This is a genomic window from Marmoricola sp. Leaf446 (assembly GCF_001424755.1).
Taxonomy (GTDB): Bacteria; Actinomycetota; Actinomycetes; order Propionibacteriales; family Nocardioidaceae; genus Marmoricola.
In genome coordinates, this window is the sequence record NZ_LMRF01000001.1 from 258,916 (window position 1) to 316,586 (window position 57,671).

The 57,671-nt window shown below is 72.8% G+C and carries 52 protein-coding genes (2 of these 52 only partly in view); 40 read left to right on the forward strand and 12 right to left on the reverse strand.

Features of this window, described 5'->3' with window-relative positions; all coding sequences use genetic code 11:
- The 4 genes from ASG49_RS01120 to hemB all read left to right on the forward strand — a co-directional run.
- A protein-coding gene (locus ASG49_RS01120) for a glutamyl-tRNA reductase (protein ID WP_056535989.1) crosses the window boundary here: on the forward strand, positions 1–244 show its 3' portion. Its footprint begins 1,055 nt before the window's first position; the window shows 244 of its 1,299 coding nt (coding positions 1,056–1,299); its start codon lies beyond the left edge, outside the window; its stop codon occupies positions 242–244.
- A 62-nt stretch (positions 245–306) separates the two neighbouring features.
- Positions 307–1,224 carry a hydroxymethylbilane synthase gene (gene hemC / locus ASG49_RS01125; RefSeq protein ID WP_056539495.1) on the forward strand — a complete coding sequence of 306 codons (918 nt, stop codon included), beginning with the start codon at positions 307–309 and terminating at the stop codon, positions 1,222–1,224.
- A 64-nt stretch (positions 1,225–1,288) separates the two neighbouring features.
- On the forward strand, positions 1,289–2,983 hold the full coding sequence (locus ASG49_RS01130) for a uroporphyrinogen-III synthase (protein ID WP_082533690.1): 1,695 nt from the start codon (positions 1,289–1,291) through the stop codon (positions 2,981–2,983).
- 2 nt (positions 2,984–2,985) lie between these two features.
- Entirely contained in the window at positions 2,986–3,966 is a 981-nt protein-coding gene (gene hemB / locus ASG49_RS01135; RefSeq protein WP_082533691.1) for a porphobilinogen synthase, read from the forward strand.
- 90 nt (positions 3,967–4,056) lie between these two features.
- On the opposite strand, the gene ASG49_RS19210 is transcribed toward hemB, so the two are convergent.
- Positions 4,057–5,271, reverse strand: coding sequence for a lytic transglycosylase domain-containing protein (locus ASG49_RS19210; RefSeq protein ID WP_235561852.1), 1,215 nt, complete (start codon positions 5,269–5,271; stop codon positions 4,057–4,059).
- Between the two features lie 349 nt (positions 5,272–5,620).
- On the opposite strand from ASG49_RS19210, the gene hemL reads away from it, so the two are divergent.
- Genes hemL through ccsB form a run of 6 tightly spaced genes read left to right on the forward strand, consistent with a single transcriptional unit; the run spans position 5,621 to position 11,638 of the window.
- Complete coding sequence (gene hemL, locus ASG49_RS01145) at positions 5,621–6,943, forward strand: glutamate-1-semialdehyde 2,1-aminomutase (protein ID WP_056539499.1); 1,323 nt, start codon at positions 5,621–5,623, stop codon at positions 6,941–6,943.
- Entirely contained in the window at positions 6,940–7,623 is a 684-nt protein-coding gene (locus ASG49_RS01150) for a histidine phosphatase family protein (protein ID WP_056535998.1), read from the forward strand. Before hemL ends, ASG49_RS01150 begins: the two co-directional genes overlap by 4 nt.
- Before the next feature lies 1 nt (position 7,624).
- On the forward strand, positions 7,625–8,212 hold the full coding sequence (locus tag ASG49_RS01155; RefSeq protein ID WP_056536001.1) for a TlpA disulfide reductase family protein: 588 nt from the start codon (positions 7,625–7,627) through the stop codon (positions 8,210–8,212).
- Positions 8,209–8,970: a cytochrome c biogenesis CcdA family protein gene (locus ASG49_RS01160; protein ID WP_235561853.1), complete on the forward strand. Its 762-nt coding sequence runs from the start codon at positions 8,209–8,211 to the stop codon at positions 8,968–8,970. Before ASG49_RS01155 ends, ASG49_RS01160 begins: the two co-directional genes overlap by 4 nt.
- Entirely contained in the window at positions 8,970–10,616 is a 1,647-nt protein-coding gene (locus ASG49_RS01165) for a cytochrome c biogenesis protein ResB (protein ID WP_056536004.1), read from the forward strand. Before ASG49_RS01160 ends, ASG49_RS01165 begins: the two co-directional genes overlap by 1 nt.
- Positions 10,613–11,638 (forward strand): c-type cytochrome biogenesis protein CcsB, encoded by a 1,026-nt coding sequence (gene ccsB, locus ASG49_RS01170; RefSeq protein WP_056536006.1) that lies wholly within the window; start codon positions 10,613–10,615, stop codon positions 11,636–11,638. Before ASG49_RS01165 ends, ccsB begins: the two co-directional genes overlap by 4 nt.
- 286 nt (positions 11,639–11,924) lie before the next feature.
- Here ccsB and ASG49_RS01175 read toward each other — a convergent pair whose 3' ends face one another.
- Positions 11,925–12,218 (reverse strand): hypothetical protein, encoded by a 294-nt coding sequence (locus tag ASG49_RS01175; RefSeq protein WP_056536009.1) that lies wholly within the window; start codon positions 12,216–12,218, stop codon positions 11,925–11,927.
- Positions 12,219–12,279: 61 nt separating this feature from the next.
- Between ASG49_RS01175 and ASG49_RS01180 the strand changes: the two genes are divergently transcribed.
- Entirely contained in the window at positions 12,280–12,543 is a 264-nt protein-coding gene (locus ASG49_RS01180) for a DUF4229 domain-containing protein (RefSeq protein WP_056536012.1), read from the forward strand.
- A gap of 14 nt (positions 12,544–12,557) precedes the next feature.
- On the opposite strand, the gene ASG49_RS19450 is transcribed toward ASG49_RS01180, so the two are convergent.
- Both ASG49_RS19450 and ASG49_RS01185 read right to left on the reverse strand, forming a co-directional pair.
- The gene (locus ASG49_RS19450; RefSeq protein WP_255355069.1) at positions 12,558–12,692 is read right to left on the reverse strand and encodes a hypothetical protein; all 135 of its coding nucleotides are present in this window, start codon (positions 12,690–12,692) and stop codon (positions 12,558–12,560) included.
- Positions 12,693–12,714: 22 nt separating this feature from the next.
- Entirely contained in the window at positions 12,715–13,599 is an 885-nt protein-coding gene (locus ASG49_RS01185; RefSeq protein WP_056536014.1) for a 1,4-dihydroxy-2-naphthoate polyprenyltransferase, read from the reverse strand.
- 66 nt (positions 13,600–13,665) lie between these two features.
- Between ASG49_RS01185 and ASG49_RS01190 the strand changes: the two genes are divergently transcribed.
- From ASG49_RS01190 to ASG49_RS01215, 6 genes are all read left to right on the forward strand, one after another.
- Complete coding sequence (locus ASG49_RS01190; protein WP_200936172.1) at positions 13,666–14,757, forward strand: AMP-binding protein; 1,092 nt, start codon at positions 13,666–13,668, stop codon at positions 14,755–14,757.
- Entirely contained in the window at positions 14,750–15,712 is a 963-nt protein-coding gene (locus ASG49_RS01195) for an o-succinylbenzoate synthase (RefSeq protein WP_056536017.1), read from the forward strand. Before ASG49_RS01190 ends, ASG49_RS01195 begins: the two co-directional genes overlap by 8 nt.
- Positions 15,709–17,319, forward strand: a complete 1,611-nt coding sequence (menD, locus tag ASG49_RS01200; RefSeq protein WP_056536021.1) for a 2-succinyl-5-enolpyruvyl-6-hydroxy-3-cyclohexene-1-carboxylic-acid synthase — start codon at positions 15,709–15,711, stop codon at positions 17,317–17,319. Before ASG49_RS01195 ends, menD begins: the two co-directional genes overlap by 4 nt.
- Before the next feature lie 64 nt (positions 17,320–17,383).
- Positions 17,384–19,261 carry a cation:proton antiporter gene (locus tag ASG49_RS01205; protein WP_056536024.1) on the forward strand — a complete coding sequence of 626 codons (1,878 nt, stop codon included), beginning with the start codon at positions 17,384–17,386 and terminating at the stop codon, positions 19,259–19,261.
- A gap of 21 nt (positions 19,262–19,282) precedes the next feature.
- Positions 19,283–19,921 carry an MBL fold metallo-hydrolase gene (locus ASG49_RS01210; protein ID WP_056536026.1) on the forward strand — a complete coding sequence of 213 codons (639 nt, stop codon included), beginning with the start codon at positions 19,283–19,285 and terminating at the stop codon, positions 19,919–19,921.
- Positions 19,918–20,541 (forward strand): hypothetical protein, encoded by a 624-nt coding sequence (locus ASG49_RS01215; protein WP_056536029.1) that lies wholly within the window; start codon positions 19,918–19,920, stop codon positions 20,539–20,541. The genes ASG49_RS01210 and ASG49_RS01215 overlap by 4 nt, the downstream gene beginning before the upstream one ends.
- 12 nt (positions 20,542–20,553) lie before the next feature.
- On the opposite strand, the gene ASG49_RS01220 is transcribed toward ASG49_RS01215, so the two are convergent.
- On the reverse strand, positions 20,554–21,867 hold the full coding sequence (locus ASG49_RS01220) for an isochorismate synthase MenF (protein ID WP_056536034.1): 1,314 nt from the start codon (positions 21,865–21,867) through the stop codon (positions 20,554–20,556).
- A gap of 59 nt (positions 21,868–21,926) precedes the next feature.
- The gene (locus tag ASG49_RS01225; protein WP_056536037.1) at positions 21,927–22,901 is read right to left on the reverse strand and encodes a L,D-transpeptidase family protein; all 975 of its coding nucleotides are present in this window, start codon (positions 22,899–22,901) and stop codon (positions 21,927–21,929) included.
- Between the two features lie 68 nt (positions 22,902–22,969).
- Between ASG49_RS01225 and ASG49_RS01230 the strand changes: the two genes are divergently transcribed.
- The 16 genes from ASG49_RS01230 (at position 22,970) to ASG49_RS01305 (ending at position 40,711) form a co-directional block, all read left to right on the forward strand.
- The gene (locus ASG49_RS01230) at positions 22,970–23,659 is read left to right on the forward strand and encodes a demethylmenaquinone methyltransferase (RefSeq protein WP_056536039.1); all 690 of its coding nucleotides are present in this window, start codon (positions 22,970–22,972) and stop codon (positions 23,657–23,659) included.
- Between the two features lie 190 nt (positions 23,660–23,849).
- Complete coding sequence (locus tag ASG49_RS01235) at positions 23,850–24,209, forward strand: NADH-quinone oxidoreductase subunit A (protein WP_056536042.1); 360 nt, start codon at positions 23,850–23,852, stop codon at positions 24,207–24,209.
- A 32-nt stretch (positions 24,210–24,241) separates the two neighbouring features.
- Complete coding sequence (locus ASG49_RS01240; RefSeq protein ID WP_056536045.1) at positions 24,242–24,796, forward strand: NADH-quinone oxidoreductase subunit B family protein; 555 nt, start codon at positions 24,242–24,244, stop codon at positions 24,794–24,796.
- A complete protein-coding gene (locus ASG49_RS01245; RefSeq protein WP_082533693.1) occupies positions 24,793–25,548 on the forward strand; it encodes an NADH-quinone oxidoreductase subunit C in 756 nt (251 codons plus the stop codon). The genes ASG49_RS01240 and ASG49_RS01245 overlap by 4 nt, the downstream gene beginning before the upstream one ends.
- Positions 25,548–26,900, forward strand: a complete 1,353-nt coding sequence (locus ASG49_RS01250; protein ID WP_056536048.1) for an NADH-quinone oxidoreductase subunit D — start codon at positions 25,548–25,550, stop codon at positions 26,898–26,900. The genes ASG49_RS01245 and ASG49_RS01250 overlap by 1 nt, the downstream gene beginning before the upstream one ends.
- Positions 26,897–27,823 (forward strand): NADH-quinone oxidoreductase subunit NuoE, encoded by a 927-nt coding sequence (nuoE, locus tag ASG49_RS01255; RefSeq protein ID WP_156384142.1) that lies wholly within the window; start codon positions 26,897–26,899, stop codon positions 27,821–27,823. The genes ASG49_RS01250 and nuoE overlap by 4 nt, the downstream gene beginning before the upstream one ends.
- Positions 27,820–29,139: an NADH-quinone oxidoreductase subunit NuoF gene (gene nuoF, locus ASG49_RS01260; protein WP_200936173.1), complete on the forward strand. Its 1,320-nt coding sequence runs from the start codon at positions 27,820–27,822 to the stop codon at positions 29,137–29,139. Before nuoE ends, nuoF begins: the two co-directional genes overlap by 4 nt.
- Positions 29,136–31,634 carry an NADH-quinone oxidoreductase subunit G gene (locus tag ASG49_RS01265; RefSeq protein WP_056536051.1) on the forward strand — a complete coding sequence of 833 codons (2,499 nt, stop codon included), beginning with the start codon at positions 29,136–29,138 and terminating at the stop codon, positions 31,632–31,634. Before nuoF ends, ASG49_RS01265 begins: the two co-directional genes overlap by 4 nt.
- A 5-nt stretch (positions 31,635–31,639) precedes the next feature.
- Complete coding sequence (nuoH, locus tag ASG49_RS01270; protein WP_156384220.1) at positions 31,640–32,980, forward strand: NADH-quinone oxidoreductase subunit NuoH; 1,341 nt, start codon at positions 31,640–31,642, stop codon at positions 32,978–32,980.
- The gene (gene nuoI / locus ASG49_RS01275; protein ID WP_056536054.1) at positions 32,980–33,552 is read left to right on the forward strand and encodes an NADH-quinone oxidoreductase subunit NuoI; all 573 of its coding nucleotides are present in this window, start codon (positions 32,980–32,982) and stop codon (positions 33,550–33,552) included. The genes nuoH and nuoI overlap by 1 nt, the downstream gene beginning before the upstream one ends.
- The gene (locus ASG49_RS01280; RefSeq protein ID WP_082533694.1) at positions 33,549–34,343 is read left to right on the forward strand and encodes an NADH-quinone oxidoreductase subunit J; all 795 of its coding nucleotides are present in this window, start codon (positions 33,549–33,551) and stop codon (positions 34,341–34,343) included. Before nuoI ends, ASG49_RS01280 begins: the two co-directional genes overlap by 4 nt.
- Positions 34,340–34,639, forward strand: a complete 300-nt coding sequence (gene nuoK, locus ASG49_RS01285) for an NADH-quinone oxidoreductase subunit NuoK (protein ID WP_056536057.1) — start codon at positions 34,340–34,342, stop codon at positions 34,637–34,639. Before ASG49_RS01280 ends, nuoK begins: the two co-directional genes overlap by 4 nt.
- Before the next feature lie 93 nt (positions 34,640–34,732).
- On the forward strand, positions 34,733–36,604 hold the full coding sequence (gene nuoL, locus ASG49_RS01290; RefSeq protein WP_056539517.1) for an NADH-quinone oxidoreductase subunit L: 1,872 nt from the start codon (positions 34,733–34,735) through the stop codon (positions 36,602–36,604).
- Positions 36,601–38,130, forward strand: coding sequence for an NADH-quinone oxidoreductase subunit M (locus tag ASG49_RS01295; protein WP_056536059.1), 1,530 nt, complete (start codon positions 36,601–36,603; stop codon positions 38,128–38,130). The genes nuoL and ASG49_RS01295 overlap by 4 nt, the downstream gene beginning before the upstream one ends.
- Positions 38,127–39,719 (forward strand): NADH-quinone oxidoreductase subunit NuoN, encoded by a 1,593-nt coding sequence (gene nuoN, locus ASG49_RS01300; protein ID WP_056536063.1) that lies wholly within the window; start codon positions 38,127–38,129, stop codon positions 39,717–39,719. Before ASG49_RS01295 ends, nuoN begins: the two co-directional genes overlap by 4 nt.
- A gap of 59 nt (positions 39,720–39,778) precedes the next feature.
- Complete coding sequence (locus tag ASG49_RS01305) at positions 39,779–40,711, forward strand: polyprenyl synthetase family protein (protein ID WP_082533878.1); 933 nt, start codon at positions 39,779–39,781, stop codon at positions 40,709–40,711.
- A 121-nt stretch (positions 40,712–40,832) separates the two neighbouring features.
- Here the strand turns inward: ASG49_RS01305 and ASG49_RS01310 are convergent, their stop codons facing one another.
- From ASG49_RS01310 to rarD, 3 genes are all read right to left on the reverse strand, one after another.
- On the reverse strand, positions 40,833–41,777 hold the full coding sequence (locus ASG49_RS01310) for a type IV toxin-antitoxin system AbiEi family antitoxin domain-containing protein (protein WP_056536066.1): 945 nt from the start codon (positions 41,775–41,777) through the stop codon (positions 40,833–40,835).
- Between the two features lie 241 nt (positions 41,778–42,018).
- Entirely contained in the window at positions 42,019–44,079 is a 2,061-nt protein-coding gene (locus tag ASG49_RS01315) for a PhoX family phosphatase (protein WP_056536069.1), read from the reverse strand.
- Between the two features lie 87 nt (positions 44,080–44,166).
- A complete protein-coding gene (gene rarD / locus ASG49_RS01320; RefSeq protein ID WP_056536071.1) occupies positions 44,167–45,096 on the reverse strand; it encodes an EamA family transporter RarD in 930 nt (309 codons plus the stop codon).
- Positions 45,097–45,163: 67 nt separating this feature from the next.
- Here rarD and ASG49_RS01325 point away from each other — a divergent pair, with 67 nt between their 5' ends.
- Positions 45,164–45,625 carry an SRPBCC family protein gene (locus tag ASG49_RS01325; protein ID WP_056536074.1) on the forward strand — a complete coding sequence of 154 codons (462 nt, stop codon included), beginning with the start codon at positions 45,164–45,166 and terminating at the stop codon, positions 45,623–45,625.
- 15 nt (positions 45,626–45,640) lie between these two features.
- Here the strand turns inward: ASG49_RS01325 and ASG49_RS01330 are convergent, their stop codons facing one another.
- Positions 45,641–46,708, reverse strand: a complete 1,068-nt coding sequence (locus tag ASG49_RS01330) for a 2-oxoacid:ferredoxin oxidoreductase subunit beta (RefSeq protein WP_056536078.1) — start codon at positions 46,706–46,708, stop codon at positions 45,641–45,643.
- Entirely contained in the window at positions 46,708–48,621 is a 1,914-nt protein-coding gene (locus tag ASG49_RS01335; RefSeq protein WP_056536081.1) for a 2-oxoacid:acceptor oxidoreductase subunit alpha, read from the reverse strand. Before ASG49_RS01335 ends, ASG49_RS01330 begins: the two co-directional genes overlap by 1 nt.
- A 329-nt stretch (positions 48,622–48,950) precedes the next feature.
- On the opposite strand from ASG49_RS01335, the gene ASG49_RS01340 reads away from it, so the two are divergent.
- The 6 genes from ASG49_RS01340 (at position 48,951) to ASG49_RS01365 (ending at position 55,032) form a co-directional block, all read left to right on the forward strand.
- Positions 48,951–49,931 (forward strand): sulfate ABC transporter substrate-binding protein, encoded by a 981-nt coding sequence (locus tag ASG49_RS01340; protein WP_235561854.1) that lies wholly within the window; start codon positions 48,951–48,953, stop codon positions 49,929–49,931.
- Entirely contained in the window at positions 49,928–50,824 is an 897-nt protein-coding gene (gene cysT / locus ASG49_RS01345) for a sulfate ABC transporter permease subunit CysT (RefSeq protein ID WP_082533696.1), read from the forward strand. The genes ASG49_RS01340 and cysT overlap by 4 nt, the downstream gene beginning before the upstream one ends.
- Positions 50,814–51,713 (forward strand): sulfate ABC transporter permease subunit, encoded by a 900-nt coding sequence (locus ASG49_RS01350; RefSeq protein ID WP_235561855.1) that lies wholly within the window; start codon positions 50,814–50,816, stop codon positions 51,711–51,713. Before cysT ends, ASG49_RS01350 begins: the two co-directional genes overlap by 11 nt.
- Positions 51,710–52,747, forward strand: a complete 1,038-nt coding sequence (locus tag ASG49_RS01355) for a sulfate/molybdate ABC transporter ATP-binding protein (protein WP_056536088.1) — start codon at positions 51,710–51,712, stop codon at positions 52,745–52,747. Before ASG49_RS01350 ends, ASG49_RS01355 begins: the two co-directional genes overlap by 4 nt.
- Entirely contained in the window at positions 52,744–53,544 is an 801-nt protein-coding gene (locus ASG49_RS01360) for an isocitrate lyase/phosphoenolpyruvate mutase family protein (RefSeq protein WP_056536091.1), read from the forward strand. The genes ASG49_RS01355 and ASG49_RS01360 overlap by 4 nt, the downstream gene beginning before the upstream one ends.
- A gap of 99 nt (positions 53,545–53,643) precedes the next feature.
- Positions 53,644–55,032 carry an NAD-dependent succinate-semialdehyde dehydrogenase gene (locus ASG49_RS01365; RefSeq protein WP_056536094.1) on the forward strand — a complete coding sequence of 463 codons (1,389 nt, stop codon included), beginning with the start codon at positions 53,644–53,646 and terminating at the stop codon, positions 55,030–55,032.
- A gap of 349 nt (positions 55,033–55,381) precedes the next feature.
- Here ASG49_RS01365 and ASG49_RS19020 read toward each other — a convergent pair whose 3' ends face one another.
- Positions 55,382–57,671, reverse strand: the 3' portion of a protein-coding gene (locus ASG49_RS19020; protein WP_082533697.1) for a DEAD/DEAH box helicase family protein. The gene runs 560 nt beyond the window's last position; only the last 2,290 of its 2,850 coding nucleotides appear in the window; its start codon lies beyond the right edge, outside the window; the stop codon is at positions 55,382–55,384.

The window sequence follows — 57,671 nt, forward strand, 5'->3', positions numbered from 1 at the left end:
GCTCGAGGGCGAGCTGGCCCGCCTGGCCCACCGCCTGCCCGACCTCGACGACGCCACCCGCGCCGAGGTCGAGCGCACCCTGCGCCGGGTCGTGGAGAAGCTGCTGCACCACCCGACCGTGCGGGTCAAGGAGCTGGCCAACGAGTCGGGTGCCGTGTCCTACGCCGCGGCGCTCGCCGAGCTGTTCGCCCTCGACCCCGAGGCCGTCGTGGCCGTGACCCGGGCGGAGGTGGAGCGCCCGTGACCGGCACCGCCACCACGCCCGAGACCACGCCTGAGACCACGTCCGGGGATCCCCGCACCCGCGTGGTCCGCATCGGCACCCGCGCCTCGGCGCTGGCCCGCACGCAGAGCGGTCTGGTCGCCGACCGGCTCACCGAGGTGACCGGCCTGGCCACCGAGCTGGTGCACATCCGCACCCACGGCGACGTCTCCACCGAGCCGCTGGCCCAGATGGGCGGCACCGGTGTCTTCGTCAGCGCGCTGCGCGAGGCCTTGCTGCGCGGTGAGGTCGACCTGGCGGTGCACTCGCTCAAGGACCTCCCGACCGCCCCGCCGGAGGGCATCGCGCTGGCCGCCGTGCCGCCCCGCGAGGACCCCCGCGACGTCGTCGTGGCCCGCGACGGGCTCACCCTCGGCGAGCTCCCGCAGGGCGCGACCGTCGGCACCGGCGCCCCGCGCCGCGTCGCCCAGATCGCCGCGCTCGGCCTCGGGGTCGACCTCGTGGGCGTGCGCGGCAACGTCGACACCCGCATCGGCAAGGTCCGCTCCGGCGAGCTCGACGCCGTCGTCCTGGCCCGCGCCGGCCTGGCCCGCCTCGACCGGGTCGAGGAGGCCACCGAGGTGCTCGACCCGATCCAGGTGCTCCCGGCCCCCGGGCAGGGTGCGCTGGCGGTCGAGTGCCGTGCCGACGACGACCTCGTCGCGACCGTGGCCGGGGCCCTCGACGACGCCCTCACCCGCGCCTGCGTGACGGTCGAGCGCGTGCTGCTCGCCGAGCTCGAGGCGGGCTGCTCGGCCCCGGTCGGCGCCCTGGCCGAAGTTGCCATGGGGGACTCCGGTGACGAACTGTGGGTCCGTGCGGTCGCACTGTCCCCCGACGGGACGCTGTCCGTACGCCGCTCGGCCTCGGGGCCGCTCGAGGACCCCGAGGGCCTCGGCCGGTCGCTGGCCGCCGAGATGCTGGCCGAGGGCGCGGCCGACCTGATCGCCCCCGAGACCTGACGCAGCACCGCACCACCCGCACCACGCACCTGGACGCAGTCACCGAAGTAGCAAGAAGGCGATAGTGAGCAAGCAGAACACCACCAGCACCCGCGCCGCAGCAACGGGCGCCGGCACGGCCTCCGCGGGGCGGCCCACCAAGTGGGTCTCCTTCGTCGGCAGCGGCCCGGGCGACCCCGGGCTGCTGACCGTGCGCGCCGTCGAGCTGCTGCGCGACGCCGAGGTCGTCGTCACCGAGGTCCCCGACCACCAGGCCCTGGTGCGCTCGGTCCTGGGCCTGGCGGCCCCGCTCGAGGACGACGCCGAGGCCGAGCTCCCCGGCCCGCTGTTCGTCGACGGGGGCTTCGGCGAGGACGGCCAGCCGCTGACCCACGCCGCGCGCGCCAAGGTCGTGGTCAAGCACGCCAAGTCCGGCAAGCGCGTGGTCCGGCTGATGGCCGGCGACCCCTTCCTCTACGCCTCGGGGCCCGAGGAGGCGCTGGCCTGCACCAAGGCCGACGTCGGCTTCGAGATCGTCCCGGGCGTGTCCTCGGTCAGTGCCGTCCCGGCGTACGCCGGCATCCCGCTCACCACCAAGAACCACCGCGAGGTGGCTGTGGTCTCGTGCGGCGACGCCAAGATCGACTGGGCGTCGTACGCCACCCACCCGACGCTGGTGCTGCTCTCCGCCGTCGGCGCGATCGGCCAGGTCGCGGCCGAGCTGGTCGCGGCCGGCCGCCCCGGTGACACCCCGGTCTCGATGACCCGCACCGGCACGCTCACCACGCAGGAGACGGTCGTCTCCACCCTCGACGACATCGCCGCCGACGCCCACGCCGCCGGCATGACGCCCCCCGCGGTCACCGTGGTCGGCCCGGTCGTCGACCTGCGCCAGACGCTGTCGTGGTTCGAGACCAAGCCGCTGTTCGGCTGGCGCGTGCTGGTGCCCCGCACCAAGGAGCAGGCGGGCGGTCTCTCGGCCCGGCTGCGCGGCTACGGCGCGACGCCCGAGGAGGTGCCGACCATCTCGGTCGAGCCGCCCCGCAACCCGCTGCAGATGGACAAGGCCGTGCGCGGCCTCGTCGAGGGCCGCTACGAGTGGATCGCCTTCACCTCGGTCAACGCGGTCCGCGCGGTGCGCGAGAAGTTCGAGGAGTACGGCCTCGACGCCCGTGCCTTCTCCGGCCTCAAGATCGCCGCGGTCGGCGACAAGACCGCGGCCGCCCTGCGCGACTGGGGCCTCAACGCCGACCTCGTGCCCTCGGGCGAGCAGTCCGCCCGCGGGCTGCTCGAGGACTGGCCGCCCTACGACGACCTGCTCGACCCGATCAACCGCGTCTTCCTGCCGCGCGCCGACATCGCCACGGAGACCCTGGTCGCCGGGCTGGTCGAGCTCGGCTGGGAGGTCGACGACGTGACGGCCTACCGCACCGTCCGGGCGGCCCCGCCGCCGGCGCCGGTGCGCGAGGCGATCAAGTCGGGCAAGTTCGACGCGGTCGTGTTCACGTCGTCCTCGACGGTGCGCAACCTGGTCGGCATCGCCGGCAAGCCGCACACCTCGACGATCATCGGCGTGATCGGCCCCGCCACGGCCAAGACGGCCGAGGAACACGGCCTGCGCGTCGACGTGATGGCCTCCGAGCCGTCGGTCGAGGAGCTGGTCGACGCGCTCGCCGACTTCGGTGGTGCACGGCGCACCGCGCTGCTCGACCAGGGCCAGCCGGTGACCAAGCCGTCCGACCGTCGTCCGGCCACCCGCCGCAAGGCGAGCTCGAAGTAGCCGTGACCGGCTTCCCCGAGGTCCGGCCGCGGCGGCTGCGGCGTACGCCCGCGCTGCGGCGGATGGTGGCCGAGACCGCGCTGCGGCCCTCGCAGCTGGTGCTGCCGATGTTCGTCGGCGAGGGGCTCACCGAGCCCCACGAGATCGCGAGCATGCCCGGCGTCGTGCAGCACACCCGCGACTCGCTGAAGCGGGCGGCGGCGGAGGCGGTCGAGGCCGGCCTGGGCGGCGTGATGCTCTTCGGGCTGCCCGAGACCAAGGACGCCGAGGGCTCGGGCGCGCTCGACCCCGCCGGCATCCTCAACGTCGCGATCACCGACGTCGTGGCCGAGGTCGGCGACGGGCTCACGGTCATGTCCGACCTGTGCCTGGACGAGTTCACCGACCACGGCCACTGCGGCGTGCTCGACCCCGACGGATGGGTCGACAACGACCGCACCCTGGAGATCTACGGCCAGATGGCGCTCGCCCACGCCGCCGCCGGCGTCGACCTGGTCGCGCCCAGCGGCATGATGGACGGCCAGGTCGGCGTGATCCGACGGGCGCTGGACGCCGAGGAGCACGCGGGCGTCGGCATCCTGGCGTACTCCGCCAAGTACGCCTCCGCGTTCTTCGGCCCCTTCCGCGAGGCCGTGAACTCCTCGCTGGTCGGCGACCGCCGCACCTACCAGCAGGACACCCCCAACCGGCTCGAGGGCGTGCGCGAGACCCGCCTCGACATCGAGGAGGGCGCGGACATCGTCATGGTCAAGCCCGCCCTGGCCTACCTCGACGTGCTCCACGCCGTGCGCCAGGCCGTCGAGGTGCCGGTCGCGGCGTACAACGTCTCCGGGGAGTACGCCATGGTCGAGGCCGCCGCCCAGCGCGGCTGGATCGACCGCGACACCGCCCTGATGGAGACCCTGATGTCGATCCGCCGGGCCGGCGCCGACATCATCCTCACCTACTGGGCCATGGACGCCGTCCGCCTCCTCGACGCCTGACCCGTCTTTGCAGGACGAGGACGTCTGCTCTCCTCGCCAGCGGGGAACGACGAAGCCCCCGGCCCAAGGCCGGGGGCTTCGTGTGCTCGATCAGGAGAGCAGGTCGTTGACGCACTTGGTGACGTTGAGCGAGCCGATGCACTTCGCCTGAGCCTCGGCGAGTGTCAGGACCGGCGTCACCGGGTCAGGAGCAGGAGCGGGCGTGCTGCCACCGCTGCTGGTGCCGCCACCCCCTCCACCGCCGGTCAGGCCCTTCGTGACGCCCTCGACGGTGTTGCTGAGGGAGCCGTTGCCTCCCGGGCTGGTGGGGGTCCCGCTGCCGGTCCCCCCCGGCACGAGGCCACCGCCGGTCGTGGTCCCGCCGCTGCTGGGGGTCCCACCGAGGCTGCCGCCAGTGGTGGAGCCCCCGCTGCCCTGGGAGGCGCGCTCACGACGGACCTGGGCGGCGCGGGCCTCGGCCTTGCGCTCGCGGGCGGCCTGGTAGGACCTCGCGATCGAGGCGGAGTAGCTGGTGCTGCTGCTGGGGGAGTACGACGAGCCGCCCTGGGCGCCCGACGGGACGGCGGTGTAGTCGCCGGAGGAGTAGGCCTCCATGATGCGGAGCACCAGGTCGACGTACTCGCGGCTGTGGTTGTAGCGGAACACCGCCGCCTCCTGGCCGGCGCGTGCGGACAGGTCGTCCTTGCCCGAGCAGAGGTAGACCGCGGTGGCCAGGGCGGAGTCGTCGATGTCCTGCGGGTTGCGCTCGCCGTCGCCGTCGGCGTCGACCTTGACGACCTGCCAGGTCGAGGGGATGAACTGCATCGCGCCGACCGCGCGGTCGAAGACGGTGTCCTTGTCGAGCTCGCCGCCGTCGGTGTCGTTGATGGCCTGCGTGCCGTTCTTGCCGTTGAGCGCGATGCCGTAGATGCCGGGCTTGCTCACGCCCTCGTCGGTGAGGCTGTTGCCGCCGTAGCGGCCGTGGTCGGACTCGACGCGACCGATGGCGGCGACGATCTCCCACGGCAGGTTGCAGGACTTGTCGGCCGCACCGATGATTTGGCCCGCGCGCTGGTAGGCGGACAGGGCCGGAGCCGGGATGCCGTTGCTCGAGGCGCCGGAGACGACGGAGTCGGCCGAGCCCTGGGGCACGGCGGGCGCGATGACGCCGGCGACGGGGACGCTGGCGGGCGCCTCGATCGCGTCGCTGGGGACGCTGGTGCCGTCGGGCAAGGAGGCGGAGGCCTGGGCCGGCTGCTCCGCGTTGGCGCCGGAGGCGACCAGGCTCCCGGTCCACACGGCCGACAGCACGGCCAGGGGGACCAAGGTGATCGCCTTGCTCCGACGGGACAACGACCTCGACGACATGTGTGTGCTCTCTCCCCTGGGTGATCCTGCGGTGCCTGCCTCCCGAGCGGCCCGTGCTGCTTCAACGAGACTTCCCTCACGCGGTCACGCACAAACCCGGCGTGTGACCGAGCGCACACCGGGGGCTCGTCCCGCCTGACAATAGTGCCGAAGCGGACGGGTGTGCACTGAACCCCGGCAACATCTCACCCCCGCGAGGGGGCCGAGGGGTGCCCGCCGGTTCGCCGGGCTGAGGGCCGTCGGGGAGAATGGAGCCGTGCCGCAGACACCGACGTCCCCGGCGTCCTCACCGGACGCCCGCACGCCCCTGCCCACCGACGGCTCCGCCGCGTGGTTCGCACGGGCCCACCGGGTCACCCCCGGCGGCGTGAACTCCCCGGTCCGGGCGTTCAACGCGGTCGGTGGCACGCCCCGGTTCATGGTGTCGGGGGCGGGTGCGTGGCTGACCGACGTCGACGGCAACGACTACGTCGACCTGATCTGCTCGTGGGGCCCGCTGCTGCTCGGCCACGCCCACCCCGAGGTGCAGGCCCGCGTCGCGGAGGCGGTGGCCCGCGGCACGTCGTACGGCACCCCGTCGCGGAGCGAGGTCGAGCTCGCCGAGGAGATCGTCGCCCGCACCCCGGTCGAGCAGGTCCGGCTGGTCTCCTCGGGCACCGAGGCGACCATGTCGGCGATCCGCCTGGCCCGCGGGTTCACCGGTCGTGACGTGGTCGTGAAGTTCGCCGGCTGCTACCACGGCCACGTCGACTCGCTGCTGGCCGAGGCCGGCTCCGGGCTGGCCACCCATGCCGTCGCGGGCACGCCGGGCGTCCCCGCGGCCTCGGTCGAGGCGACGGTGGTGCTGCCCTACAACGACCGCGCGGCCGTCGAGACGCTGTTCGCGGAGCGGGGCGGCGAGATCGCGTGCCTGGTCACGGAGGCCTCGCCCGGCAACATGGGCGTGGTCCCGCCCGAGCCGGGGTTCAACGAGTTCCTGGCGCAGACCTGCGCCCGCCACGGTGCGCTCTTCGTCTCCGACGAGGTGATGACCGGCTTCCGCGTCTCGCGGCAGGGCCAGTGGGGCCTCGACGGCGCCCGCGAGGGCTGGGCGCCCGACCTGATGACCTTCGGCAAGGTGATGGGCGGCGGCTTCCCGGCCGCGGCCTTCGGTGGCCGTGCCGACGTGATGGGGATGCTCTCGCCCCAGGGCCCCGTCTACCAGGCGGGCACGCTGTCGGGGAACCCCGTCGCGACCACCGCCGGGCTCACCACGCTGCGGCTGGCGACCGACGAGGTCTACGCCCACGTGGACGCGGCGGCGGCCACGCTGTCGGCCGCGGCCGGCGAGGCGCTGACCGAGGCCGGCGTACCCCACCTGGTGCAGCACGACGGCAACATGTTCTCGGTGTTCTTCGCCCCGCAGGTCGAGCGCGTCGTCGACTACGTCGGGGCCGCCAGCCAGGACACAGGTGTGTTCCGGGCCTTCTTCCACGCCATGCTGGAGCAGGGCGTCTACCTGCCGCCCAGCGCCTTCGAGGCGTGGTTCCTCTCGGCCGCCCACGACGACCGGGCGATCGGCCACGTCCTCGACGCCCTGCCCGGTGCCGCACGCGCGGCCGCCCGTGCCCACGAAGGAGACACCGCGTGAAGACGACCGTCCACCTGCTGCGCCACGGCGAGGTCCACAACCCCCGGGGGATCCTCTACGGCCGCAGCCCGGGCTACCACCTCTCCGAGCGCGGCCGCACCATGGCCGAGCGGGTCGCGGAGCGCATCGGGCACCGCGACATCACGGTGATCGTCTCCTCCCCGCTCGAGCGCGCGCAGGAGACCGCCTCGCCGCTGGCCGCCGCGCGCGGCCTCGAGGTGCGCCTGGACGACCGGGTGCTGGAGTCCAGCAGCGTCTTCGAGGGCAAGCCGTTCCGGTTCCGCAAGTCGGTGCTGCGCAGCCCGCACATGTGGCGGCACATGTGGAACCCGTTCCGTCCCTCCTGGGGCGAGCCGTACGCCGAGATCGTGGCGCGCGTGTGGCCGGCCGTCCTCGACGCCCGCAAGGAGGCCGAGGGGCACGAGGCGGTGATCGTCTCCCACCAGCTGCCCATCTGGACCACCCGGCTCTCGGCGGAGGGACGCTCCTTCCTCCACGACCCCCGCAAGCGCCACTGCACCCTGGCCAGCCTGACCTCGTTCACCTTCGAGGACGAGCGGCTGGTCTCGATCGGCTACTCCGAGCCCGCGGGCGACCTGATCCCGGTGGCCGACCGGCACAAGCCCTTCTCCTCCGGCGGCGTCGAGCCCGACCAGAACGAGATCGGCGGAGCGGGCTGAGGTGACCACCCGACCCCGGCAGCGCGCCCGACGGACCGTGGCCGTGCTCGCGACCCTGGTCGCGGGCGCGGTGCTCGCGGGCTGCTCGGAGTCGCCGGAGACCGGCGACCAGGGCTTCGTCGGCGCCGAGGGCATCGTCAACACGCTCGACCCGGGGGCTCGGCAGCAGCCCGGCGAGGTGGCCGGCGAGACCCTCGAGGGCGAGCGGGTCTCGGTCGACGACTACCGCGGCCGGATCGTGGTGCTCAACGTGTGGGGCTCGTGGTGCCCGCCGTGCCGCAAGGAGGCGCCCGACCTCGCCGCCGCGGCCACCGAGCTGGCCGAGGACGACGTCGCCTTCCTCGGCATCAACACCCGTGACGCCAGCCAGGACCAGGGGCTGGCCTTCCAGCGCCGCTACGACGTGCCCTACCCCTCGCTGTTCGACCCCTCCGGTCGCACGCTGCTCGCGTTCGCGGGCACCCTGAACCCCAGCGCCATCCCCAGCACGGTCGTGCTCGACGAGCAGGGCCGGGTCGCGGCCAGCATCCTCGGGGAGATCCCGAGCCGTCGTACGCTCGTCGACCTCGTGGAGGACGTCCGAGGATGATGCCGCTCGCTCTGGGTGACTGGTTCCGGGACCAGGCGCTGTCGGGGTCGCTGCTGCTGGCGGTCCCGGTGGCGATGGTCGCCGGCCTGGTCTCGTTCTTCTCGCCGTGCGTGGTGCCGCTGCTGCCGGGCTACCTCTCCTACGCCACCGGCCTCTCCGGCGCCGACCTGGCCGACGGCCGCCGCGGTCGGATGCTGACCGGGTCGCTGCTGTTCGTGCTCGGCTTCTCCTTCGTCTTCGTCTCCTTCGGCGCGCTGTTCGGCGGGCTCGGCGACTTCCTGTTCGCCTACCAGCGCCCCATCACCGTGGTCCTCGGCGGCGTCACGATCCTGCTGGGCCTGGTCTTCCTCGGCGTGGTGCCGCTGTTCCAGCGCGACGTGCGCGTGCACCGGGTGCCCGCGGTGGGGCTCGCCGCGGCGCCGATGCTGGGCGTGCTGTTCGGTCTGGGGTGGACCCCCTGCATCGGGCCGACCCTGCTGGCGGTGCTCTCGCTGTCGGCCCAGGAGGCCACGGCCACGCGGGGCGCGCTGCTGACGCTGTTCTACTGCCTCGGCCTGGGCGTGCCGTTCATCCTGGCCGCGCTGGCCTACCGCCGGATGCTCGGCACCGTCGGGTGGGTACGCCGGCACCAGCGGGTCGTCACCGCGGTCGGCGGCGTGATGCTCGTCGTGGTGGGCCTGCTGCTGGTCACCGGCTGGTGGGCCGAGCTGGTCGGCTGGATCCGCACCCTGTTCCCCGTCTACACCGCGAGCGTGTGATGGCCGCGACCACCACCGAGCGTCCCGCCGGCCCGCCCGCCGAGCCCCCCGGCCCGCCCTCCCTCAGCCCGGTCGAGCTGGCCCGCTGGTCCTGGCGGCAGCTCACCTCCATGCGCACCGCGCTGATCCTGCTGTTCCTGCTCGCGCTGGCGGCCATCCCCGGGTCGGTGGTGCCGCAGACCGCGGTCGACTCGGTGCGCGCCTCCCGCTGGATGGACGACCACCCGAGGCTGACCCCGGTCTACGAGAAGCTCGGGCTGTTCTCGGTCTACGACTCGGTGTGGTTCTCGGCGATCTACATCCTGCTGGTGATCTCGCTGGTGGGCTGCATCGTCCCGCGGCTGCGCGTCTACTGGCGCGGCGTACGGGCCGAGCCGCCGCGCGCCCCGCGCCGCCTGGACCGGCTGCCCGAGCACCGCACCCTGGAGACCGACGCCGAGCCCGGGGCGGTGCTGGAGGCGGCCCGCGCGGCGCTGCGCTCGCGTCGCTACCGGGTGCGCGTCGACGCCGCCGAGGGCACCACGCCGGGCGCGGTCCGGGCCGAGCGCGGCAAGCTGCGCGAGGGCGGCAACCTGGTCTTCCACCTCTCGATCCTGGTGGTCCTGGTCGGCTTCGCGCTCGGGTCGCTGCTGGGGTTCAAGGGTGGCGCCATCGTGGTCACCGGGGACGGCTTCGCCAACACGCTGAGCCAGTACGACGACTTCGAGGCCGGCTCGTTCTTCGACGTCGCCGACCTCGAGCCCTTCGACTTCACCGTCGACGGCTTCGACGTGACCTTCCTGCAGGAGGGGCGCCAGGCCGGCATGGCGCAGAAGTTCCGGGCCGACGTCACCTACCGGACCGCGCCCGGCGCCGAGGACCAGCAGCGCGAGGTCGCCGTCAACCACCCGCTGTCCATCGACGACACCGACGTCTTCCTCATCGGCCACGGCTACGCGCCCAACATCACCGTCCGCAACACCGACGGCACGGTCGCCTACTCGGGGCCGGTCGTGTTCCTGCCCGAGGACACGACCTTCCGGTCCTTCGGCGTGGTCAAGGTGCCCGACGCCGAGCAGGCCGGGGGCCGCACGACGCAGCTCGGCCTGGAGGGCGAGTTCTACCCGACGTACGGCTTCACCGACGAGAGCGGGCCGTTCTCGGCCTTCCCCGACTCCAAGAACCCCGCGCTGTCGATGCTCGCCTGGACCGGTGACCTCGGCCTGGACTCCGGGCGGTCGCAGTCGGTCTACGCCCTCGACAAGGACGGCCTCGACCCGCTGCTGAAGTCCGACGGGCAGCCGGTGCGGCTCGATCTCGCGCTCGGTCGCACCGCCGAGCTCCCCGACGGGATGGGCACGGTCACCTTCGACGGGCTGAGCCGCTTCGTGAAGCTGCAGGTCAGCCACACGCCGGGGCAGAGCACCGCACTCGTCGGGGTGGTCCTCGCGCTGCTCGGGCTGCTCGCCTCGCTGTTCGTCCGGCCGCGTCGGGTCTGGGTCCGGGCCCGTCGTGAGGGCGGACGTACGCTGGTGGAGGTGGCCGGTCTCGACCGCAGCGCCGGGGGCGACCTCTCCGGCGAGCTCGACGCCCTGGTCGGACGGCTGCGTCCCGCAGGCGCGTCCGACACCCCTGCCACCACCCGATCCCCGGAGGAGCCGACGTGACGCACGAGCAGTTCGAGGTGCTGAGCAACCAGGCCGTCGCCGCCTGCGCCGCGGCGTACTTCCTGGCCTTCCTGGCCCACCTCGGCCAGTGGGCCGCGGGCCGTCGCGCCGAGCCCGTCGAGGTCGCGCGCGAGCGGGAGGCCGTGACGGTCGGGGCCGGTGCGCCCACAGCCGGCCGGGCCGCCGCCGCGCCCGTCACGGACGAGCCCGAACGGATGCTGCTCCTCGGCCGGGTCGGCGTCGCCGTCACCGTGGTCGCCGCCGCCGTGCACTTCGTCGCCGTCCTCACCCGCGGGCTCGCCGCCGACCCGGTGCGGGTGCCCTGGGGCAACATGTACGAGTTCACGCTGACCGGCACCTTCTTCGTGGTGCTGGGCTACCTGCTGCTCTACAAGCGATTCGGCCTCTCCTGGCTCTCCCCGGTCGTCACCGGCTTCGTGCTGGTGATCCTGATGGTCGACGTGCTGGCCCTCTACGAGCCCGTCGTGCCGCTCCAGGACTCGCTGCAGTCGCCGTGGCTGGTGATCCACGTGGTGGCCGCGGTGATCGCCACCGCCGCCTTCACCATCGGCGGGATGTGCTCGGTGCTCTACCTGGTGAAGTCGCGCTGGGAGCAGCGCACCGACGCCGCCGGCCGCACCCGCGGGGGCTACCTCGCCCGGCTGCCCGAGCTGGCCGTGCTCGACCGCATCGCCTACCGCACCCACGCCTTCGGCTTCCCGATCTGGACCTTCGCGGCGCTGATCACCGGCCCGATCTGGGCTCACTACGCCTGGGGCCGCTACTGGGGCTGGGACCCCAAGGAGGTGTGGGCCTTCATCACCTGGGTGGTGTACGCCGCCTACCTCCACGCCCGCGCCACGTCGGGCTGGAAGGGCTCCTCGGCCGCCGTCATCGCGCTCGTCGGCCTGGCCACCCTGTGGTTCAACTTCGTCGGCATCAACTTCTTCTTCGGCAGCGGCAGCCAGCACTCCTACGCCGTCCCCGAGCCCACCGCCGTGGTGCTCCGGCTGGACGGGTAGGGGTCTCGCCGGCCGTCGGCGGTTTCCCAAGGTCGCTCGGGAACCCGTCGCTGCGCCGGAGCTGCGACCCCGGCGCAGCAGCAGGATCGCCGGCCGAGTGCGCTGACGGGGGGCCCGGCGTCGAGTCGTGAGTCCCAGAGGGCGCCAGGGCGCCCGCTCAGCCTCACGACTGCCGTCACTGCGCCGGAACCGCAACCCCGGCACAGCAGCAGGATCGCCGGCCTAGCAGTCGCTCGCGACGGATGGGGGCGGGCAGGCGCCTCAGGCCCCGACGTACGCCGTCCGGCTAGGCGTTCTCGTCGGTCTGCTCGCCCTCGGAGGTGCTGTCGTCCGTGGGCTGCGCCGGCGGGGGAGGCGGGGGACTCGCGGGCCGCTGGCGCTTGTCGTGACGACGCTTGCGGTCGAGCTCGCGCAGGAAGTCCTCGTCGTCGTCGGGGCCACGGGGCGGGCGAGGGGCGGGGCGTCCGCCGCTGCCGCCGGCCTCACCGGGCCCGCTCGCCTGACGGCGCCGGTCCAGCACCCAGAAGAAGGCCCACACGACCGCTCCCAGCAGCAGCAGGAACAGCGCGACGCGGAGCATGTCCCCAGGGTAGATGGTGGCCGGTAGACCTGACCCTGGTCCGGTCTCCTACCCTCGTGGGGTGAAGGAGTTCGCCGTCTACACCGCACTGCGGCTGGGTCTGTTCGTCGTCTGCTACGCCGTGCTCGGCGGCCTCTACCTCGCGCTGTTCGGCAGCCGGGGCGTGGTGATCTGGCCGTTCCTGCTGGCCGTGGTGGTCTCCTCGGTGCTCTCGGTCACCCTGCTGCGGCGGCAGCGCGAGGCGTTCGCGCTCCGGGTGCAGCAGCGCGCCGAGAAGGCGTCCTCACGTTTCGAGGAGCGGCGCTCCCGCGAGGACGTCGACTGAGCCGAGGGGACCCCTCAGCGACCGCGGCGCTTGAGCTGGCGGTTGATGCGCGTCTCGGACTGGCCCAGGACCTTGGCCAGCAGCGTGACGCGGTTGACGTAGGCCAGCGCGCAGACGCCGACGATGACGAGCAGGATCACGAACCACATGCGACCAGTGTGACAGCCGAGGTCACGTCAGCACGCCGACCGTGACGCCGACGAGCACCCCCGCGGCGTACAGCAGCTCGGCCTGGCCGGTGAGCTGCAGCACCGGGACCAGCGCCGGACCGGTCGCGCGCTCGACCAGGACCGTGCGGACGGCGCGGGCGGCGGGTGGTGCCGCGGCCAGCGCGAGCAGGACCCACCAGGTCGTCGTCAGCGCGATGCCGACGAGCGCCACGACGGCCGCGCCGACCAGCAGGCCGTGGAGGAGACGGGTGCGCTCCTCGCCCAGCACGACGGCCAGGGTGCGCTTGCCGGCGACGCGGTCGGTGGGGATGTCGCGCAGGTTGTTGGCCACCAGGATGGCGCAGGCGAAGGCGCCGACGCCGATGCCGGCCCAGAGCGCGGCGAGGTGGAAGGCCTGCGTCTGGACGTACGCCGTGCCGATGACGGCCACCAGCCCGAAGAAGACGAACACCATCACCTCGCCCAGCCCGAGGTAGCCGTAGGGCCGCGACCCGCCGGTGTAGTACCAGGCGGCCAGGATGCACAGCGCGCCGACGGCCACCAGCCACCAGCTGGTCGTCGCCGCGAGCACGAGCCCGACCACCCCGGCGGCGGCCAGGGAGCCGAGCGCCGCGGCCTTGACCGACCGCGCGCTCGCCGCGCCGCTGCCCACCAGCCGCATCGGCCCGACCCGGTCGGCGTCGGTGCCGCGGATGCCGTCGGAGTAGTCGTTGGCGTAGTTCACCCCGACCTGGAGCAGCAGCGAGACGGCCAGCGCGAGCAGCGCCTTCCACCACACCGCGCCGTCCTCCCACAGGGCGACGGCGGTGCCGGCGAGGACCGGCGCGACCGCCGCGGGGAGCGTCCGGGGGCGGGCACCGGCGATCCACTGGGCAGGGGTGGCCATGCGCGGATCATGCCAGGGAGCAGGTACGCCGCCCGCGGCCGGCCGCCGCCGGGCTAGCGTGGGCCGGTGCCCAGCCCGACGCCTACCCCGACGCCGACGAGCAGCCTGCGTCCCGTCTCCGGTGACGCCGACGGCATCCTGGCGCTGCTGCGGGAGTGGGACGCCGCCACCGACCCCGCGCCGCTCGTGGTGGCGACCAGCGGCTCGACGGGCCGGCCCAAGCGGGTGGTGCTCTCCCGTGACGCGATGCGCGCCTCCGCGCTGGCCACCCAGGAGCGCCTCGGCGGTCCGGGGCAGTGGGTGCTGGGGCTGCCGCCGACCTACGTCGCCGGCGTCCAGTTGCTCTACCGCAGCGTGGTCGCCGGCACCGACCCGGTGCGCCACGACGGCGACTGGGCGGAGACCGTCGCCCGGATCCGCGGCCGCGGCCACGTCTCGCTGGTGCCGACCCAGCTGGTGCGGCTGCTGCGCGACGAGGGCGGCTCCCACGCCGTCGAGGCGCTCGCCCGGGTGGACGCCGTGCTCGTCGGCGGCGGCCCGCTGGACGCACGGGTGCGCGCGGAGGCCGAGCGGCGCGGCGTACGCGTGGTGCAGACCTACGGCATGAGCGAGACCTGCGGCGGCTGCGTCTACGACGGTCGTCCGCTCGACGGCGTGGAGGTGCGGGTGCGCGACGGCGAGGTGCAGCTGCGCGGGCCGGTGCTCTTCGACGGCTACCAGGACGAGCCCGAGCGGACCGCGGCCGCCCTGGACGACGGCTGGCTGCGCACCGACGACCTCGGCGAGCTCGACCCGGACGGCCGACTGCGCGTGCTGGGCCGCGCCGACGACGTGATCATCAGTGGCGGCGTCAAGGTGCCGGCCCGCGCGGTCGCCACCGCCGTGACCGCCGACGCCGCGGTCGTCGAGGCCGAGGTGGTCGGGGTGCCCGACGAGGAGTGGGGCGAGCTCGTCACGGCCGTCGTCGAGGCCCACGAGCCGGTCACGCTGGCCGGCGTACGTGACCTCGTCGAGCCGCGCGCCTGGGCCCCGCGCCGCCTGGTCGTGGTGGCCGAGCTGCCGCGGCTGGCCAACGGCAAGCCCGACCGGCTCGCGATCCGCGCGCTGGCGGCCCGGGAAGTGGCCCGAGAGGTGACCCGGGAGGTGGCCCGTGGCTGAGGTGTTCGCGATCCCGCTCACCACCCGCTTCCGCGGCATCACGGTCCGCGAGGGTGTGCTGCTGCGCGGGGAGGCGGGGTGGGGGGAGTTCAGCCCCTTCCTGGAGTACGACGACCCGACCGCCGCCCCCTGGCTGGCCTGTGCCCGCGAGGCGGCCCACGAGGGCTGGCCGGCGCCGCTCCGCGACCGGGTGCCCGTCAACGTGACCGTGCCCGCCTGCGGGCCCGAGGAGGCGCACGCGATCGTGCTGGCCGGCGGCTGCCGCACGGCCAAGGTCAAGGTCGCCGAGCGCGGCCAGGACCCGGGCGAGGACGAGGCCCGGCTCGAGGCGGTCCGCGACGCCCTCGACGCGGGTGGCCCCGGCGGCCTGGTGCGCGTGGACGCCAACGGCGGCTGGGACCTCGAGGAGGCCGTGCGCCGGATCCCGGTGCTGGCCCGCGCCGCCGGCGGCCTGGAGTACGCCGAGCAGCCGGTCGCCTCCGTCGAGGACCTCGCCGCCTGCCGCCGCCGCGTCGACGTGCCGGTCGCGGCCGACGAGTCCATCCGCCGGGTCGCGGACCCCTACCGGGTGCGCGACCTCGAGGCGGCGGACGTCGCCGTGCTCAAGGTGCAGCCGCTGGGCGGGGTGCGCGCCTGCCTGCGGATCGCCGAGGACATCGGGATGCCGGTCGTGGTCTCGAGCGCGGTGGAGTCGAGCGTCGGCATCGCCGCGGGCGTGGCCCTGGCCGCCGCCCTGCCCGAGCTGCACCACGCGTGCGGGCTCGCGACGGTGCAGCTGCTGACCGGGGACGTCGTCGCGGCGCCGCTGCTGCCCGTCGACGGCGCGCTGCCGGTGGGGCCGGTCGACGTCGACCCCGCCCGGCTGGCCGCGCTGACGGCGCCGCCGGAGCGCGCGCGCCACTGGCAAGACCGGCTCGGCCGGGTCGAGGCGCTGCTCGACGGGAGGGCCTCGTGAGCCCCGCCGAGGAGCTGGCCACCTGGCTGGTCGACGCCCTGGTGGCGCGCGGCGTCGTGGAGGCGGTGCTCTGCCCGGGCTCGCGCAACGCGCCGCTGGCCTTCGCCCTCGCGGCCGACCCCCGGCTGCGGCTGCACACCCGCGTCGACGAGCGCACCGCCGGCTTCCTCGCTCTCGGGCTGGCCAAGGGGTCGCGGCGCCCGGTGCCGGTGGTCACCACCTCGGGCACCGCCGCGGCCAACCTGCACCCGGCCGTGCTCGAGGCCGCCCACGCCGGCGTGCCGCTCGTCGCGGTGACCGCCGACCGGCCCGCCCGGCTGCGCGGCACCGGCGCCAACCAGACCACCGACCAGGTGCGCCTCTACGGCGACGCCGCGTCCTTCCTCGACCTCGTCGGCCCCGACGACGCCGCGCTGACGGCGGCGATGGGCGCCGTGGTCGACCCCGAGCCGCCCGGTCGCGGTGGACCGGCCCACCTCAACGTGCAGCTCGACGACCCGCTGGTGCCGGCGACGCTGTCCGACCGGACGCCCGCTCCGGTCGTCGAGGCGCCCCGGCCGCACCCGTGGTGGCGCGACGTCGAGGCGGTGACGCTGCCGCTCGGCCCCCGGACCGTCGTGGTCGCCGGCGACGACGCGGGTCCGCCCGCCCGCAAGCTCGCCGAGGACGCCGGCTGGCCGCTGCTGGCCGAGCCCAGCAGCGGCTCGCGCACCGGCACCCACCCGATCCGGACCTACCGGCTGCTGCTCGGCACCGCGCTGGGCGACCGCGTCGAGCGCGTCGTCGTCCACGGCCACCCGACGCTGTCGCGTCCGGTCGCCCGGCTGCTGGCCCGCCCGGACGTCGAGGTGGTCTCGGTGCCCGCCGTCGGTCGCTGGGCCGCGCGGCCGTTCCCGGTCGCCGCCGAGCACGCCGCGGTGCGCGCCGACGCCGACGACCCCGCCTGGCTGGAGGAGTGGCGCGAGGCCGACCGGGTGCTGTCGCGCCGGGTCGACGAGCTCGTGGCCGCGCAGCCCGGCCTCACGGCGTACGACGTCGCGGCGGTCGTCGACGCCACCAACCCGCCCGGGGGCCTGCTCGTCGTCGGCGCCAGCAACCCGATCCGCGACCTCGACCTGATGGCGGGCGCCCACCCGGTCGGGGAGCGCCGGATGGTGCTCGCCAACCGTGGCCTCGCCGGCATCGACGGCACCCTCTCGACCGCGATCGGCGCCGCCCTCGCCCGGGACCGCAGCACCCGGGCCACGGCGTACGTCGGTGACGTGACGTTCCTGCACGACCTCACCGGCCTCGTCCTCGGACCCGACGAGCCGCGGCCCGACCTGACGATCGTGGTGCCCAACGACGACGGCGGCTCGATCTTCGCCACGCTCGAGCAGGGCGGGCCGGCGTACGCCGACCGCTTCGAGCGCCTCTTCGCCACCCCCCACGGCGTCGACCTCGCGGCGCTGTGCGCGGCGACCCGCACCCCCCACTGGCGGGTGGAGAGCCGCGCCGAGCTCGAGCACGCCCTGGCCAGCCCGGCGGGCGGCATCGAGGTGGTCGAGGCCCGCGTCGACCGGCGCGACCGTCGTCGGACGGACGAGGCCATCCGCGCCCTGGCCTGACCCGGCGGAATGTTCTCGACCCCGGCGGTGGTTGGGGACCCGAACCGTAGAGGAGTCTGTCCAGGTGCACACCGTCGTCCTGCTCGTGGGCATCGTGGCCGTCGTGGTCGCGGTGGCCGCCGTCTGCGCGAAGCTCGACCTGCCCTCGCCGCTGGTGCTGATCCTGGTCGGCGTCGTGGGCTCCTACCTGCCCTTCGTGCCCGACGTGACCCTCGAGCCCGAGGTGGTGCTTTTCGGCCTGCTCCCACCCCTGCTGTACGCCGCGGCGCTGCAGACGTCCCTGGTCGACTTCAACGCCAACCGGCGGCCCATCCTGCTGCTGTCGGTGGGGCTGGTCATCCTCACCACCTTCGGGGTGGGCGCGGTCGTGCACGCGCTGCTGCCGGGCGTCGGCTGGGCCGCCGCGCTGGCCATCGGCGCGGTCGTGGCACCCCCGGACGCCGTCGCCGCCACCTCGATCGGTCGCCGGATCGGGCTGCCGCGCCGGGTGGTGACGATCCTGGAGGGCGAGTCGCTCCTCAACGACGCCACCGCCCTGGTCGCGCTCAACACCGCCATCGCGGCGATCGTGTCCTGGCAGGTCGTGGGCGCCGACTTCGCGATCGCGGCCTTCGGCGGCGTGGCCGTGGGGCTGGCGTTCTACGTCGTGATCGGCTTCGCCCGCAAGCACGTCACCCAGACGACGCTCGACACCGCGCTGGGGCTGCTGACGCCGTTCGCGGCCTTCGTCGCGGCCGAGGAGATCGGTGTGCCCACCTCGGAGGACCACGTCGCCCACCCCTCGGGCGTGGTGGCGGTCGTGGTCGCCGGGCTGCTGCTCGGGCACCGCTCGGCGGTGCTCCAGAACGCCCAGTCGCGGATCGCCGAGCGGCTCAACTGGCGCAGCATCCAGTTCCTGCTCGAGAGCGCGGTGTTCCTGCTGATCGGCCTGCAGGCCCGCGACATCATCGCCAACGCCTTCGGGGACGAGGCCGGCACGACCCGGGTGCTCGTGCTGTGCGTGGCGACCCTGGTCACGGTCGTGGCGATCCGGATGGCGTGGGTGTTCTTCTCCCGCTACGCGCTCGTGCGGCCCGGGCCCGACGGCAGCGGCAAGGTGCCGCCGTGGACCTACACGTTCCTGCTGGGCTGGGCCGGCATGCGCGGCGTGGTCACGCTCGCGGCGGCGTTCATCATCCCGCCGGAGACCCCCTTCCGCGACGTGCTGCTGCTCATCGCCTTCTTCGTCACCGCCGGCACGCTGCTGCTCCAGGGCGCGTCGCTGCCCTGGGTGGCGCGCCGGCTGCGGGTGCCCTCGCCCGACCCGGCCGCCGACGCGCTGCTGCGGGCCAACGTGCTGCACCAGGCCTCGCAGGCTGGTCTCGGTCGCCTCGACGAGCTGGCCGGGGAGGACCCCCACGACGTGGCGACCACCATCCGCGACCGGGTGCAGCGCCGCGACTTCGCCGCGTGGGAGCGCGTCGGCCCGCAGGGGGCCGAGAACCCGAGCGAGACCTACAACCGGTGGCGTCGCGAGATGATCGACGTCGAGCGCGGCCGCGTGCTGGAGATCCGCAGCACCGGCACCGTGCCGCACGAGGTGATCGACGAGGTGCTGGCCATGCTCGACGTGGAGGAGTCGATGCTCGACCACAGCAGCGCCGAGCGCGAGCGGGTCCGCGGGGCCGACGCCACCGCCTTCGAGGGCGACTGCGAGCACCTGCGCCAGGTCCGGGCCCCGGTCGAGCCCGACAGCGCGGGGGAGTGCACGGACTGCCTGCGCGAGGGCACCACCTGGGTGCACCTGCGGATGTGCGTGGTGTGCGGGCACATCGCCTGCTGCGACTCCTCGCCCCAACGGCACGCCAGCGTGCACCACGAGCACACCGGCCACGAGGTGATGCGCTCCGCCGAGCCGGGCGAGGACTGGCGCTGGTGCTTCGTCGACCAGGTGACCGGCTGACCCGCCGCTAGGTTTGCTCCCATGAGGATCACCAAGCTCGGGCACGCCTGCGTCCGCCTCGAGGTCGACGGGGCCGTGGTCGTGGTCGACCCGGGGGCGTTCACGCCCGAGGCCGACGCCACCGACGGCGCCACCGCGGTGCTGCTGACCCACGAGCACCCCGACCACTGGTCGGTCGACCACCTGCGCCGCACCGACGCGCCGGTCCACACCATCCGGGCCGTCGCCGACGCGGTGGTCGCCGCCGCCCCCGACCTCGCCGAGCGGCTGCGGGTCGTCGAGCCCGGCCAGCAGCTCGACGTCGGCGTCCCGGTCACCGTCGTCGGCGAGAAGCACGCGGTGATCCACCCCGAGCTGCCCCACTTCGACAACAGCGGCTACCTGCTCGACCTCGACGGCACGACCGTGTTCCACCCCGGCGACGCGCTCACCGTGCCCGACGTCCGCCCCGACGTGCTGCTGCTCCCGGTCAGCGCCCCGTGGCTGAAGCTGTCGGAGTGCATCGACTACGCCCGCGAGGTCGGGGCGCCACGCAACCTCGCCATCCACGACGCGGTCTACAGCGAGGTCGGCCACCAGGTCGCGGGCAGCATGCTCGACCGGTTCCTCGGGGCCCGCGACCAGGCCTACACCCGCCTCGAGCCGGGCACCGACGCGTGATCGACTGGCTGCGCGACCGCTCGGTCTGGGAGCTGGTCTGGCTGACGCTGCTCGTGCTCGTCGTGCTGACGGTGCTCTCGGCGTTCGCGACCCGGGCGCTGGTGCGTCGCGGCATGCGCGCGCCGTTCGTGATCCGGTTCTTCAACCGCATCCAGGAGCGCGTGGTCGAGGTGGTCAAGCGGCCGATCACCATCGCGGTGCTCGACGAGGTCGCCGACGTCATCCAGACCGGGCACTACACCCGCAACATCTCCGCCGCCCTGGTGGAGAACCACGACGCCCTGATCGACCTGGTCTCGGAGAAGGTCCGCAACGACCCCTCGTCGCGGGTGGTGAGCCGGATCCCGGGCTACGACGCGATCGTCGGGCAGGTCAGCGAGACGACGCTGCGGGTGCTGATCGAGATGCTGGGCGACCCGCGCATGGACGAGCTCGTCTCGGACCTGCTGCGCAACAACCTGCAGCAGATCAAGCTCGCGGTGCGTGAGCGGCAGAACGAGGCGGTGCCGGCGCACACCCCGCCCGACCCGGTGCCGCCGCACCTGCGCCACATCTCCCCGATGACCGGACCGGTCTCCGGCGGCGGCCCCGGGTCGACGTACGACGCGACGGGGCGGTAGCCCAGCAGCAGGTCAGGCGGGGCCCAGCGCGTCGCGCACCGGGAGGAACTTGGCCTGTGCCTCGGCCAGCTCGGCCTCCGGGTCGGAGCCCGCGACCACGCCGCAGCCAGCGAACAGCCGGACGGTCGCCGGGTCGGCCGGGTCGACCTCGGCCGAGCGCAGCGCGATGCCGAACTCGCCGTCGCCCTGGGCGTCCATCCACCCGACCGGCGCGGCGTACCTGCCCCGGTCCATGCCCTCGATCTCCTCGATCAGCTCGACCGCGACCTTGGTCGGCGTCCCGCCGACGGCCGCCGAGGGGTGCAGCGCCGCGGCGAGGTCGAGCACGCTCGCCCCGGCGGCGCCGGCCGACTCGTGGTGGTCGTGGACCACGCCGGTGACGTCGGTGGCCAGGTGCATCACGTTGGGCAGGTGCAGCACGAACGGCACCTCGGGCACGTTGGTGGAGGAGCAGTACGGCGACAGCGACTCGGCGACCGAGCGGACGGCGTACTCGTGCTCCTCGAGGTCCTTGGAGGACCGCGCCAGCTGACCGGCGAGCCCGGCGTCGCGCGCGTCGTCGCCGGTGCGGCGGATGGTGCCGGCCAGCACCCGGGAGGTGACCAGCCCGCGCTCGCGTCGTACGAGCATCTCGGGCGTGGCGCCGAACAGGCCCTCGACGTGGAAGGTCCAGCACATGGCGTAGTCGTCGGCCAGGCGGTGCAGCGGCCAGCGGACGTCGACGGGCGCGGCCGCCGTGGCCAGCAGGTCGCGGGCCAGCACGACCTTCTCGAGGTCGCCCTCGCCGATGCGACCGACGGCGTCGGCGACCACCGACTCCCAGGCGGCGCCGCTCATCGCGCCGTCGGCGAAGGTGACCTCGCGCGGCGGGGCGGGCGGCTCCCGGCGGGCCAGCGCGGTGAGGTCGGGGAGCGCGGGGGTCTCGCCGGCGCCGGTGACGGTCACCCAGGCGCGGCCCTCGCGGCGGCCGACCAGGACCTCGGGCACGACCAGCAGGCTGTCGCCGGGCTCGTCGGCGAAGCCGAAGCTGCCCAGCGCGACCAGGCCGGTGCCGGGCACCTCGACCTCGTCGGTGACCTCGGCGGCACCGGCCAGCTCCCGCCACCAGTCGGAGGCGTCGGCGAAGCGGTCGTGGCCCGACGTGCGGCACCGGGCCGCCACGCCCCACGCCACGAGACCGTCGCCGCGGCGCAGCCACGCCATCGGCTCGGCACCCGCCGGGAGCAGGTCGAGCAGGTCGCTGGGCAGCGCGCTGGGGGGCAGCTCGACGGTCCTCGTCACCAGCGGTCGGCCGGTCGCGCTCGGCGACGGCGACGGGCTGCTCACCCCTCGAATCTACGGGAGCGGTGCATCCGTCCTCGCGCAGACCCCGCGCCCGCGGCCGCTCAGGACCAGTAGACGACGACCTTGTCGCCGACCGAGACCTGGTCGTAGAGCCAGGTGATGCCGGGGAGGTCGCGGACGTTGACGCAGCCGTGGGAGGCGCCGGCGTACCCGCGGGCCGCGAAGTCGGCGGAGTAGTGCACCGCCTGGCCGCCGGAGAAGAACATCGCGAACGGCATCGGGGAGTCGTAGAGCGAGGAGACGTGGTCGCGCGACTTGCGCTCGACGGCGAACTGCCCCTCGCGGGTCGGGGTGTAGGAGGAGCCGAAGCGCACCGAGACCGAGCGCAGGACCGTGCCGTCGACCACCCAGCGCAGCGTGCGGCTGGTCTTGTCGACGCACAGCGCCCGGCCGGTGCGGCAGCGCGGGTCCAGCGCCGCGGAGGTGTCGCCGTCCCCGGGGAACCGGTTGGCGAGCTCGTCGCGGGTGGGCTCGCGGGTCATCGCGGCCAGCCGGCCGCGGGTGCGCTGGTCGACGTACCCCGTGACGGCGATGCCGCGCTTGGCCTGGAAGCCGCGCACGGCCGTCTCGGTCGCGGTGCCGTAGTCGTCGGTGACGTCGCCGACGAACCACGCCACCTGCCGCAGCCGCGACTGCAGCTCCCGGACCTCGGGGCCCGCGTCGCCGGGGCCCAGGAGCCGGGGGCCGGGCCGGGGCACCTGCCGGGGCCGCTCCTCGGGCAGCGGCGCCCGCGCCCCGAGGACGCGGCGACCGCTCGCCGAGGCGGCGGGGGACGCCGGCGGGGAGGCGTTGGCCGACGGCGGAGCAGGCGAGGTGGGTGGGCTCGGTGTGGTCGGTGCGGTTGTGGGCTCGGCCGCGGCCGGCGAGGCGACGTCGGCCCCCGGTCGGTCGAGCAGCCCGCCCCGCGTCACGGCCCAGCCCGCGGCCGTGGTCACCCCGACCACCGCCAGCAGCATCGCCAGGCCCGCGACCCCGGCGCGCGCCCGACCCCGACGTCCACGAGACCCACCCGACATGGGCCCATCCTCGCCGGTCCGAGGGCCTGGATGTCGGTGGACGCACCGTGGCGGCCTAGGGTTCGTGGGTGACCCGCGCGAGCCTGGCCAAGCGACCTGCCGAGGTGCAGGCGATGTTCGACGACGTGGCCCAGCGCTACGACCTCACCAACGACGTGCTCTCGCTGGGCCAGGACCGCCGCTGGCGGCACGCCGTCGTGCGGGCCGTCGACCCGCGGCCGGGGGAGCGGGTGCTCGACCTCGCGGCCGGGACCGGCACGTCCTCGCAGCCGTTCCGCGACCTCGGCGCCGAGGTGGTCCCGTGCGACTTCTCGGTCGGGATGCTCCGGGTCGGCAAGCAGGCCCGCCCGGCGCTGCCCTTCACGGCCGGCGACGCCACCCGGCTGCCCTTCGCCGACGACAGCTTCGACGCGGTCACCATCTCCTTCGGCCTGCGCAACGTCGTCGACCCGGACGCCGGCCTCCGCGAGATGCTCCGCGTCACCCGGCCCGGCGGCCGGCTGGTGGTCTGCGAGTTCTCGAGCCCCACCAACGCGGCCTTCCGCACCGTCTACCTCAACTACCTGATGCGGGCGCTGCCGCCCATCGCCCGGGGCGTGTCCTCGAGCCCCGACGCCTACGTCTACCTCGCCGAGTCGATCCGCGAGTGGCCCGACCAGCCCGCCCTGGCGGCCCGCCTGGAGGCTGCCGGCTGGCGCTCGCCGCAGTGGCGCAACCTCTCCGGCGGCATCGTGGCGCTGCACCGGGCCACGGCCTAGCAACTCGTATTTAGGAAAGCCTGTCGTGCGTTAAATCCGCTGGTCAGGGGGCTGTCGGACGCGTCTGACAGGGTGGTGGGGCAGGTTCGCCAACTGTGACGTGGGCCTCTATGCTGGGCCGTCGTCGGGAGTTCGTGAAGAACTTCACAATTGCACCAACGCTGATGATCGAGCTGGTCCGAGGAGGATCATGGAGCTCTACACGCCCGTGCTGGCGCTGGCGGCCCTGGCCGCCGGGTTCGCCGTCTTCTCCGTCGTCGTCAGCTCGCTCACGGGTCCGGCCCGCGCCAACCGCGCCAAGCTGGACTCCTACGAGTGCGGCATCGAGCCCACGCCCCAGCCGGTCGGCGGGGGTCGTTTCCCGGTGCGGTACTACATCACCGCGATGATGTTCATCATCTTCGACATCGAGATCGTCTTTCTCTACCCCATCGCCGTGGCCTTCGACCAGATGGCGTTGTTCGGCCTGATCGAGATGGTGCTGTTCATCATCCCGGTCTTCGTCGCCTACACCTACGTGTGGAAGCGCGGCGGGCTGGAGTGGGACTAGTGGTCCTCACCGGACCGGTTTGGTTGTGAGTCATGGGACTTGAGGAGAAGCTCCCCAGCGGGGTGCTGCTGACCACCGTCGAGGGCGTCGCGGGCTACATGCGCAAGGCCTCGTTCTGGCCGGCCACGTTCGGCCTGGCCTGCTGCGCCATCGAGATGATGACCAGCGGCGGCCCGAAGTACGACCTCGCGCGGTTCGGCATGGAGGTCTTCCGGGCCAGCCCGCGCCAGGCCGACCTGATGATCGTCGCCGGCCGGGTCAGCCAGAAGATGGCCCCGGTGCTGCGCCAGATCTACGACCAGATGGCCGAGCCCAAGTGGGTGCTCGCCATGGGCGTGTGCGCCAGCTCCGGCGGCATGTTCAACAACTACTCGATCGTGCAGGGCGTGGACCACGTCGTCCCCGTCGACATGTACCTCCCCGGCTGCCCGCCGCGGCCCGAGATGCTCATCGACGCGATCCTCAAGCTGCACGACCAGGTCCAGGCGACCAAGCTCGGCCCCAACCGCCTCGCCGAGATCGAGGAGCAGGAGACCGCCGGGCTCAACGCGCTGCCGACCGGGCAGCTGAAGGGCCTGATGAGGTGAGCGACGACACCACCGGCACCAACCCCGAGACCCGTGCCGAGCCCGGGACCGAGGTCGACAGCACCGACCGGATGCCCGAGAACGTCCCGGACCACGACGGCGAGCAGATCGGTCGTCGCCAGGGCATGTTCGGCGTCCGCGGCACCGGCGACACCTCCGGCTACGGCGGTCTCGACCGCCCGGTGCAGATGCCGGGCAGCACCCCGCCGCCCTACGGCGGCTGGATGGACGACGTCGCGGCCGCGCTGGCCGAGGCCGCCCGCTCCGCCGGCGTCGAGGCGGCCGTGGAGCGCGTCGTGGTCCACCGCGGCGAGATCACCTTCTTCGTCAGGCGCGAGCACCTGCGTGCCCTCGTCGCGCGGCTGCGTGACGACGAGGCGCTGCGCTTCGAGCTGTGCTCGGGCGTCAGCGGCGTGCACTACCCCGACGACCGCGGCCGCGAGCTGCACGTCGTCTACCACCTGCTGTCGATGACCCACAACCGCCGCGTGCGGCTCGAGGTCACGGCACCGGACGCCGATCCCCACGTGCCGAGCGTGGTGGCGACGTACCCGACGGCTGACTGGCACGAGCGCGAGGTCTTCGACTTCTTCGGCGTGGTCTTCGACGGCCACCCGGCGCTCACGCGCATCCAGATGCCGGACGACTGGCCGGGCCACCCCCAGCGCAAGGACTACCCCCTGGGCGGCATCCCGGTCGAGTACAAGGGCGGGACGGTTCCCCCGCCCGACCAGCGGAGGAGCTACAACTGATGAGCTCGACCACCGAAGCACCGGACCCGTACGCCGCCACCGAGGCCGAGACCAGCCAGGGCCGCGTCTTCACCGTCACCGGCCAGGACTGGGACTCCATCACCCAGGGCATCGACGACGAGCACGACAACAAGGTCGTGGTCAACATGGGCCCGCAGCACCCCTCGACCCACGGGGTGCTCCGCCTGATCCTCGAGCTCGAGGGCGAGACGGTCACCGAGGCCCGCTGCGGCATCGGCTACCTCCACACCGGCATCGAGAAGAACATGGAGTACCGCTCCTGGGTGCAGGGCGTCACCTTCTGCACCCGGATGGACTACCTCTCGCCGTTCTACAACGAGATGACCTACTGCCTCGGCGTCGAGCGGCTGCTCGACATCGAGGCCGACATCCCCGAGAAGGCCCAGGTCATGCGGGTGCTCCTGATGGAGCTCAACCGCATCTCCTCCCACCTGGTGGCCATCGCCACCGGCGGCATGGAGATCGGCGCGCTGACCGTGATGACGATCGGCTTCCGCGAGCGCGAGCTGGTCCTCGACCTGTTCGAGCTGATCACCGGCCTGCGGATGAACCACGCGTTCATCCGTCCCGGCGGCGTGGCGCAGGACATGCCGGCCGGCGGCATCGACGCCATCCGCGACTTCGTGACGCTGATGAAGAAGCGCCTGCCCGAGTACGCCGCCCTGTGCAACGCCAACCCGATCTTCAAGGCCCGCCTGCAGGGCGTCGGCCACCTCGACCTGGCCGGCTGCCTGGCGCTGGGCATCACCGGTCCGGTGCTGCGCTCGACCGGCTACCCCTGGGACCTGCGCAAGACCCAGCCCTACTCCGGCTACGAGGACTACGAGTTCGACGTGCCGACCCGCGACTCGATGGACGCCTACGGCCGCTTCCGGATCCGCGTCGACGAGATGTGGGAGTCGCTCAGGATCGTCGAGCAGGCCACCAACCGGCTGGCCGACCTCGAGGGTGCGCCGGTCATGGTCGGCGACAAGAAGATCGCCTGGCCCAGCCAGCTGGCCATCGGCAGCGACGGCATGGGCAACAGCCTCGACCACATCAAGCACATCATGGGCGAGTCCATGGAGGCCCTGATCCACCACTTCAAGCTGGTGACCGAGGGCTTCCGGGTCCCGGCCGGGCAGGCGTACGTCCCGGTCGAGTCGCCGCGCGGCGAGCTGGGCGCCCACGTCGTCTCCGACGGCGGCACGCGCCCCTTCCGGGCGCACTTCCGCGACCCGTCCTTCGTCAACCTCCAGGCGACCTCGGTGATGAGCGAGGGCGGCCAGGTGGCCGACGTCATCGTCGCGATCGCCTCGATCGACCCCGTCATGGGAGGAGTGGACCGATGAGCCCCTCGGAGGAGGCCGGCCGCATCCCCGGCATGGACGACGACACCACGGCCGGCGCGGTCTCGACCACCCAGGTCAACGCCGACCGGCTGCCCGCGGCGACCTACGCCGAGCTCGAGCAGATCGCCGCCCGCTACCCGCAGGCCCGCTCCGGGCTGCTCCCGATGCTGCACCTCGTGCAGAGCGCCGAGGGGCAGGTCACCTCGCGCGGCATCGAGGCGTGCGCGGAGATCCTCGGCATCAGCGCGGCCGAGGTCAGCGGCGTGGCGACCTTCTACACGATGTACAAGCGCCGCCCCGTCGGCGATTACCACGTCGGGGTCTGCACCAACACGCTCTGCGCGATCATGGGCGGCGACCTGATCTTCGACCGGCTCAAGGACCACCTCGACCTCGGCAACGACGAGACCACCCCGGCCGAGGACGGCCGCCGCTCGATCACGCTGGAGCACATCGAGTGCAACGCCGCGTGCGACTACGCCCCGGTGATGACGGTCAACTGGGAGTTCATGGACAACATGACCCCCGAGTCGGCCACCACGCTGGTCGACGACCTGCGCTCCGGGGCCGAGGTCACCTCGACCCGCGGACCGCGGCTGGTCACGTGGCGCGAGGCCGAGCGCGTGCTCGCCGGGTTCCCCGACGACCTGGCCGACGAGGGCCCCTCCGCGGGGCCCGCGTCGCTGCTCGGGCGTGAGATCGCGCGGCAGCGGGGCTGGACCGCCCCCAGCGTGGCGGAGGCGGCGCAGGCCGCCGACGTGAAGGACCAGGGCGCCGACAAGGCCGAGGGCGAGACCACGGCCGGCAAGGCCGGCGGGGCTCCCGAGTCGGCCGAGACGGAGTCGCAGGCGGCCGTCGCCGAGTCGGGCGCGGACGCCAAGCACGAGGACAACCCGCGCAACACCGGAGAGGGCGACGCGTGAGCACTCCCATCGACACCCTGACCCCCGTCCTGACCGACAACTGGGGCGCCGAGCGCTCCTGGACGCTCGCGGCCTACGAGGCCCAGGGCGGCTACCGGGCGCTGCACAAGGCGCTGGCCATGGAGCCGACCGCGGTCGTGGAGACCGTCAAGGCCTCCAACCTGCGCGGCCGCGGCGGCGCGGGCTTCCCGACCGGCATGAAGTGGGGCTTCATCCCGCAGGACAACCCCAACCCCAAGTACCTCGTCGTCAACGCCGACGAGTCCGAGCCGGGGACGTGCAAGGACACCCCGCTGATGATGGCCACGCCGCACACGCTGGTCGAGGGCGTCATCATCAGCGCCTACGCGATCCGCGCCAGCCACGCCTTCATCTACGTCCGCGGCGAGATCCTGCACGTCATCCGCCGGCTGCAGCGGGCCGTGCAGGAGGCCTACCTCGCCGGTCACCTCGGCGCCGACATCCACGGCTCGGGCTACAGCCTCGAGCTGGTGGTCCACGCCGGCGCGGGCGCCTACATCTGCGGCGAGGAGACGGCGCTGCTCGACTCGCTCGAGGGCCGTCGCGGACAACCGCGGCTGCGGCCGCCGTTCCCGGCGGTGGCGGGCCTCTACGCCAGCCCGACCGTGATCAACAACGTCGAGTCCATCGCCTCGGTGCCCAGCATCATCGACCGGGGCGCGGAGTGGTTCGCCTCGATGGGCACCGAGAAGTCCAAGGGCTACGGCATCTTCTCGCTCTCGGGCCACGTCACCAACCCCGGTCAGTTCGAGGCGCCGCTCGGCATCACGCTGCGCGAGCTGATCGAGCTCGCGGGCGGGATGCGGCAGGGCCACGAGCTGAAGTTCTGGACTCCCGGCGGCTCCTCCACGCCGCTGCTGACGGCCGAGCACCTCGACGTGCCGCTGGACTTCGAGGGGGTCGCCGGCGTCGGCTCGATGCTCGGCACCCGCGCGCTGCAGATCTTCGACGAGACCACCTGCGTGGTCCGCGCGGTGCTGCGGTGGACCGAGTTCTACAAGCACGAGTCCTGCGGCAAGTGCACGCCGTGCCGCGAGGGCACCTGGTGGCTGGTGCAGACGCTGGCCCACCTCGAGCAGGGCCAGGGCTCCGAGTCCGACCTCGACCTGCTCGACGACGTCTGCGACAACATCCTGGGCCGCTCCTTCTGCGCGCTCGGTGACGGCGCCACCAGCCCGATCACCTCCTCGGTCCAGCACTTCCGCGACGAGTACCTCGCGCACCTGACCCACGGCGGGTGCCCGTTCGACCGCGAGGCCTCCACCGTCTTCGCCCGCGAGGGAGCAAGCGCATGACGACCACCCCGGAGAGGTCGAAGGAGACCGCCCCGCAGCGTTCCGACGAGGTCACGGTGACCATCGACGGCGTCGAGGTCTCGGTCCCCAGGAACACCCTGGTGATCCGGGCGGCGGAGCAGATCGGCGTCCAGATCCCGCGCTTCTGCGACCACCCGCTGCTGGCGCCGGTCGGCGCCTGCCGGCAGTGCCTGGTCGACGTGCCCGACGGCGGCAACGGCCGCCCCATCCCCAAGCCGCAGGCCTCCTGCACGCTGACGGTCGCCGACGGCATGGTCGTGAACACCCAGGCCACCTCGCCGGTCGCCGACAAGGCGCAGCAGGGCGTGATGGAGCTGCTGCTCATCAACCACCCGCTCGACTGCCCGGTCTGCGACAAGGGCGGCGAGTGCCCGCTGCAGAACCAGGCGATGAGCAACGGCCGCGGCGAGACCCGGTTCACCGCCGAGAAGCGGCTCTACCCCAAGCCGATCAACATCTCCGCCCAGGTGCTACTCGACCGCGAGCGCTGCGTGCTGTGCGCCCGCTGCACCCGCTTCTCCGAGCAGATCGCCGGCGACCCGTTCATCGCGCTGGTCGAGCGTGGCGCGCTGCAGCAGGTCGGCATCTACGAGAAGGAGCCCTTCGAGAGCTACTTCTCCGGCAACACGATCCAGATCTGCCCGGTCGGCGCGCTGACGTCCTCGGCGTACCGCTTCCGCTCGCGGCCCTTCGACCTGGTCTCGACCCCGTCGGTGGCCGAGCACGACGCCTGCGGCTCCGCGATCCGCGTCGACCACCGTCGCGGCAAGGTGATGCGCCGCCTCGCCGGCGACGACCCGCAGGTCAACGAGGAGTGGATCACCGACAAGGACCGCTTCGGCTTCACCTGGGCCCGCCAGGACGACCGGCTGCGCCACCCCCAGGTCCGCGACGCCGAGACCGGCGAGCTGCGCGCTGCGAGCTGGCCCGAGGCGTTCGCCGTCGCCGCGCGCGGCCTCGACGCCGCCCGCGAGGCCGGCGGGGTCGGCGTGCTGCCCGGCGGCCGGCTCACGGCCGAGGACGCCTACGCCTACGCCAAGTTCGCCCGGGTGGCGCTCGGCACCAACGACGTCGACTTCCGCGCCCGCGCCCAGTCGGCCGAGGAGGCGGAGTTCCTCGCCGCCCACGTCGTGCTCTCGGGCCCCGGCTCCGGGGCCGTGACGTACGCCGACCTCGAGGCCGCCCGCTCGGTGCTGCTGGTCGGCTTCGAGCCCGAGGACGAGGCCGGCACCGTCTTCCTGCGGCTGCGCAAGGCCGTGCGCGGCGCCGCCGGGGCCAAGGTCTGGTCGATCGCGCCGTTCACCTCGCGCGGCCTGCACAAGCTGGCCGGCACCCTGATCCCGACCCGTCCCGGCGACGAGGTGCAGGTCATCGAGGGCCTGGCCCACAGTCCCGAGGTCCCCGTCGACGCCGGCTCCGTGGTGCTGGTCGGGGAGCGGCTCGCCGCCGTCCCCGGCGCTCTCGCCGCGGTCTCCGCGCTGGCCCGCACCACCGGTGCCCGGCTGGCCTGGGTGCCGCGCCGGGCCGGTGACCGCGGGGCGCTCGAGGTCGGCGCGCTGCCGACCCTGCTGCCCGGCGGCCGTCCCGTGGCCGACGCCGCGGCCCGCGTCGACCTGGCCGCGGCCTGGGGCGTCGAGGGCCTGCCCGAGACCCCCGGCCGCGACACCGACGCCATCGTCACCGCCGCCGCGGCCGGCGAGCTCGGCGGCCTGGTCGTGGGGGGCGTTGACCCCGCCGACCTGCCCGACCCGGCGCTGGCCCTGGCCGCGCTGGAGCGCGCCTCCTTCGTGGTCTCGCTCGAGGTCCGCGAGTCCGACGTCACCCGCCTCGCCGACGTGGTGCTGCCCGTCGCCCCGCCGACCGACAAGGCCGGCACCTTCGTCAACTGGGAGGGTCGCCTGCGCCACTTCGGCAAGGTGATGCACAACCCCTCCTCGCTGCCCGACGTGCGGGTGCTGGCCGGGATCGCCGAGGAGCTCGGCACCCCGCTCGGCCTGCGCACCCCCGAGCAGGCCTGGGACGAGATGGGCCAGATCGGCCCGTGGGACGGCGAGCGCGCCACGACCGTGGCCGCGCCCGAGCACGACGCCGGCGCTCCGGTGGCCGCCCCCGCCGACTTCGACGGCTCGCTCGTGCTGGCCTCCTGGAAGCAGCAGCTCGACGACGGCCGGCTCCAGGACGGCGACGAGCCGATGCGCGCCACCGCCCGCAAGCCCGTGGTGCTCGTCGGTGCGGCGACGCTCCAGGCGCTCGGCGCCCGGGCCGGCGAGCGGGTCACCCTCACCGGTCCGCTGGGCTCGGTGGAGCTGCCGATCGGCGTCTCCGACCTCGCCGAAGGCACGGTGTGGGCCCCCGCCAGCGCGCCGGGCCTCTCGGTGCGTCACCTGGTCGGCCCGGCGGGCAGCCCGGTCTCGCTGACCGTGGGAGCCTCGACGGGCTCGAGCTCCCTCACCACCACCGGAGGCGACCAGTGAGCCCCATCCTCCCCGCCGTGCTCCCGATCGGACTCCCCGTGCCGCTCGCGGACGCCGGGCTCGAGGCGTTCGGCAAGGACCCGATCTGGCTGGTGCTGCTCAAGGCCGTGCTGATCTTCGTGGTCCTCGTGCTGCTCACGCTGTTCAACATCTGGTGGGAGCGCCGGGTCGTGGCGCGGATGCAGCACCGCATCGGCCCCAACCGCCACGGTCCCTTCGGGCTGCTGCAGAGCCTCGCCGACGGCGTGAAGCTGGCGCTGAAGGAGGACATCATCCCGAAGGCGGCCGACAAGCTGGTCTTCGTGATCGCGCCGGTGATCGCGGTGATCCCGGCCTTCGTCACCTTCTCGGTGATCCCGTTCGGGCCCGAGGTCAAGGTCCCGTTCACCGACATCACCACGCCGCTGCAGCTCACCGACATGCCGGTCGCGGTCATCTTCGTGATGGCGATCGCCTCGATCGGCATCTACGGCATCGTGCTCGGCGGCTGGTCCAGCGGGTCGACGTACTCCCTGCTGGGTGGGCTGCGCTCCAGCGCCCAGATGATCTCCTACGAGGTCGCGATGGGCCTGGCCCTGGTCGCGGTCTTCCTGCACGCCGGCTCGATGTCGACCTCGCAGATCGTGGCCGCGCAGAGCGACGTGTGGTTCGTCTTCACGCTGATCCCGTCCTTCGTGATCTACGTGATCGCGATGGTGGGGGAGACCAACCGGGCGCCCTTCGACCTCCCCGAGGCCGAGGGCGAGCTGGTCGGTGGCTTCCACACCGAGTACAGCTCGCTGAAGTTCGCGCTGTTCTTCCTCGCCGAGTACATCAACATGGCCACCGTCTCGGCGCTGGCCACGACGCTCTTCCTCGGCGGCTGGCGCGCCCCCTTCGGGATCGCGCAGGTCTGGGAGGGCGCCAACGAGGGCTACTGGCCCTTCATCTGGTTCATGGGCAAGACCCTGGCCTTCATCTTCATGTTCATCTGGCTGCGCGGCTCGCTGCCGCGGTTGCGCTACGACCAGTTCATGGCGTTCGGCTGGAAGGTCCTCATCCCGGTCTCGATCGTGTGGATCGTGGCGGTCGCCGCCATCCGCGTGGTCGACCTCGAGGGCGGGTTCGACCGTCGCTGGCTGATCGGCGCCGCCGCGGTGCTGGCCCTGCTGGTGGTCGTGCTGATGTTCGTCCCCGAGCGGGAGCAGCCCGAGCCGGTGGCCGACAGCGAGCCGTTCGACGCCTTCGCCGGCGGCTACCCCGTCCCGCCGATGCCCGGCCAGGACGCCGGCACCGCGGGTCGCACCGGCTCCACCTCGCTGAGCAGCACCGGCTCATCCACCCCCGACGCAGGAGGCACGCGCTGATGGCGACGCTCAAGGAGCAGCTCTGGGACCCGGTCGCCGGGTTCGGCGTCACCTTCCGGACCATGTTCCGCAAGGTGGTCACCGAGCAGTACCCCGAGCAGAAGGAGCCCACGGCACCCCGCTTCCACGGGCGCCACCAGCTCAACCGCTGGCCCGACGGCCTGGAGAAGTGCATCGGCTGCGAGCTGTGCGCGTGGGCCTGCCCGGCGGACGCGATCTACGTCGAGGGTGCGTCCAACGACGACGGCGCCGGCGACGGCTCCGGTCGGTTCTCGCCCGGCGAGCGCTACGGCCGCGTCTACCAGATCAACTACCTGCGCTGCATCCTGTGCGGGCTGTGCATCGAGGCGTGCCCGACGCGCGCGCTCACGATGACCAACGAGTACGAGCTCGCCGACAACAACCGCGCCGACCTCATCTACGAGAAGAGCGACCTGCTCGCGCCGCTGCTGCCCGGCATGGAGCAGCCGCCGCACGCGATGCGGCTCGGCGCCGACGAGGGCGACTACTACCGCGGCACGCTGCGCCGGCAGGACGCCCCGGAGGAGACGCCGGGAGGGACCACGCCGTGATCGCCTTCTGGATCCTGGCCCCGGTGATGGTGGTGTGCGCCCTCGGGCTGCTGTTCGCCCGCAAGGCGGTGCACTGCGCCCTGCTGCTGGCGGTCGTGATGATCAGCCTCGCGGTGCTGTACGCCGTCCAGGACGCGCCGTTCCTGTTCGCCATCCAGATCATCGTCTACACCGGCGCCATCTTGATGCTGTTCCTCTTCGTGCTCATGCTGGTCGGCGTCGACGCGTCGGACTCCGTGGTCGAGACGATCCGCGGCCAGCGCGCGCTCGCCACGATCGTCGGCCTGCTGTTCGGGGTCACCCTCGTGGTCGGCATCGCCCAGGTGAGCGTCGGCACGGTCGTCGGCCTCGACGAGGCCAACGCCGAGGGCAACGTCATCGGCATCGCCCGGGTGCTGTTCACCAAGTACGTCTTCGCCTTCGAGGTCACCTCGGCCCTGCTGATCACCGCCGCCCTGGGCGCGATGGTGCTGGCCCACCGCGAGCGGCTCACCCCCAAGCTGGGCCAGGCCGAGGTCGCCGCCCAGCGGATGCGCGACTACGCCGAGCACGGCAAGCACCTCGGCCCGCTGCCCTCGCCGGGCGTCTTCGCGCGCCACAACGCGGTCGACACCCCCGCGCTGCTGCCCGACGGCAGCGTGGCCGAGTCATCGATCTCGCGGGTGCTCGCCGCCCGCGGGTCGGTCAACAGCGCCCCGGGCAGCGCGCGGCAGGTGCAGCGCCTCGGCGGCGGCGACCAGGACGTGCCCGAGCGTGACGACTCCTCCGACGCGGGGGGTGCGGGCCGATGAGCGTCACCCCCTTCATCGTGCTCAGCGCGATCCTGTTCACCATCGGTGCGGTCGGCGTGCTCACCCGCCGCAACGCGATCGTGGTGTTCATGTGCGTGGAGCTGATGCTCAACGCCAGCAACCTCGCGCTGATCACCTTCGCCAAGGCCAACGGCAACCTCGACGGGCAGATCGCGGCGTTCTTCGTCATGGTCGTCGCCGCCGCCGAGGTCGTGGTCGGGCTCGCGATCATCATGACCATCTTCCGCACGCGTCGCTCCGCCTCGGTCGACGACGCCAGCCTGCTGAAGTACTAAGGGGCACTCCACGTGATCTCAACTGCGATCGACGTCCTCGCCGCGGAGGGTGGACACAGCATCCCGCTGGTCGAGCCCACCTCGGCCGGGTCGCTGGCGCTCCCGCTCGTCCTGGTCATCGCGCTCCCCGCCGTGGGGGCCGCGATCCTGCTGCTCGGCGGTCGGCGCACCGACGCCTGGGGGCACCTGCTCGGGACCGCGGCCGTCGTCGGCTCGTTCGTCTGCTCGCTGTGGCTCTTCCTCGGCCTGCTCGGCCGCGGCGAGGAGGAGCGCCAGCTCGGGCTCGACCTGTGGACGTGGTTCGCCACCGGCCGGTGGGAGGTCAAGCTCGGGCTGCTCTACGACCCGCTGTCGGCGCTGTTCCTGCTGCTCATCACCGGTGTCGGCGCCCTGATCCACGTCTACTCCATCGGCTACATGGAGCACGACGTCCGGCGGCGGCGGTTCTTCGGCTACCTCAACCTGTTCGTCGCGGCGATGCTGGTGCTGGTGCTCTCCTCGGACTACGTCGGGGTGTTCCTGGGCTGGGAGGGCGTCGGCCTGGCGTCGTACCTCCTGATCGGGTTCTGGCAGCACAAGCCCAGCGCGGCCGCGGCGTCCAAGAAGGCGTTCGTGATCAACCGCGTCGGTGACATCGGGCTCTCGCTCGGCGTCGGCCTGATGCTGGTCACCTTCGGCACCACCTCCTTCGACGAGGTCTCCGCGCTCACCAGCGGCGCGTCGGCCGGGGTGATGACCGCGATCGGCCTGCTGCTGCTGCTCGCCGCGTGCGGCAAGTCGGCGCAGTTCCCGCTGCAGTCCTGGCTGCTCGACGCGATGGAGGGCCCGACCCCGGTCTCGGCCCTCATCCACGCCGCCACCATGGTCACCGCGGGCGTCTACCTGATCGTGCGCTCGCAGTTCGTGTTCGAGTACTCCGACACCGCCCGGCTCGCGGTCGCGGTGATCGGCACCATCACGCTGCTGATGGGCGCCTGGATCGGCTGCGCCAAGGACGACATCAAGAAGACCCTGGCCGGCTCGACGATGAGCCAGATCGGCTACATGGTGCTGGCCTCGGGTCTCGGCGTCGCGGGCTACGCCTTCGCGATCTTCCACCTGCTGACCCACGGTGCCTTCAAGGCCAACATGTTCCTCGGGGCCGGCTCGGTGATGCACGGCACCGACGACGACGTCGACATGCGCCACTACGGCGCGCTGCAGAAGGCGATGCCGGTCACCTTCCTCACCTTCGCGATGGGCTACCTGGCCATCATCGGGTTCCCCGGGTTCTCCGGCTTCTGGTCCAAGGACAAGATCATCGAGACCGCGCTCGCGGAGAGCCCGGTCCTCGGGGTCTGCGCCCTGCTCGGCGCCGGCGTCACCGGCTTCTACATGACCCGGCTGATGCTCATGACGTTCTTCGGACCGAAGCGCTGGGAGCCGGGCGTGCACCCGCACGAGTCGCCCAAGGTGATGACCTTCCCGCTCGTGGCCCTCGCGGCGCTGTCGGTGCTCGGCGGCCTGCTGCTGCTCAACGACTGGATCGTCACCTTCCTGGCCCCGGTGACCGGCGAGGCCGAGGAGCACCACCTGCCGGTGCCGCCGATCCTGATCAGTGCGCTGGTGGTCCTGGTCGTCGCCCTCGGCGTCGCGCTCGCCTTCGTCCTCTTCGGGCGACGCGAGGTGCCGCGCGAGGCCCCGACCGAGGTCTCCTTCCTCACCCGCGCCGGGCGCAACGAGCTCTACGGCAACGAGGTCAACGACACCCTCGTGGTCGGCCCCGGCAAGCAGCTCACCGCCGGGCTCGCGACCTTCGACCGCGCCGTGGTCGACGGCGGAGCGATGGGGACGGCCGCCTCGATCGGCGGCCTGTCCCAGGCGCTGCGCCGCGCCCAGAACGGCTTCGTGCGCTCCTACGCGCTCTCCCTGCTGGCCGGGGCCGCCCTCGTCCTGCTCGCACTCGTGGTGGTGAACCTCGCATGACGCTCCCGTGGCTGACCATCCTGCTGCTGCTGCCGATCCTCGGGTCGGTCGTGGTCGCGCTGCTGCCCGCACGACTGGGCGGACCCCTGCCCAAGCTCGTCGGGCTGGGCTTCTCCGTGCTCACCCTGGTGCTCGCGATCGGCATCGCCGTGGCCTACCAGCCCGGCACCGGCCTCCAGTTCGCCGAGGAGGTGACCTGGATCGACCTGTTCGGGGCGCACTACGCCCTCGGGCTCGACGGCATCGGCCTCACGCTGGTGCTGCTCACGGTGATCCTCACCCCGATCGTGATGCTGGCCTCGTGGGAGGACGGCGAGACCGGGCGCTGGGGCGCGAAGGGCCTGTTCGCGTGGATGCTCGCGCTCGAGGGCCTCTCGATCGGCGTGTTCGCGGCCACCGACGTGTTCCTGTTCTACGTCTTCTTCGAGGCCACGCTGATCCCCGTCTACTTCATGGTGGCCGGCTACGGCGGTCCCCGACGGGTGCAGGCGGCGGTCAAGTTCCTCCTCTACTCGCTCGCCGGCGGTCTGGTCATGCTGGCCTCGGTCATTGGTCTCTACGTCGTGTCCGCGGACAGCGAGGGCGGTCCGACGTACCTCGTCAGCGAGCTCGCGCAGCTCGACATCGGCACCGCCGCCGGGCGCTGGATGTTCGTCGGCTTCTTCATCGCCTTCGCGATCAAGGCGCCGATGTTCCCGGTCCACACCTGGCTGCCGGACACCACCGAGCAGGCGACGCCCGGCACCTCGGTGCTGCTGGTGAGCGTGCTCGACAAGATCGGCACCTTCGGGATGATCCGGTTCTGCCTGGAGATCTTCCCCGAGGCCTCGCGCTGGGCCACGCCCGTGGTGATCGTGCTCGCGGTGTTCTCGATCCTGTACGGCGCCCTGATGGCGATCGGCTCGCAGAACATCTCGCGCCTGATCGCCTACACCTCGGTGTCCCACTTCGGCTTCATCGTGCTGGGCATCTTCGTGATGAACAGCCAGGGCCTCGCGGGCGCCAACCTCTACATGTTCAACCACGGCCTCTCCACGGCCGCGCTGTTCCTGGTCACCGGCTACCTGATCTCGCGTCGCGGGTCGGCCCGCATCGAGGACTTCGGCGGCGTGGAGAAGGTGGCGCCGGTGCTCGCCGGGCTGATGCTCGTCGCCGGTCTCTCCTCGCTGGCGCTGCCGGGGTTGTCGCCGTTCGTCTCCGAGCTGCTCGTCATGGTGGGTGCGTTCGTCTACTCGCCGTGGGTGGCCGCGTTCGCGGTGCTCGGCATCGTGCTGGCCGCGATCTACGTGCTCTGGCTCTACCAGCGCACCATGACCGGGCCGGTCCACGAGGGCGTCGCCGGCATGCGTGACCTGGGCCTGCGCGAGATCGGGGCGCTGGCTCCGCTCGTCGCCCTGATCGTGGCCCTGGGCTTCTACCCGCAGCCGCTGCTCGACGTGATCAACCCCGCCGTCGACCACACCATGTCGCAGGTCGAGAAGTCCGACCCGCGACCCACCGTCACCGAAGGGGAGGCCCAGGAGTGAACGGCTTCGACGCCCCGAAGATCGAGTACTTCACCGTCTCGCCGATCCTCATCGTCCTCGGCGTGGCCGTGATCGGCGTCCTCGTCGAGGCCTTCGCCCCCCGCAAGCTGCGCTACCCGCTCCAGGTCGGCACCGCCCTGGTCGGCCTCGCCGCTGCCTTCGCCACCTCGGTCGTCGTCTTCGCGCGGCTCAACCCGTTCGCCGGTGACGTCAAGGCCGGCAAGGTCGTGGCCGAGGGGGCCCTCGCGGCCGACGGACCGGCGGTCTTCTGCTGGCTGCTCGTGCTGGTCCTCGGTGCGCTGAGCGTGCTGCTGTTCGCCGAGCGTCGGCTCGAGGCGGGCGTGGTCGGCTTCGCCGGCCAGGCCGCCGCGCTGCCCGGCACCGAGGCCGAGCGCGAGGCCTCGACCAGCGGCCTGGAGCACACCGAGGTCTTCCCGCTCATCATGTTCGCGATCGGCGGCATGCTGCTCTTCCCCGCGGCCAACGACCTGCTCACCATGTTCGTCGCCCTCGAGGTGCTCTCGCTCCCGCTCTACCTGCTGTGCGGGCTCGCCCGGCGGCGCCGGCTGCTGAGCCAGGAGGCGGCGCTGAAGTACTTCCTGCTCGGCGCCTTCAGCTCCGGCTTCTTCGTCTACGGCATCGCCCTGGTCTACGGGTACGCCGGGTCGATGGGCTTCGCCCAGATCGCGGCGGCCGTCCAGGCCGACGGCGGCGAGCGGGGCCTGCTGCTGGCCGGCATCGCGCTGATCTCGGTCGGCCTGCTGTTCAAGGTGGGCGCGGCGCCGTTCCACTCCTGGACGCCCGACGTCTACCAGGGCGCCCCGACCGCGGTGACCGCCTTCATGGCCGCGGCGACCAAGGTGGCCGCCTTCGGAGCGCTGCTCCGGCTCTTCTACGTCGCCTTCGGCGGCAACCGCACCGACTGGACCCCGATGATCTGGGCCGTCGCCATCCTCACGATGGTGGTCGGCTCGGTGCTCGCGATCTCGCAGACCGACATCAAGCGGATGCTGGCCTACTCCTCGATCGCGCACGCCGGCTTCATCCTCACCGGCTTCCTCGGCATCCGCTCGCTCGACGAGGTCGCCGCCGGCGGCCTCACCGGCGTCAGCGCGGTGCTGTTCTACCTCACGACCTACGGCTTCACCACGCTCGCGGCCTTCGCCATCGTCACCCTGGTGCGCGACGGCGGGGGCGAGGCCACCCACCTGGCCCGCTGGCAGGGCCTGGGCAAGGAGTCGCCCCTCGTGGCCGGCGCCTTCGCCTTCCTGCTGCTCGCCATGGCCGGCATCCCGCTCACGAGCGGCTTCACCGGCAAGTGGGCGGTCTTCGCGGCCGCGCTGCAGGTCGGCGCATGGCCGGTGGTGATCGTGGCCGTGCTGATGTCGGCCGTCGCGGCGTACTTCTACGTCCGCGTGATCGTGCTGATGTTCTTCTCCGAGCCCGTGGGCGACGGCCCCAGCGTGACCACGCCCAGCATCATGACCTCGGTCGTGATCGGCTTCGGCGTCCTGGCCACCCTGGTGCTGGGCATCGTCCCGGGCGCCCTGATCGACGTTCTCGGCCGCGTGGGAGTATTCATCAGGTGAGCGCACCCCTCGCCCTGCCCATCCTCGACGCCGCGCTCGAGGCCCGGCTGCGCCGTCGGATGGACGAGGTCGAGGTCGCCCTGTCCGACCACGTGGCCAGCGAGGCCGCCTTCGTGACGGAGGCGGCGCGGCACCTGCTCGAGGCCGGCGGCAAGCGGTTCCGGCCGCTGCTGGTCCTGCTCGCGGCCGAGGCCGGCGACCGTCCCGACGACCCGGGCGTGCTCACCTCGGCCTGCGTGGTGGAGCTGACCCACCTGGCCTCGCTCTACCACGACGACGTCATGGACGAGGCCGACCTGCGCCGCGGGGCCGCCTCGGCCAACGCCCGCTGGGACAACCACGTCGCGATCCTCACCGGCGACTTCCTGTTCTCCAAGTCGAGCGAGCTGACCGCCGAGCTGGGCGCCGACGCCGTGCGCATCCAGGCCCAGACCTTCTCCTCGCTGGTCGAGGGCCAGATCCTGGAGACCGTCGGCCCCCGCGACGGCGCCGACGAGCTCGAGCACCACCTGCGCACCGTCGCCGGCAAGACCGGCTCGCTCATCGCCACCTCGGCCCGCTACGGCGCCCGCTTCTCCGGCGCCCCCCGCGACGTCGAGGACGCGCTGCACGAGTACGGCGCCAAGGTCGGCGTCGCCTTCCAGCTCTCCGACGACATCCTCGACATCGCCTCCGACACCGAGGAGTCCGGCAAGACCCCCGGCACCGACCTCCGTGAGGGCGTCCCCACGCTGCCGGTGCTGATCGCCCGTCGCTCCACCGACCCGGCCGACGCTCGGCTGGTCGAGCTGCTCGGCTCCGACCTCTCGGCCGACGAGCCCCACGCCGAGGCCCTCGCCCTGCTCCGCGCCCACCCGGCCCTGGCCGAGGCCCGCGCCTACGTCGTCGACCTCGCCGGCGAGGCCAAGGCGCTGCTCAAGGTCCTCCCCGACGGCCCCGTCCGGGCCGCCCTCGAGGCCTTCGCCGACGTCGTCGCCACCCGCACCGCCTGAGCGGCGTACGTCGGGCTGGTGGTCGGTTGCTGGCCGTTGGTTTCACAGGGTCCCCTGTGAAACCAACGCTTCCCGACGAGAACTTCGACCGGGGAGCCGCAGATCTCCCCGGGGAGTGGGGTCACCGGTCGCCGTACGCGGTCAGCATCCGTCGGGTCCTTGCTGCCAGCCGCGCGCCGTGCGACAGGTCGGCCCAGGTGTAGCGGATCATCCCGCAGCCGGTCAGCTCCCGCAGCGCGTCCTCACGCAGCTTCTCGTCGCGTACGGCGTCGGCGATCGTCTGGCCGGGACGGAGCATGCGAACGTACTTCGACATTCCGTCGAACTCGCCCAGCAGCTTGTGCTCGAGCCAGGCCATGTCGCAGATGCCGACGACCTCGCCGTCCTCGTCGCGGACGACGTACTGCAGCCGAGGCTCGGGGATGCCGTGCACGAAGAAGGCCACGCGCGTGCGGCTCTCGCCGACGGACTGTGCCCCCTCGCGGGCGATCCGGACGACGACCTGGAGCGACCGCGAGAACGGGTGACGACTGCGGGCTCGGTAGGCCGACCAGACGGCGTCGGGATCACCGAGCCCGCAGTCGTAGAGCGAGTCGACGATGACGACCCCGCGCTCGACGTCGTGCAGCGAGGCCGCCTCCAGGGCCGCCCGCACGGGTCCCACGACGAGTCCTTCTCCCTTCGGCAGCACGTCCTGCCTGGGTGCGGCCCCCTCGTGGTAGACCACGTCGTGGGTGTGGCGGCCGCTCTCCCCGTCGAGCCTCGTCACGTGGACGCGCCGCAGGTCGGCGTCCCACAGCCGCAGACCGTGCTCGGCCGCAGCGGAGGTGTGGCTCAGCATCACGCGATCGCCGTGCGTCAGCAGGACGGCCTGCCCTCGGGTCCGGAACCGCTCGACGTCATCCATGGCCCGCCACGCCTGCGCCGACACGTAGGCGCCGTGCCGTGATCTGACCAGGCGGCCAGAACGTACGCCGCTGGTGAGGTCGGCGTCGCGGTAGCCCGCAGCGAGCGCCTCGCGACGAAGGAACAGGCCGTGGGGGCGGAGGTGGAGGAGGTCGTCCATGGTGGGCGAGCCTGACGACCGCACCGGCGCCGTGGGGCCGGCTGCCGCCAGCTGTGGACATCGACCACAGCGTCGACGGCTGTGGAGGCGAGCCGGTCGTTGGTGCGGCGTACTCCCCGGGGCTTCTGCCGGCTTCCCGGATCGAACTTCGACCGGGGAGCTGCGGTTTCACAGGGGACCCTGTGAAACCGCAGCGTCCGACTGGCGTACGACGGGACCAGCCCGCCACCCAGCCGACCGGTCAGTCCTGGTAGGTCACCACGACGGCCGGGCGGGGGAAGCCGTCGGTGCCGGGCCAGGTGGAGGAGGGGTTCTCGAAGGTGGCCCCGTCGGTCTCGCCGGGGTGCTGGACGGCGACGAAGACCGAGTGGCCGTCGTCGGTGATCAGCGGGCCGCAGGTCTCGGCGCCCTTCGGCACGGTGAGGAACTGCTGGACCCGTCCCCGCTGGGAGCCGCTGACGGGCACCCGGAAGAGACCGTCGTGGGAGCCGAGCTGGGCGCCGTCGGTGGAGATCCACAGGTTGCCGACGCTGTCGAAGGCGACGTTGTCGGGGCAGCTGATCGGGCTGACCTGCTGCTTGGGGTAGCCCGCGAAGTAGGTCTCGGGGGCGTCGGGGTCACCGCACACCAGCATCAGGTCCCAGCCGAACGTCGTCGCGCTGTGGTCGCCCTGGGCGGGGCTGATCTCCAGCACGTAGCCGTTGCGGTTGCCCGACCTGGTCTCCAGGGGGCCGCCCAGCGTGGAGCGGGTGCGGCTCTGGGCGAGCGGGTTCGCCTCGTCCGTGGGGTACGACGTACCGCGGTTGCTGTTGTTGGTCAGCGCGCAGTAGACCTTGCCGTTGACGGGGTTGGGCTCGATGTCCTCGGGCCGGTCCATCTTGGTCGGCTTGACGGTGTCGGCGGCCAGCCGGGTGTCGATCAGCACGTCGGCCACGCTCATGCCGGGGACGAAGGACCTGGTGTCCGAGGTGAGCGGGATCCACTGGCCGGTGCCGTCGTAGACGCCGTCCCCGGTCCCGTCGCCGCTGAAGCGGGCGACGTACAGCGTGCCCTCGGTGAGCAGCTCGAGGTTGCGACGGCGGGCGGCGCGGCCCTCGCGGGCGTCGAACGTACGCCGCGACACGAACTTGTAGATGTAGTCGCCGCGCTCGTCGTCGCCCATGTACGCCACCGCGCGGCCGTCGCGGGCGATCGCGATGTTGGCGCCCTCGTGCTTGAAGCGGCCCAGCATCGTCTGCTTGCGCGGGGTCGAGCGGGGGTCGGAGGGGTCGACCTCGACGATCCAGCCGAAGCGGAACGGCTCGTGCGGCTCCTTGCTCAGGTCGAAGCGGGGGTCGACCTCGCCCCAGCCGCGCGAGCCGGACCCGGTGAGGCCGTAGCGGGCGTAGGACGTCGTGTAGCGCGGGTCGAGGGAGCCGGACTTGTCGAAGTAGCCGTTGAAGTTCTCCTCGCCCGAGAGCACGGTGCCCCACGGGGTGGTGCCGCCGGCGCAGTTGCCGAAGGTGCCCCGCACGGTGCGGCCCTTCGGGTCGGCGGAGGTGCGCAGCCGCGGGTCGCCCGCGGCGGGGCCGACGACGGCGAACTTCGTGGTGCCGGTGATCCGGCGGTTGCGCGGGGCCTTGCCGGGGCGCACCTGCGTCCAGGAGCCGCGGCGGCTGCCGCGCTGGAGCTCGACGACCGACATGCCGTGGGACTGGATCGCGATCCGCTTGATGGTCGCGGAGTCGTAGCGGCCGGTGGGGAACATCAGGTTCTCGTCGGTGTACTCGTGGTTGGTCACGAGCAGCGCGCGGCGGCGGCCCTGGGGCAGCACGCCGACGTAGTCGTTGTTGTAGCCGAACTGGAGGGCGGCGGACTCGGGCGTCTGACGGTCCACGTCGAAGGCGGGGGACTGCTTGAACAGCCGGTCACCCCACTTGACCACGACGTCGGAGCGGTAGCCCTGCGGGACGGTGACCCGGTCGGCGGTGTTGGGCGCGACGGGCGCGAAGGCGGCGGTGGCGACGCCCCCGCCACGACGGGCGGCGACGGGAGTGGCGCCGGCAGCGGCCGGAGCGGGTGCGGCGGCGGCGGGGGCGGCGTTGACGCCGGCCACGGCGAGTGCGCCGATGCCGACACCGGCGGCCTTGAGCACCGAGCGGCGGCGCAGGGCGTGGGACGCGACCTCGTGGAACTCGGGGTTGTCGGTGGTGTTGGGCATCGGCTTGAAGCAGGCGTCGGCGCAGCGGTAGTGACAGGTCGCCGCGCTGCGCGAGCCGTGGGGGCCCTCGGTCAGGAGCGGGAGCAGCTGGTGCAGGGTCATCGGTTCTCCGAGTACGACGTGGGGTGGACCTCCCCAGCCAACCCAGCCCCGGCGGACCCCCGGTGACGCCCAGGTGAACGCCAGCGGTCAGACGGCGCTGGCCTCGGCGGCCAGCCGCAGCTGGCTGCGCCGGTGGCCGAGCGCCTCGACGGTGAAGGCGACGAGGGCGACCCACACCAGCCCGAAGCCGAGCCACTTCACCGGGGTCATCTGCTCGCCGAAGACCACCAGGCCCAGCACGAACTGCAGCGTCGGGGCGAGGTACTGCAGCAGCCCGATGGTGGTCATCGAGACCCGCGTCGCGGCGGCGCCGAAGCAGATCAGCGGCACCGCGGTGACCAGGCCGGTGGAGACCATCAGCACGGCGTGCCCGGCACCCTCGGTGCCGAAGCTCGAGCGGCCGGAGGCGGTGAGCCAGACCAGGTAGCCAAGCGCGAGGGGCACCAGCACCACGGTCTCGAGGGTGAGGCTCTCCACCGCGCCGACGTCGGCCTTCTTCTTCATCAGCCCGTAGGTGCCGAACGAGCCGGCCAGCAGCACCGCCACCCACGGCGGGTGGCCGTAGTCGACCGTGAGCACCACGACCGCGACGCCGGCGAGCCCGACGGCCGCCCACTGCACCGGCCGCAGCCGCTCCCCGAGCACCAGCACCCCGAGCAGCACGGTGACCAGCGGGTTGACGAAGTAGCCGAGCGAGACCTCCACGACCCGGCCGGCGTTGACGCCGTAGATGAAGCCGCCCCAGTTGAAGGCGATCACCACGGCCGCGGCGGTCAGCAGCAGCACCACCCGGCGGTCGCGCAGGATCGCGCGCAGCTGCGGCGTACGACGCAGCAGCAGCGTCAGCGCGACCATGGTCACCAGCGACCAGCACACCCGGTGGGCGAGGATCTCGATCGCGCCCGCCGGCGCGAGCAGCGTCCAGTAGAGCGGGAACAGCCCCCACATGGCGTACGCCGCCGCCCCCAGGAGGAACCCCTGCTGCGCGGCGGAGCGGGGTTCACGGGTGCGCGACACGTCACTACCGTACGCCGCTGACGCTCCTGACAGACAGCAGGGCACCCGGCGTCCTAGGGTGGCCGGCATGGGCACCTACGTCGTCGAGCGCCGCGTCCTGGTCCACGCCCCCGCCGAGCGGGTGCACGAGCGGGTCGCGGACTTCCGCCAGTGGGTCTCCTGGTCGCCGTGGGAGGGTCTCGACCCGGCGCTGGACCGCGTCTACAGCGGACCCGACGCCGGGGTCGGGTCGCGCTACGCCTGGTCGGGCAACCGCAAGGCCGGTCGCGGCAGCATGCAGGTCACCGGCGCCTCGCCCGACCGCATCGACGTGCAGCTGGAGTTCCTCAAGCCGTTCCGCTCGACCGCGGCGGTCGTGTTCGAGCTCGCCCCCACCGACGCCGGCACCGAGGTGACCTGGCGGATGGAGGGCGAGCAGACCGGCCTGATGGGCGTGGTGGGGCGCGTGGTCCCGATGGACAGGCTGATCGGCAAGGACCTCGAGCGCGGGCTGGCCCGGCTCAAGGCCGTCTCGGAGGAGACGGCCTGAGGTCCGGCGCGACCCTCAGACGACCGTCCAGGTGTCGCCGCCGCTGATCAGCGAGGACAGCGCGGCGTGCGGGTCGTCCTGGCCGACGCTGGCGGTCGCGATCTGCGAGCGCGCCTGGTCGTCGTACGTCGCCCGCTCGACCTGGCGGAAGATCCCGATCGGCGACTGGTGGAGCACGCCCGCGTCGGTGAGGCGCGAGAGCGCGAACGCGGTGGTGGGGTCGTCGAGGTGCGCGTCGTGGACCAGCAGCTCGCTGTCGGCGACGTCGGCGGTGCTCACGACCTCGACCCCGCCGGTGCGCGCGCGGACCAGGCCCTTGGAGCCCTCGACGCCGAACCGGATCGGCTCGCCCTGGACGAGCGGGATGATCGCGTCGGCCTTGGTGTCGGGGTTCTTGATGGCGTCGAAGGCGCCGTCGTTGAAGATCGGGCAGTTCTGGTAGATCTCCACCAGCGCGGTGCCGCGGTGGGCCGCGGCGGCGCTCAGCACCGAGGTGAGGTGCTTGCGGTCGGAGTCGATGGTGCGGGCCACGAAGGTCGCCTCGGCGCCCAGCGCCAGCGACACCGGGTTGAACGGGTGGTCGACCGACCCCGAGGGGGTCGACTTGGTGACCTTGCCGGGCTCGGAGGTGGGGGAGTACTGGCCCTTGGTCAGGCCGTAGATCCGGTTGTTGAACAGCAGGATCTTCATGTTGACGTTGCGGCGCATCGCGTGGATGAGGTGGTTGCCGCCGATCGAGAGCGCGTCGCCGTCACCGGTGACGACCCACACCGAGAGGTCCTCGCGCTGCGTGGCGATGCCCGAGGCGATCGCCGGCGCCCGTCCGTGGATGGAGTGCATCCCGTAGGTGTCGAGGTAGTAGGGGAAGCGCGAGGAGCAGCCGATGCCGGAGACGAACACGATGTTCTCGCGGCGCAGGCCGAGGTCGGGCAGGAACGACTGCACGGCCTTGAGCACGGCGTAGTCGCCGCACCCGGGGCACCAGCGGACCTCCTGGTCGGAGGTGAAGTCCTTGCCGGTCAGCTTGTCCTCGGACGTGGGCACGCCCTGCAGGCCGGGGAAGGGGAGCTCGGCGGTGGTCATCAGTTCTCCTTGGTCTCGACGGGCTCGACCGACGAGGACGAGGTCGTCTCGACGAGGTCGGTGATGGCCTCGGCGAGCTCGGCGGCCTTCAGCGGCAGGCCGCGGACCTGGTTGTAGCCGACCGCGTCGACGAGGTACTTGGCGCGGACGAGCATCGAGAGCTGGCCCAGGTTCATCTCGGGGACCAGCACCTTGTCGTAGCCCTTCAGGATCTCGCCGAGGTCCTGGGGGAACGGGTTGAGGTGGCGCAGGTGGACCTGGGCCACGTCGTGGCCGGCCTTGCGGACACGGCGGCAGGCCGCACCGATCGGGCCGTACGTCGAGCCCCAGCCCAGCACCAGGACCTTGGCCCGGCCCGAGGGGTCGTCGACCTCGAGCGGGGGCAGCGACGCGGCGATCCGGTCGACCTTGGCCTGGCGGATCCGCACCATGTAGTCGTGGTTGCCGGGGTCGTAGGCGATGTTGCCGTGGCCGTCGCCCTTCTCCAGACCGCCGATGCGGTGCTCGAGCCCGGCTGTGCCGGGGATGGCCCACGGACGGGCGAGGGTCTCCTCGTCACGCAGGTAGGGCCAGAAGTCGGCCTCGGTCGAGCCGTCCTTGGCCGTGGTCTCGTGGTTGGGCTCGGTGGCGAAGGCCGGGTCGATGACCGGCAGGTCCCCGACCTCGGGGATCCGCCAGGGCTCGGAGCCGTTGGCCAGCATGCCGTCGGAGAGCAGCATGACCGGCGTGCGGTAGGTGACGGCGATGCGGACGGCCTCGACCGCGGCGTCGAAGCAGTCGCCGGGCGACTGCGGCGCCACGATCGGCACCGGCGACTCGCCGTTGCGGCCGAACATCGCCTGCAGCAGGTCGGCCTGCTCGGTCTTGGTGGGCAGGCCGGTCGAGGGCCCGCCACGCTGCACGTCGATGACCACGAGCGGCAGCTCGGTCATCACGGCAAGACCGATCGTCTCCGACTTGAGCGCGACGCCGGGGCCCGAGGTGCTGGTGACGCCCAGCGAGCCGGCGAAGGAGGCGCCCAGCGCGGCGCCGATGCCGGCGATCTCGTCCTCGGCCTGGAACGTCGTCACGCCGAACCGCTTGTGCTTGCTGAGCTCGTGGAGGACGTCGGAGGCCGGGGTGATCGGGTAGGTGCCGAGGAAGACGGGCAGGCCCGAGGCCACGCCGCCGGCGACGACGCCGTAGGCCAGCGCGAGGTTGCCGGTGATGTTGCGGTAGGTGCCGGCCTGCATCGGGGCCGGCTTGATCTCGTACTGCACGGCGAAGGCCTCGGTGGTCTCACCGAAGAAGTAGCCGGACTTGAAGGCCGTGACGTTGGCGTCGCGGATCGCGGGCACCTTGGCGAAGCGCTTCTCCAGGAAGGCGACCGTGGTCTCGGTGGGCCGGCCGTACATCCACGACAGCAGGCCGAGGGCGTACATGTTCTTGGCCCGGCTGGCGTCCTTGCGGGACAGCCCGAACTCCTTGACCGCCTCGACGGTCATCCCGGTGAGGTCGAGTACGTTGACGGCGTAGTCGACCAGCGAGTCGTCCTCGAGCGGGTTCTCGGCGTACCCCGCCTTGGTGAGGTTGCGGCCGGTGAAGTCGTGGCTGTCGACGATGATCGTGGTGCCCGGCTTCATGTCGCCCAGGTTGGCCTTGAGGGCCGCGGGGTTCATCGCCACGAGCACGTCGGGGGAGTCGCCCGGGGTGAGGATGTCGTGGTCGGCGAAGTGCACCTGGAACGACGACACCCCGGGGAGCGTGCCCTGGGGGGCCCGGATCTCGGCCGGGAAGTTGGGCAGCGTCTGGAGGTCGTTGCCGAACGCCGCGGACTCCTGGGTGAACCGGTCGCCCGTCAGCTGCATGCCGTCACCGGAGTCGCCCGCGAACCGGATGATCACCCGGTCGAGCTGCTTGACCTGCTTGGCCACGTCGATCCTTCGATTGGTCGGACACGTCCCGGCACCTGGTCGGACGGACCCGGGGGCCGCGCCGCCGGGCGCACGACCTCCCACTTTAGTCCGGCGTGTCGCAGGAACCGATGCGTCCCAGGGTGGAAGACGCCGCAGCGACGTGATGCCTGTCACGACGGCGTACGCCGCGGCGCGTCGCACGTGGACCGCGGGCGGACGCGTGCTGAAGCTGTAGTAACTTGCTCGTGTTAACGGAGAAACTCGGGCTCCCCATTCTTTGAGCAAGGAAGACAACACACATGTCGATGACGTGGAAAGCCGCAGTCGCAGGTTCGGTCGCAGCCCTGGTGGCGCTGACCGGCTGCGGCACCAGCGGCGGTGGCGGCGGGTCGTCCGAGGAGGGTGGCACCACGCTGTCCCTGGTGGGCTTCGCGGTCCCCGAGAAGGCCAACAAGGACATCCAGGCCGCCTGGGCGAAGACCGACGACGGCAAGGGCGTCACCTGGAAGACGTCGTACGGCGCCTCGGGTGACCAGAGCCGCGCCGTCGAGAGCGGTCTCGACGCCGACTACGTCCACTTCTCGCTCGAGGGTGACGTCACCCGCCTGGTCGACGCGGGCCTGGTGGCCGACGACTGGAACGCCGGCGAGAACAAGGGCATCGTGTCGCAGTCGGTCGTGGCGCTGGTGGTCCGCAAGGGCAACCCGAAGAACATCCAGGGCTGGGACGACATCGTGAAGCCGGGCGTCGGCATCGTCACGCCCAACCCGGGCTCCTCGGGCTCCGCGCGCTGGAACATCATGGCCGCCTGGAACCACGTCATCGCCCAGGGCGGCAGCGAGGCCGAGGCGACCGCCTTCGTGACCAAGTTCTTCGACAACGCCGTGGCGCTGCCCGGCAGCGGCCGCGAGGCCACGACCGCGTTCACCTCCGGCAACGGCGACGTCCTCATCTCCTACGAGAACGAGGCGATCCTGGCCCGCGCCAACGGCGAGGACTTCGACTACATCGTCCCCGACGACACGCTGCTCATCGAGAACCCCGGCGCGGTGCTCGAGGACGCGGACCCCAAGGCCCAGAAGTGGCTCGACTTCCTGCTCACCGACGAGGCCCAGGCCATCTTCGGCAAGGACGGGTTCCGCCCGCTGTCCGGCGAGGTCGACTACGACGTCGAGGGCGCCAACGACCCGGGCAACCCCTTCCCCGAGCCGCAGGACCTCGCCACCATCGGCGACGACTACGACGGCTGGTCCGCGGTGAACGACAAGTTCTTCGACGAGGAGAACGGCGTCATCACCAAGATCCAGGCGGAGACGGGCAAGCAGTGACCACGACTCGTACCGGCCCGGATCCCGGGTCCGGCACGAGCAGCACCTCGGGGGCGACGCGCACGCGTCGCCCCCGTGGGCGCGTCCGGACCCCGCAGCCCGGCCAGCCCCTCGGGGTCGGGTCCACGCTGGGACTCGGCATCGCCATGACGTGGTTCAGCCTGCTCGTGCTCATCCCGCTCGCCGCCGTCGTCCTCACCGCCAGCACCAACGGCTGGGACGGCTTCTGGACGACCGTCAGCTCCTCGCAGACCGCGTCCGCGCTACGGCTGACCGTGCTCGAGGCCATCGGCGTCACGGTCCTCAACGTGGTCATGGGCACCGCCCTGGCCTGGGTGCTGGTCCGCGACCGGTTCTGGGGCAAGCGCGTCCTCGACGTGGTCATCGACGTGCCGTTCGCGCTGCCGACGATCGTGGCCGGCCTGGTGCTTCTCTCGCTGTACGGCGACCAGTCGCCCCTCGGGATCGACGTGGCCAACACCCGGATCGCGGTGTTCCTGGCCCTGGCCTTCGTGACGCTGCCCTTCGTCGTACGCACCGTCCAGCCCGTGCTGGAGTCGCTGGAGCGCGACGTCGAGGAGGCGGCCGCCTCGCTCGGCGCCAGCCGGGCCACGACCTTCCGCCGCATCATCCTGCCGTCCCTGGCCCCCGCCATCACGGCCGGCGCGGCGCTGTCCTTCGCCCGGGCGATCAGCGAGTACGGCTCGCTGGTGCTGCTCTCGGGCAACCTGCCCAACCGCACCGAGGTCGCCTCGGTCCGGGTGCTGTCCTACATCGAGAACGGCAACGAGGCGGCCGCCGCCTCGGTCGCCGCGATCCTGCTCGTCGTGGCGCTGCTCGTGATCGTGCTCCTCGACCTGATCCAGCGAAGGGTGGCCCGTCGTGGCGAGTGACCTCCTGCCCCCCGGCGCCCCGGTCGCCCCCGAGACCGCCGGCGACACCACCCCCGGTCGCCGCGGCCGACGTCCCGATCGACTCCGCGAGCCGTGGGCGGTGCGCTGGCTGCTGCGCGTGGTGACGGTCGGCTACGTGTTCTTCCTCGTCGCCTGGCCGACCTCGCTGGTCTTCCGCAACGCCTTCGCCGACGGCAGCCAGGCCGTCGTCGACGCGCTGAGCGACGAGTCGGTCCGCCTCGCGCTCCAGCTCACGGCCGAGATCACGGTCTGGTCGGTGCTGATCAACCTGGTCTTCGGCGTCACCATCGCGATGCTGCTGGTGCGCTACCGGTTCCCCGGCAAGCGGCTGCTATCCGCGCTCATCGACGTGCCGCTCTCGGTCTCGCCGGTGGTCGTGGGCCTCTCGCTGCTGCTCGTCTACAACGGCCGCGACGGCCTGTTCGGCCGGACGCTGGAGAACATCGGCATCCAGATCATCTTCAGCGCCCCGGGCATGGTCATGGCGACCACGTTCGTGGCGCTCCCGCTGGTGATCCGCGAGGTCGTCCCGGTGCTCCAGGAGATCGGCGACGAGCAGGAGCAGGCCGCCCGCAGCCTCGGGGCCAACGCGCCGCAGACCTTCCGCCGGATCACGCTGCCGGCCATCAAGTGGGCGGTCGTCTACGGCGTCGTCCTCTCGCTCGCCCGGTCGCTCGGTGAGTTCGGGGCGGTCAAGATCGTCTCGGGCAACATCGTCAACCAGTCGCAGACGGCCACGCTGGTCGTCGAGCAGAAGTACCAGAACTTCGAGCAGACCTCGGCGTACGTCGTCGCGGCGCTGCTCGCGGCCGCGGCCATGGTCTGCCTCGTCGTGGTCGCCCTCCTCCGCCCGAAGGAAACCTCATGAGCATCAACGTCTCCGGCGTCACCAAGAAGTTCGGCGACTTCGTCGCCCTCGACGACGTCTCGGTCGACCTGCCCACCGGCCAGCTCACCGCGCTGCTCGGCCCCAGCGGCGGCGGCAAGTCCACGCTGCTGCGGATCATCGCGGGCCTGGAGTCCGCCGACAGCGGCACCGTCACCATCGAGGGCAACGAGGCCACCCACCTGCCGCCGCAGAAGCGCAACGTGGGCTTCGTGTTCCAGCACTACGCGGCGTTCAAGCACATGAGCGTGGCCAAGAACGTCGCCTTCGGCCTCGAGATCCGCAAGCGGCCCAAGGACGAGACCGCCCGGCGGGTGCACGAGCTGCTCGAGCTGGTGCACCTCTCGCAGTTCGCCCACCGGCTCCCGGCCCAGCTCTCGGGCGGCCAGCGGCAGCGGATGGCGCTCGCCCGGGCGCTCGCGGTCGAGCCGACCGTGCTGCTGCTGGACGAGCCGTTCGGTGCCCTCGACGCCAAGGTCCGCAAGGAGCTGCGCGAGTGGCTGCGGCGGCTGCACGACGAGGTCGCGGTCACCACGGTGTTCGTCACCCACGACCAGGAGGAGGCCCTCGAGGTCGCCGACGAGATCGTGGTCATCAACGACGGCCGGATCGAGCAGGTCGGCACCCCCGACCAGCTCTACGACGAGCCGGCCAACGACTTCGTGATGAGCTTCCTCGGCCCCGTCACCCGGCTCGGTGGCAGCCTGGTGCGGCCCCACGACATCGACGTCAGCACCACCGAGGAGCCCGGCGCGGTCCGCGGCACGGTGCAGCGGATGCTCCGGGTCGGCTTCGAGGTGCGGCTCACCGTCGCCCTCGAGCCCGACCACGCCGGTGCCGCGGCATCGCTCTCGGCGCCCACCGAGCGGGAGACCGTCGAGGTGACGGTCACCCGGGCCACCCAGCGACACCTCCACCTCGAGGAGGGCCAGCAGGTGTGGGTCGCCCACACCGAGGGAGCCCGCGCCGTGCCCGAGCGGGCGGTGCTGCCCACCCCGCTAGCGTCGGGCGCATGACGACTCCCGAACCCGCCCGCCAGAGCCTCGAGGGCGCCTCCGCCGAGCTGCTGCGGCTGCACACCGACCCGACCCTGCTGACCGTGGTCAACGTGTGGGACGTGATCAGCGCGACCGTCGTGGCCGAGACGCCCGGCACCAGCGCGCTGGCCACCGCCAGCCACTCGATCGCGGCCTCGCTGGGCTACGAGGACGGGGAGCAGATCCCCGTCGACGAGATGATCGCGGCCATCGGCCGCATCACCGCCGCGACGACGCTGCCCGTCACCGCCGACCTCGAGGGCGGCTACGGCGACGCGGCCGAGACCGTGCGCAAGGCGATCGGCGTCGGCGTCGTCGGCGCCAACGTCGAGGACCAGCTCAAGCCGGTGGCCGAGGCGGCCGCCCAGGTCGCCGCGATCATCGACGCCGCCGCGGCCGAGGGCGTGCCGGACTTCGTCCTCAACGCCCGCACCGACGCCTTCGTCAAGGCCGGCGACCGCGACCCGGCCGCCGTGCTCGACGACGCGGTCGAGCGGGGCCGGGCCTACCTCGACGCCGGCGCCCCCGTGGTGTTCGTGCCCGGCAAGCTCGACGAGGCCCAGGTGACCACGCTGGTCGAGGCCTTCGGTCCGCAGAAGCTGACCCTGATCGGGCTGCCCGGCATCCCGCCGCTGGCCCGGCTCGAGGAGCTCGGCGTCGCGCGCGTCTCCTACGGCCCGCTCTCGCAGCGGGTCGCGCTCACCGCGCTGCAGCGGCTCGTCGAGGACGTGCTCGCCGGCGGCGGCGTGCCCGAGGACACCCGCCCGCTGAACTGACCTGCCCGACCCGCCGCCGCACCACCCCTCGTCCGGGCGATCGTCCGGCTGTCCGTCCGGGCGTGGTGCGGCGATGGTGTCGGCGGGTACACATGAGGCATGTCTGCCTACACGAGCACCAACCCCGCCACCGGCGAGACCCTCAAGGAGTTCCCCGAGCTCGACGCGGCCGGCGTCGAGGACGCCCTGGCCCGCAGCGCCGCGGCGTACTCCACCTGGCGCACCACCTCGGCCGCCGAGCGCGCCGAGGTCCTCAACGCCGTCGCCGCGGCGTACGACGAGCGCGAGCAGGAGCTCGCCGAGCTGATCGCCCTCGAGATGGGCAAGCCCGTCCGCCAGGCCGTCGGCGAGGTCAAGCTGTCCGCCGCGATCTACCGCTGGTACGCCGAGCACGGCCCCGCGCTGCTCGAGGACCAGGTCCTCGACGCCGCCGACGCCCCCGGCGCCGAGACCTCGGTCGTCCGCACGCTGCCGATCGGGCCGCTGCTGGGGATCATGCCGTGGAACTTCCCCTACTACCAGGTGGCCCGGTTCGCCGCGCCCAACCTGATGCTCGGCAACACCATCGTGCTCAAGCACGCCCCCAGCTGCCCGCAGTCGGCGCTGGTGATGGAGGAGATCTTCGCCGGGTCCGGGCTGGTGCGCGACGCCTACGTCAACGTCTTCGCCACCAACGACCAGATCGCCGAGATGATCGCCGACCCGCGCATCCAGGCCGTCTCGCTGACCGGCAGCGAGCGCGCCGGTGCGGCCGTCGCCGAGATCGCCGGGCGCAACCTGAAGAAGGTCGTGCTCGAGCTCGGCGGGTCCGACGCCTTCATCGTGCTCGACTCCGAGGACCTGGACGCGACCGTGAAGTCCGCGACCCGCGGTCGGATGAACAACACCGGCCAGGCCTGCAACGCCGCCAAGCGGTTCGTCGTCGCCGAGGGCCTCTACGACGAGTTCACCGAGAAGCTCACCGCCTCCTTCGCCTCGATGAGCCACGGCGACCCGCTCGACCCGAAGACGGCCATCGGCCCGCTGTCCTCCCAGCAGGCGGCCGACACGCTGGCCTCGCAGGTCGACAAGGCCGTCGAGCAGGGCGCCACGGTGCTCACCGGCGGCAAGAAGGTCGACGGCGCCGGCGCGTTCTTCGAGCCCACGCTGCTGGCCGGCGTGACCCCGGAGATGGACGCCTACCGCGAGGAGCTGTTCGGCCCCGTCGGCGTCGTCTACAAGGTCGGCTCGGTCGACGAGGCCGTCGAGCTCACCAACTCCTCGTCCTTCGGGCTCTCCGGCTCGGTCTGGAGCAGCGACACCGACCTCGCGAGGGAGACCGCCGACCGCCTCGAGGTCGGCATGGCCTTCGTCAACGAGCACGGCACGACCATGCCCGGCCTGCCCTTCGGCGGCGTCAAGCGCTCCGGCTTCGGCCGCGAGCTCGGCGCCTGGGGCATGGAGGAGTTCGCCAACAAGAAGCTCGTCCGGGTGTCGGCGGCGAAGTAGGTCGGCTGCGGGCAGTTTCCCCGGCTAACCGGTGAAACTGCCCGCCAGACCGGACATGTCGGGCGCTGGCGGGCAGTATCGCCCGGGTCGGCGCCCGACTTGTCCGTACGCCGGCGGGTGACTCGCCCAGTGCCACCGCAGCGTCGTGCTGCGGCGCGTCCGGCGACGCTGGTGTGGCACTCGGTCCTGGTGCCCCTCGACCCCGGCCGGCGGTGCGGCCCCGGCGATGAACCGGTCGACCGGTCACGGGACGTGAGCGTCGCTGCGACCCCCGGCGTACGACGCTGAGGTCCCACCGAGGTGCTGATTCCCCGGACGTCCGGGGAATCAGGAGCCGGGCACGACCCCCTCAGGCCCACACCCGCCGCACGACGCAGGTGACGGCGAAGGGGTCCTCGCCGCGGTGGGTGGCGAGCACGCCGGCGCCCTCGGGGGAGTGGGCGTACACCGCCGGCACGGTGGTGCCGTCGCCGCCGGCCCAGTGGTGCCAGGCGGCGGCGAAGGCGTCGGCCGAGGAGCGCTGGGCGGCCAGGGCCGAGGGCACGGTGTGCCAGACCTCGCCGTCGGGCTGCTGGCGCCCGCGCGAGCGCAGCCCGCGCTTGAGGCCCTCGATGCCCACGGGGGCCGAGGTGACCCGGCGGGGGACGACGTAGCGCGGGGAGGCCATCGGGGAGACGACCTCCTCGAACGCCGTGGCGAAGCGGGCGGAGACGTCCTCGTCGACGTCCGCGAGGCCGTAGGAGGTGGTGCCGTCCGGGGCGACCTGCACCCGCAGCGCGTCCGAGCCGACCGGGGACAGGCCGGCGCGCCGGAGGCCGTCGGCCACGGCGGCGGCCGCGTGGCCGAGACCGACGCGGTGCTCCGAGGCGCCCTGCAGCGTGGCCCGGCCGAGCAGCGCGACCGCCGCCACGGCCGCGGCGCCCAGGAGCAGCACCCCGAGCACGACGACCGCCGCGAGCGGGAGACCGAGCACGGCCAGCAGCACGACCAGGACGACGGCGACGACCGGCGGGACGACCGCCAGCCGGGCCCCTGGGCGCTGCCGCGCCTGCTCGGTCCACGAGGTCAGGCCGGTGGTGCCGGTGCGGGGCTCGTCGGCGGGGGCGGCGCCGGTGCCGGTGCGGCGGACGCGCACGACGTGGCCCACCGCGTCGGCCACCTCGCCGCGCGAGCGCCACTGCGACCGGATCGTGTCGCGGTCCTCGGCGCGCACCAGCATCCGCGCGTCGACGGCGTCGTGCGCGTCGGCCGGCGGCGGGTGGAACTCGCTGAAGGCGGAGTCGACGCCGGCGACGCCGTCCACCACCTCGCCCTGCTCGTCGACGGTGAAGTAGCCGCGGTGCTTGCGCGAGAACCGGTCCCAGTCGCCGGCACCCGCGACGTGGCCGTCGTAGGTGCACACCACCGACCACACCAGCGCGACCTTGTCGGGGTGGTCGGGGTCGGTGCGCAGCGCGCGGCCCCGCGTCTGCACCACGGCGGTGGGCGTGGTCGCGGTGGTGAGGTCGACGAGCGCGGTGACGCACGGTGCGTCCCAGCCCTCGCCGAGCAGGCCGCGGGTGCCGATCAGGCACTGCGTGCCGCCCTCGGCGAACCACCGGGTCAGGTGGCCGACCCAGGCCCCGCTGGTCCAGCGGCCGGTCAGCACCGCGACGCCGTCGGCGTCCTCGATGCGCAGGCCGCCGGCGAGCATCGGGTGGGTACGCCGGAGCCAGTCGACCAGCGCGGCCAGGGTGCTGTGCGACGCCGCGACCGTGCGGCCGGTCACCAGCACCGGCCGCAGCGCCGCGGCGTCGCGATGACGCAGCAGCGAGGCCAGCACGCCCAGCGCCGAGCCGGCGGGCTCGGGGGTCGCCAGGCCCTCGTCGGTGGGGCCGTCGGAGAGCCGACGCCGGGTGGTCGCGGTGGCGCGCTCGTGGTCGCACAGCACCAGCACGCGGGTGCGGTCGCCGAGGTTGCGGGCCTCGGCGGCGGCGATGCCGGCCACGGCCGCCTCCTTGGCGCGGGAGCGGGCGGTGACCCGGTCGACGGTGCCCCGTCCGGTGCGTACGCCGCGGCGGGTCCAGGTGTAGCCGATGGCCGGCAGCGTGCGGCGCACGGTCTCGAGGACGTCGCGGTCGCCCGCCCCCTCGGCCCCCTCGAGCTCGGCGCGGGGCTGGATGCAGCCGCGCAGCCAGTCGTCGACCAGCACCCGCCAGTCCTCGGCGCCCGGGTCCTCACGGTGCCGCTCGAGCAGGACCGCGCCCGGCGGCAGCGCGAGCAGCCCGGCGTGGGCGAGGCGGAGCACCGCGTCGGCGAGGTCGGGCTCGCGGGCCGACCGCTCGGCCCACGTGGTGGCGGGTCCGTCGGCCCCGGCCTCGGAGTCGCCCGGCAGCCGCTGCTGCAGCCAGGTCGGGAACGGCGTGGAGCCGAAGCCGGGCGCGAACAGGTCGCTGGTCAGCTCCGCGAACCGCGTGGACTGCTCGGCCAGCCAGGCGGACTCCTCGGGCGTCGGCTCGACCAGCCAGGCCAGCTCGGCGTACGGCGCGAGGGTGCCGGCCGCGACGAGCGCCGGGATCGAGGCCTCGTAGAGCACCGGCCCGAACAGCTCGGCCGTGAGGTCGACCTGGGCGCGGGTCATGGCACCGGGAGGCGTGGCG

What these genes read in the sequence shown, in the direction of transcription:
- ASG49_RS01160 (WP_235561853.1), top strand. Translation starts at nt 8,209, where the DNA reads ATGATGCCGCTCGCTCTGGGTGACTGGTTCCGGGACCAGGCGCTGTCG.
- ASG49_RS01165 (WP_056536004.1), top strand. Translation starts at nt 8,970, where the DNA reads ATGGCCGCGACCACCACCGAGCGTCCCGCCGGCCCGCCCGCCGAGCCC.
- ASG49_RS01175 (WP_056536009.1), bottom strand. Translation starts at nt 12,218, where the DNA reads ATGCTCCGCGTCGCGCTGTTCCTGCTGCTGCTGGGAGCGGTCGTGTGG.
- ASG49_RS19450 (WP_255355069.1), bottom strand. Translation starts at nt 12,692, where the DNA reads ATGTGGTTCGTGATCCTGCTCGTCATCGTCGGCGTCTGCGCGCTGGCC.
- ASG49_RS01185 (WP_056536014.1), bottom strand. Translation starts at nt 13,599, where the DNA reads ATGGCCACCCCTGCCCAGTGGATCGCCGGTGCCCGCCCCCGGACGCTC.
- ASG49_RS01210 (WP_056536026.1), top strand. Translation starts at nt 19,283, where the DNA reads ATGAGGATCACCAAGCTCGGGCACGCCTGCGTCCGCCTCGAGGTCGAC.
- ASG49_RS01225 (WP_056536037.1), bottom strand. Translation starts at nt 22,901, where the DNA reads ATGTCGGGTGGGTCTCGTGGACGTCGGGGTCGGGCGCGCGCCGGGGTC.
- ASG49_RS01235 (WP_056536042.1), top strand. Translation starts at nt 23,850, where the DNA reads ATGGAGCTCTACACGCCCGTGCTGGCGCTGGCGGCCCTGGCCGCCGGG.
- ASG49_RS01240 (WP_056536045.1), top strand. Translation starts at nt 24,242, where the DNA reads ATGGGACTTGAGGAGAAGCTCCCCAGCGGGGTGCTGCTGACCACCGTC.
- ASG49_RS01250 (WP_056536048.1), top strand. Translation starts at nt 25,548, where the DNA reads ATGAGCTCGACCACCGAAGCACCGGACCCGTACGCCGCCACCGAGGCC.
- nuoE (WP_156384142.1), top strand. Translation starts at nt 26,897, where the DNA reads ATGAGCCCCTCGGAGGAGGCCGGCCGCATCCCCGGCATGGACGACGAC.
- ASG49_RS01265 (WP_056536051.1), top strand. Translation starts at nt 29,136, where the DNA reads ATGACGACCACCCCGGAGAGGTCGAAGGAGACCGCCCCGCAGCGTTCC.
- nuoI (WP_056536054.1), top strand. Translation starts at nt 32,980, where the DNA reads ATGGCGACGCTCAAGGAGCAGCTCTGGGACCCGGTCGCCGGGTTCGGC.
- nuoK (WP_056536057.1), top strand. Translation starts at nt 34,340, where the DNA reads ATGAGCGTCACCCCCTTCATCGTGCTCAGCGCGATCCTGTTCACCATC.
- ASG49_RS01295 (WP_056536059.1), top strand. Translation starts at nt 36,601, where the DNA reads ATGACGCTCCCGTGGCTGACCATCCTGCTGCTGCTGCCGATCCTCGGG.
- ASG49_RS01305 (WP_082533878.1), top strand. Translation starts at nt 39,779, where the DNA reads ATGGACGAGGTCGAGGTCGCCCTGTCCGACCACGTGGCCAGCGAGGCC.
- ASG49_RS01310 (WP_056536066.1), bottom strand. Translation starts at nt 41,777, where the DNA reads ATGGACGACCTCCTCCACCTCCGCCCCCACGGCCTGTTCCTTCGTCGC.
- ASG49_RS01315 (WP_056536069.1), bottom strand. Translation starts at nt 44,079, where the DNA reads ATGACCCTGCACCAGCTGCTCCCGCTCCTGACCGAGGGCCCCCACGGC.
- ASG49_RS01325 (WP_056536074.1), top strand. Translation starts at nt 45,164, where the DNA reads ATGGGCACCTACGTCGTCGAGCGCCGCGTCCTGGTCCACGCCCCCGCC.
- ASG49_RS01330 (WP_056536078.1), bottom strand. Translation starts at nt 46,708, where the DNA reads ATGACCACCGCCGAGCTCCCCTTCCCCGGCCTGCAGGGCGTGCCCACG.
- ASG49_RS01355 (WP_056536088.1), top strand. Translation starts at nt 51,710, where the DNA reads ATGAGCATCAACGTCTCCGGCGTCACCAAGAAGTTCGGCGACTTCGTC.
- ASG49_RS01360 (WP_056536091.1), top strand. Translation starts at nt 52,744, where the DNA reads ATGACGACTCCCGAACCCGCCCGCCAGAGCCTCGAGGGCGCCTCCGCC.
- ASG49_RS01365 (WP_056536094.1), top strand. Translation starts at nt 53,644, where the DNA reads ATGTCTGCCTACACGAGCACCAACCCCGCCACCGGCGAGACCCTCAAG.